The sequence below is a fragment of the Chryseobacterium sp. BGA-UO-ETr-SB22 genome (assembly GCF_059567885.1).
Genome location: NZ_JCAQOV010000005.1, coordinates 2,305,101 through 2,362,771, shown reverse-complemented (window position 1 = coordinate 2,362,771; position 57,671 = coordinate 2,305,101). Strand labels below are relative to the sequence as shown.

The 57,671-nt window shown below is 35.9% G+C and carries 44 protein-coding genes (2 of these 44 cut by a window edge); 33 read left to right on the top strand and 11 right to left on the bottom strand.

Annotated features, from left to right (window positions below; translation table 11 throughout):
- The 5 genes from egtB to AC57AW_RS18040 all read left to right on the top strand — a co-directional run.
- On the top strand, positions 1-61 hold the final stretch of the coding sequence (gene egtB, locus AC57AW_RS18060; RefSeq protein WP_496352989.1) for an ergothioneine biosynthesis protein EgtB. It extends 1,130 nt beyond the left edge of the window; the window shows 61 of its 1,191 coding nt (coding positions 1,131-1,191); its start codon lies off the left edge, out of view; its stop codon occupies positions 59-61.
- Between the two features lie 8 nt (positions 62-69).
- A complete protein-coding gene (locus AC57AW_RS18055; RefSeq protein ID WP_496352988.1) occupies positions 70-990 on the top strand; it encodes an ABC transporter ATP-binding protein in 921 nt (306 codons plus the stop codon).
- Complete coding sequence (locus AC57AW_RS18050; RefSeq protein WP_496352987.1) at positions 987-2,552, top strand: ABC transporter permease/substrate-binding protein; 1,566 nt, start codon at positions 987-989, stop codon at positions 2,550-2,552. Before AC57AW_RS18055 ends, AC57AW_RS18050 begins: the two co-directional genes overlap by 4 nt.
- Positions 2,553-2,563: 11 nt before the next feature.
- Complete coding sequence (locus AC57AW_RS18045; protein ID WP_496352986.1) at positions 2,564-3,721, top strand: MalY/PatB family protein; 1,158 nt, start codon at positions 2,564-2,566, stop codon at positions 3,719-3,721.
- A gap of 507 nt (positions 3,722-4,228) precedes the next feature.
- Entirely contained in the window at positions 4,229-6,139 is a 1,911-nt protein-coding gene (locus AC57AW_RS18040) for an amidohydrolase (protein WP_496352985.1), read from the top strand.
- Between the two features lie 51 nt (positions 6,140-6,190).
- Here the strand turns inward: AC57AW_RS18040 and AC57AW_RS18035 are convergent, their stop codons facing one another.
- The 9 genes from AC57AW_RS18035 to AC57AW_RS17995 form a co-directional block, all read right to left on the bottom strand.
- Positions 6,191-7,267 (bottom strand): alpha/beta fold hydrolase, encoded by a 1,077-nt coding sequence (locus AC57AW_RS18035; protein ID WP_496352984.1) that lies wholly within the window; start codon positions 7,265-7,267, stop codon positions 6,191-6,193.
- Positions 7,268-7,437: 170 nt separating this feature from the next.
- The gene (locus AC57AW_RS18030; RefSeq protein WP_496352983.1) at positions 7,438-7,785 is read right to left on the bottom strand and encodes a hypothetical protein; all 348 of its coding nucleotides are present in this window, start codon (positions 7,783-7,785) and stop codon (positions 7,438-7,440) included.
- 56 nt (positions 7,786-7,841) lie between these two features.
- Positions 7,842-8,237 (bottom strand): hypothetical protein, encoded by a 396-nt coding sequence (locus AC57AW_RS18025; RefSeq protein WP_496352982.1) that lies wholly within the window; start codon positions 8,235-8,237, stop codon positions 7,842-7,844.
- A 134-nt stretch (positions 8,238-8,371) separates the two neighbouring features.
- The gene (locus AC57AW_RS18020) at positions 8,372-8,608 is read right to left on the bottom strand and encodes a hypothetical protein (RefSeq protein WP_496352981.1); all 237 of its coding nucleotides are present in this window, start codon (positions 8,606-8,608) and stop codon (positions 8,372-8,374) included.
- 74 nt (positions 8,609-8,682) lie between these two features.
- Positions 8,683-9,309: a hypothetical protein gene (locus tag AC57AW_RS18015; protein ID WP_496352980.1), complete on the bottom strand. Its 627-nt coding sequence runs from the start codon at positions 9,307-9,309 to the stop codon at positions 8,683-8,685.
- Between the two features lie 7 nt (positions 9,310-9,316).
- A complete protein-coding gene (locus AC57AW_RS18010) occupies positions 9,317-12,862 on the bottom strand; it encodes a peptidoglycan-binding domain-containing protein (RefSeq protein WP_496352979.1) in 3,546 nt (1,181 codons plus the stop codon).
- Between the two features lie 36 nt (positions 12,863-12,898).
- Positions 12,899-14,350, bottom strand: a complete 1,452-nt coding sequence (locus AC57AW_RS18005) for an ATP-binding protein (RefSeq protein WP_496352978.1) — start codon at positions 14,348-14,350, stop codon at positions 12,899-12,901.
- Positions 14,351-14,456: 106 nt separating this feature from the next.
- Positions 14,457-15,899, bottom strand: a complete 1,443-nt coding sequence (locus AC57AW_RS18000) for a contractile injection system tape measure protein (protein ID WP_496352977.1) — start codon at positions 15,897-15,899, stop codon at positions 14,457-14,459.
- 45 nt (positions 15,900-15,944) lie between these two features.
- Positions 15,945-16,265, bottom strand: coding sequence for a hypothetical protein (locus AC57AW_RS17995; RefSeq protein WP_318849160.1), 321 nt, complete (start codon positions 16,263-16,265; stop codon positions 15,945-15,947).
- A 574-nt stretch (positions 16,266-16,839) separates the two neighbouring features.
- Here AC57AW_RS17995 and AC57AW_RS17990 point away from each other — a divergent pair.
- The 17 genes from AC57AW_RS17990 (at position 16,840) to AC57AW_RS17910 (ending at position 41,391) form a co-directional block, all read left to right on the top strand.
- The gene (locus tag AC57AW_RS17990; RefSeq protein ID WP_496352976.1) at positions 16,840-17,424 is read left to right on the top strand and encodes a Pvc16 family protein; all 585 of its coding nucleotides are present in this window, start codon (positions 16,840-16,842) and stop codon (positions 17,422-17,424) included.
- Positions 17,425-17,471: 47 nt separating this feature from the next.
- Positions 17,472-19,190 carry a phage tail sheath family protein gene (locus AC57AW_RS17985; protein WP_496352975.1) on the top strand — a complete coding sequence of 573 codons (1,719 nt, stop codon included), beginning with the start codon at positions 17,472-17,474 and terminating at the stop codon, positions 19,188-19,190.
- Positions 19,191-19,276: 86 nt separating this feature from the next.
- A complete protein-coding gene (locus AC57AW_RS17980; RefSeq protein WP_496352974.1) occupies positions 19,277-21,001 on the top strand; it encodes a phage tail sheath family protein in 1,725 nt (574 codons plus the stop codon).
- A 35-nt stretch (positions 21,002-21,036) separates the two neighbouring features.
- Entirely contained in the window at positions 21,037-21,468 is a 432-nt protein-coding gene (locus AC57AW_RS17975) for a phage tail protein (protein ID WP_047378138.1), read from the top strand.
- A gap of 23 nt (positions 21,469-21,491) precedes the next feature.
- The gene (locus AC57AW_RS17970) at positions 21,492-22,865 is read left to right on the top strand and encodes a phage tail sheath family protein (protein ID WP_496352973.1); all 1,374 of its coding nucleotides are present in this window, start codon (positions 21,492-21,494) and stop codon (positions 22,863-22,865) included.
- 34 nt (positions 22,866-22,899) lie between these two features.
- A complete protein-coding gene (locus AC57AW_RS17965; protein WP_047378138.1) occupies positions 22,900-23,331 on the top strand; it encodes a phage tail protein in 432 nt (143 codons plus the stop codon).
- Between the two features lie 2 nt (positions 23,332-23,333).
- Positions 23,334-23,801 carry a phage tail protein gene (locus tag AC57AW_RS17960; RefSeq protein WP_318849155.1) on the top strand — a complete coding sequence of 156 codons (468 nt, stop codon included), beginning with the start codon at positions 23,334-23,336 and terminating at the stop codon, positions 23,799-23,801.
- Positions 23,802-24,003: 202 nt separating this feature from the next.
- A complete protein-coding gene (locus AC57AW_RS17955) occupies positions 24,004-24,165 on the top strand; it encodes a DUF5908 family protein (protein WP_318849154.1) in 162 nt (53 codons plus the stop codon).
- Complete coding sequence (locus AC57AW_RS17950) at positions 24,165-24,884, top strand: CIS tube protein (protein WP_496352972.1); 720 nt, start codon at positions 24,165-24,167, stop codon at positions 24,882-24,884. The genes AC57AW_RS17955 and AC57AW_RS17950 overlap by 1 nt, the downstream gene beginning before the upstream one ends.
- A 1-nt stretch (position 24,885) precedes the next feature.
- Positions 24,886-26,631 (top strand): type VI secretion system tip protein VgrG, encoded by a 1,746-nt coding sequence (gene vgrG, locus AC57AW_RS17945; RefSeq protein WP_496352971.1) that lies wholly within the window; start codon positions 24,886-24,888, stop codon positions 26,629-26,631.
- A 5-nt stretch (positions 26,632-26,636) separates the two neighbouring features.
- Complete coding sequence (locus AC57AW_RS17940; protein ID WP_318849151.1) at positions 26,637-26,927, top strand: PAAR domain-containing protein; 291 nt, start codon at positions 26,637-26,639, stop codon at positions 26,925-26,927.
- Positions 26,928-27,082: 155 nt separating this feature from the next.
- Positions 27,083-27,493 (top strand): GPW/gp25 family protein, encoded by a 411-nt coding sequence (locus AC57AW_RS17935; protein WP_318849150.1) that lies wholly within the window; start codon positions 27,083-27,085, stop codon positions 27,491-27,493.
- Between the two features lie 89 nt (positions 27,494-27,582).
- Entirely contained in the window at positions 27,583-30,633 is a 3,051-nt protein-coding gene (locus AC57AW_RS17930) for a baseplate J/gp47 family protein (RefSeq protein ID WP_496352970.1), read from the top strand.
- Positions 30,634-30,657: 24 nt separating this feature from the next.
- A complete protein-coding gene (locus AC57AW_RS17925; protein WP_496352969.1) occupies positions 30,658-33,462 on the top strand; it encodes a baseplate wedge protein in 2,805 nt (934 codons plus the stop codon).
- Positions 33,462-36,584: a PKD domain-containing protein gene (locus tag AC57AW_RS17920; RefSeq protein ID WP_496352968.1), complete on the top strand. Its 3,123-nt coding sequence runs from the start codon at positions 33,462-33,464 to the stop codon at positions 36,582-36,584. Before AC57AW_RS17925 ends, AC57AW_RS17920 begins: the two co-directional genes overlap by 1 nt.
- Before the next feature lie 81 nt (positions 36,585-36,665).
- Positions 36,666-40,322 carry a PKD domain-containing protein gene (locus AC57AW_RS17915; protein ID WP_496352967.1) on the top strand — a complete coding sequence of 1,219 codons (3,657 nt, stop codon included), beginning with the start codon at positions 36,666-36,668 and terminating at the stop codon, positions 40,320-40,322.
- A 154-nt stretch (positions 40,323-40,476) separates the two neighbouring features.
- The gene (locus tag AC57AW_RS17910; RefSeq protein ID WP_496352966.1) at positions 40,477-41,391 is read left to right on the top strand and encodes a hypothetical protein; all 915 of its coding nucleotides are present in this window, start codon (positions 40,477-40,479) and stop codon (positions 41,389-41,391) included.
- A 70-nt stretch (positions 41,392-41,461) separates the two neighbouring features.
- On the opposite strand, the gene AC57AW_RS17905 is transcribed toward AC57AW_RS17910, so the two are convergent.
- Positions 41,462-42,124, bottom strand: coding sequence for a S24 family peptidase (locus AC57AW_RS17905; protein ID WP_318849144.1), 663 nt, complete (start codon positions 42,122-42,124; stop codon positions 41,462-41,464).
- A gap of 769 nt (positions 42,125-42,893) precedes the next feature.
- Here AC57AW_RS17905 and AC57AW_RS17900 point away from each other — a divergent pair.
- The 10 genes from AC57AW_RS17900 to AC57AW_RS17855 all read left to right on the top strand — a co-directional run bounded on the left by AC57AW_RS17900 (position 42,894) and on the right by AC57AW_RS17855 (position 55,948).
- Positions 42,894-43,052: a hypothetical protein gene (locus AC57AW_RS17900; protein ID WP_156106583.1), complete on the top strand. Its 159-nt coding sequence runs from the start codon at positions 42,894-42,896 to the stop codon at positions 43,050-43,052.
- Positions 43,053-43,430: 378 nt separating this feature from the next.
- A complete protein-coding gene (locus tag AC57AW_RS17895) occupies positions 43,431-43,598 on the top strand; it encodes a hypothetical protein (protein WP_156118455.1) in 168 nt (55 codons plus the stop codon).
- Between the two features lie 65 nt (positions 43,599-43,663).
- Entirely contained in the window at positions 43,664-44,035 is a 372-nt protein-coding gene (locus AC57AW_RS17890; protein ID WP_496352965.1) for a hypothetical protein, read from the top strand.
- A 343-nt stretch (positions 44,036-44,378) separates the two neighbouring features.
- Positions 44,379-48,386 carry a phage tail protein gene (locus AC57AW_RS17885; protein WP_496352964.1) on the top strand — a complete coding sequence of 1,336 codons (4,008 nt, stop codon included), beginning with the start codon at positions 44,379-44,381 and terminating at the stop codon, positions 48,384-48,386.
- Positions 48,387-48,392: 6 nt separating this feature from the next.
- Positions 48,393-48,947, top strand: coding sequence for a hypothetical protein (locus AC57AW_RS17880; RefSeq protein ID WP_496352963.1), 555 nt, complete (start codon positions 48,393-48,395; stop codon positions 48,945-48,947).
- A 383-nt stretch (positions 48,948-49,330) separates the two neighbouring features.
- Positions 49,331-49,741, top strand: coding sequence for a 5-fold beta-flower protein (locus tag AC57AW_RS17875; protein WP_496352962.1), 411 nt, complete (start codon positions 49,331-49,333; stop codon positions 49,739-49,741).
- A gap of 402 nt (positions 49,742-50,143) precedes the next feature.
- Entirely contained in the window at positions 50,144-52,426 is a 2,283-nt protein-coding gene (locus tag AC57AW_RS17870) for an SGNH/GDSL hydrolase family protein (RefSeq protein ID WP_496352961.1), read from the top strand.
- A gap of 113 nt (positions 52,427-52,539) precedes the next feature.
- Positions 52,540-53,397, top strand: a complete 858-nt coding sequence (locus tag AC57AW_RS17865) for a hypothetical protein (protein ID WP_496352960.1) — start codon at positions 52,540-52,542, stop codon at positions 53,395-53,397.
- Positions 53,398-53,701: 304 nt separating this feature from the next.
- Entirely contained in the window at positions 53,702-54,565 is an 864-nt protein-coding gene (locus AC57AW_RS17860) for a hypothetical protein (RefSeq protein WP_496352959.1), read from the top strand.
- Positions 54,566-55,210: 645 nt separating this feature from the next.
- Positions 55,211-55,948 carry a hypothetical protein gene (locus AC57AW_RS17855; protein ID WP_496352958.1) on the top strand — a complete coding sequence of 246 codons (738 nt, stop codon included), beginning with the start codon at positions 55,211-55,213 and terminating at the stop codon, positions 55,946-55,948.
- 13 nt (positions 55,949-55,961) lie between these two features.
- Here AC57AW_RS17855 and AC57AW_RS17850 read toward each other — a convergent pair whose 3' ends face one another.
- The gene (locus AC57AW_RS17850; RefSeq protein WP_496352957.1) at positions 55,962-56,123 is read right to left on the bottom strand and encodes a hypothetical protein; all 162 of its coding nucleotides are present in this window, start codon (positions 56,121-56,123) and stop codon (positions 55,962-55,964) included.
- Positions 56,124-56,939: 816 nt separating this feature from the next.
- On the opposite strand from AC57AW_RS17850, the gene AC57AW_RS17845 reads away from it, so the two are divergent.
- Positions 56,940-57,671, top strand: the 5' portion of a protein-coding gene (locus tag AC57AW_RS17845; RefSeq protein ID WP_496352956.1) for an ATP-binding protein. It continues 585 nt past the right edge of the window; the window shows 732 of its 1,317 coding nt (coding positions 1-732); the start codon lies at positions 56,940-56,942; its stop codon lies off the right edge, out of view.

The window sequence follows — 57,671 nt, the reverse complement described above, 5'->3', positions numbered from 1 at the left end:
CCGTAATTTTTTCCAGACCCATTTACAGTGGCAGTTTACCGGAATCAGACTTGCACAATAATTTTGCCTATGATTACAGTAGAATCGGTTTCAAAAAGTTTTAACGAAAAAAAAGCGGTTGATGCTATTTCTTTTCAGGCCAATGATAAAGAAATTTTAGTGCTTTTGGGAACAAGCGGCTGCGGAAAAACAACCATGTTGAAAATGATCAACCGCCTCATCGAGGTAGATTCCGGAGTTATTTTTATTGACGGTAAAAATATTCAGTCACAAAAAGTGGAAGAAGTACGCATGGGAATTGGATTTGTCATGCAGCATTCTGGATTATTTCCCCATTATACCATACAACAGAACATAGCCGTCATTCCCGATTTGCTGAAATGGGATAAAAAAAAGACCCTTGAAAGAACTCTTGAGTTATTGCATAAGCTTCATCTTTCAAAAGAGGTGCTGACACGGTTTCCAAACGAATTAAGCGGCGGACAGCAGCAAAGAGTGGGAATTGCCCGGGCTTTGATTGCAGATTCACCTGTTTTGTTGATGGACGAACCGTTCGGAGCGCTGGATAATATTACCAAAACTGATATTCATTCAGAATTTAAATCACTGGAAGAGCTTAAAAATAAAACGATTATTCTGGTTACCCACGATGTTCAGGAAGCATTCGATTTGGGTCATAAAATCTGCCTGATGGATCAGGGGAAAATTATTCAGACCGGAAGTCCAAAAGAAATGCTGTATCAACCCAACAATGATTTTGTTAAAAATTTCTTTGCTAAAAACCGATTATTACTGGAATATAAAGTGGCCAGATTGAAAGATATGACAACTCTGATTGATGGCAGTCGTTTCTATGAAAAACTTCAGTTTTCAGAGAATACAAGTGTATGGGATGCATTGCAAAAGTTGAGTGCAGATACTTCGCTTTCCGAAGATTATGAAAATCTGGTTAAGGCTTTTAATGAATACCGAAAATTCCAGACTGTATGAGTGAACAAAGTTTTTGGCAGTTTATAACAGAGCAGCATGAGAAACTGCTTACTCAGATTGTGCAGCATCTGGGACTTACTTTTTTGTCTCTGTTTCTGGCAATTATTATTGGAGTGCCTTTAGGGATTCTTATTGCCCGAAAAAGAAAATTATCAGGTTCTGTTTTGGGAATTGCAGGAATTTTACAAACGATTCCCAGTATTGCTTTGCTCGGTTTTATGATTCCTGCTTTCGGGATTGGGGCAACTCCAGCCATTGTTGCATTGCTGATCTACGCACTTTTACCCATCATCAGGAATACGTATACCGGAATAACGGAAGTAGATCCGGCGGTAGCTGAAGCTGCAAAAGCAATGGGGATGAATAGAAGACAGTTGCTTTTCAAAGTTCAGCTTCCTTTGGCGATGCCAGTCATTATTGCGGGAATCAGAACAGCGGCAGTCATTAATGTTGGGGTGGCCACTTTAGCTTCATTTGTGGCGGCAGGAGGTTTGGGTGAATTTATTTTTGGCGGAATTTCCCTAAATAATACCAATATGATTCTGGCTGGTGCAATTCCGGCAGCGTTATTGGCTGTTCTTTTAGATCAAACTATCGCAGTTTTACAGAAATTAAGCTACCAGTCTGTAAAGAAATTAAAATATATTGTTCCGGTTGTATTGGCAATTCTTGGGGTCATTTATTTTTTGGCTTCCGCTTCAAACCATAAGCTTAAGGCAGGCTTTACACCTGAATTCATGGGACGGCAGGACGGTGATCTGGGACTTCGTTCGGTATATGGGCTTGATGCACATCCTCTGGTGGTAAGTGATGCCATTATGTACAAAGCAGCCTATGAAAAAGAATTGGACCTCATCAGCGGATATTCGACAGACGGGCGAATCAAGGCTTTTGATTTGTATGTTCTGGAAGATGACAAGAAGATTTTTCCTCCTTATTTTGCAGCTCCGGTGATCAAAACAAAAACACTTGAAAAATTTCCTGAACTGGAAAAAATACTAAATCTTTTAGCAGGGAAATTCAATGATTCAATCATGACAGATTTGAATTATAAGGCCGATTATCTTAAACAGACTCCTGAGAAAATTGCTAAAGATTTTTTAGTAAGAACAAATCTATATAAAAATCCACGCAAAGGAAATTCCCAAACTATAAAAATCGGATCAAAAATTTTTGGTGAACAGTATATTCTTGCCGAAATTTACAAAATGCTCATCGAAGGCTATACCGATTATAAAGTGGAAACAAAAACAGGGCTTGGCGGAACAAAAATTTGTTTCGATGCTTTAATGAATGATGCCATCGACTTTTATCCTGAATATACCGGAACCGGACTTTTAGTTTTGCTAAAACCATCCGCAAAAACAATAGAAGAAGTCTCTAAGAGCCCTGAAAAGACATTGGATTATGTCAATCTGGAATTCCGGAAACAATACGGGATTGAATGGCTGAAACCACTCGGTTTTAATAATGCGTATGCTTTGATGATGCGAAGGAAACAGGCGAATGAACTTAACATTAAAAATATTTCAGACCTGAAAAATTATCTGGATTCAAATTAATGATCTTAAAAATGAAATATAATTTCGACGAAATCATAGAAAGAAGAGGAAGTCATTCCGTAAAATGGGATTGGGCAAAGGCAGATATCTTACCAATGTGGGTTGCTGATATGGATTTTAAAACCGCTCCGGAAGTGATTCAGGCTATCTCTGAAAAGGTTTCTCATGGTGTTTTCGGATATGGTACTGTTCCTAAAAACTTTCATCAGTCCGTCATCGATTGGTGGGAAACAAATCATCATTTTACGATAGAAAAAGACTGGCTTCTGCCGGCAACGGGGATTCTTCCGTCACTTTCGGCGATCGTTCGTACTTTTGTGAAGCCTGATGAAAATATTATTTTGCAGACTCCTGTTTACAATCATTTTTTTACCATTTTAGAAAATTATGGATGCCATATTGTTTGCAATGATCTGAAATATGAAGCCGGAAATTACACCATCGATTTTGATGATCTTGAAAAGAAAGCTTCTGATCCGAAAACTAAACTTTTGTTGTTCTGCAATCCACATAATCCGGTGGGGAAAGTCTGGACGAGAGAAGATTTGGAGAAAGTAGCTGACATTTGTTCGCGGAACAATGTGATGGTAATTTCTGATGAGATTCATTCCGATTTGATTTTTAATAACCGTAAGCACATTCCTTTTGTTTCGGTCGCTCAGCATTATGAGCTTCAGTCGGTGACCTGTGGTTCTCCATGTAAGACTTTTAATTTTTCAGGGTTGCCGATATCGTATCTGATCTCCCAGGATAAAAATATATTGGAACAGACTCGTAAGACTTTAGAGCTTCAGGAAAATAGCTATCCTAATCCAATTGCCATGGAAGCCTTGATTGCTGCCTATACAAAAGGATATGAATGGAGGAATGAACTTAAAGAATACTTATATCAGAATTTTATATTTCTGAGAAACTTTTGCAGTGAACATCTGCCTGAAATTAAAGTGACTCCTTTGGAAGCAACCTATCTGGTTTGGCTGGATTGCCGTTCATTTGGTAAAACTTCTGATGAACTGTCGAAAATTCTTTTGATGGATGGTAAGGTTTGGCTTAATTCGGGGACGATGTATGGTGAAAATGGGGAAGGTTTCTTGAGAATTAACATCGGTTGTCCAAGGCGACTTTTGACAGAAGGTCTGGAACGATTGAAAAAAGCTTTGAAAGAATAAAACGTAAAACCATGAAAATGGTAACCGCAATGAATAATATAAAAAGTAAGCGCCAATTTTTTTACAAGTTGGCGCTTATTGTATTTGGATCATCTGGTATCGGCTTAACTGTATTTCATAGGTTGTTAGAATATGAAGATTTTAAGCATCAGCGCATCATGAAGTATTGAAAAATACATACAGTAAGTGTGAATTAAGTGAGAATGTACTGAAAATTAAAATTTTAGACAGAAAGAAATAATCAATATTGAGTGAAAAAAGTTTGTGGAAAGAATATTTTTATTATTTTTATAAAATAAACTAATACATATAAATAAATGAAAATTATTTATACATAAATATTTATTTGAATATAATATCTTAAAAAATACCCTGTTTTATTTTAATAATATAATAAATCTTGTCCATTGATAAGGTTGTCTTTTTATGGATTAAAAATAATGTATCATTAAAATAGATATGGATATAATTAAACTTTAACCATACACTTAAAACCAAATTATTCTCATGGAAAAACAACACAATCACACGCATGGCTGCACACATTGCTCTTGCCACAATCCTGTTTTGGATGTTCTTAAAGAAGACCTTTTCAGTGCAGAAAATCTAACGAAGATCAATCCGGGTTCCGGAAAAGCGACCCACGAAAAACCTCAAACGCTGATGGTAAGCGGAGGTACTATTCTGCCAATGATTGGTGGATCCACTAGTACCATTGAAGCCATTGGATTTGCAGATGGAAAAGTTGTTGTAACAGGGACAGCAGATCAGGTAGAAAGCTATATGAATGACAAGCATTCAGGATTTCAAAGAAAAGAATTAACGGGTACTCAAACCTTACTTCCTGGTCTGATAGAGCCCCATGTTCATATGATTCCTACGGCAATGATGACTGGCTGGCTGGATTTGAGTCCTTTTGACGGGCAGAATTTAAAAGCGATATACGATTTGACTTCTGTTGGAGCCATTATCAACGGACATATTCCTAAAATTCCGGGAGCAGTTATTTTAGGAAGAGGATTGGATCCGTCATTGATGCCTTTTAAGGAAACTGATGGGAAAAAGGAATTAATAACGATTGATAATGTCATCCTTGATACGATTAATCATGATACTCCTATGATGCTGTTAAGTGCTTCTATGCATACCCTTTATCTGAATACTAAGGCATTAGAGTATGTATTTGATCACAATCCGGATATAAAGAACGAGTATAAAACTGTTGACAAGTATATCAGTGAAACGAAAGGTCAGCTGCAGGAAGGTTTGCAGATGACTCCTGCATTGAAGACCATAAAATTGCAGATCATTGCGATGAGCATAGAGATCAACCGTTATCTCACGGAGCTTTTTCACACGGCCAATTCAAGAGGAGTTACTTTTATGTATGATGCGGGGCTTAATAAAGGTTCGGTAACACTTTTAACCAAATATTTTGAGACTCATCCTGAAGTGGTAAGAACGGGTGGGGCACATCTTTGCTCCAATCAGGAAGATGTAGATAAACTGGATCATTATAAAGAACCAGAACACTATAAACCTGTATATTATGGACATATCAAAGTGGTTTCTGATGGTTCAAACCAGGGATTAACCGGATATCAGAGTGCTCCATACCTGTGCAATCCTGCCAATAATACAGGGGTATTTAATTTTCCGCAGACAGGGATTCCTGCCAATACAATTCCGCCAAGTTATAATACATTAATCAATTCTGTGGTAGCGGTAAAAGGCTGGCCGTTGATGGTTCATGCTAATGGCGATCAGGCAGTAACATTTGCTATCAATGCGTATCAGCGTACTCTGGCTCAATATAAAGGCCCTGAACTTCGTAACCGTATAGAACATTGCTCTCTTCTTACAGCAGATCAGATTACCAATATGCTCCAGATGGGAGTTTCGCCAAGCTTCCTTATCGGGCACGTAGGTTATTGGGGATATGCTTTTAAGGAAGTAATATTCGGTGAAAAGGCACAAATGCTTGATCTTTGCGGTTCGACGCTTGCTGCCGGTATGAGAATTACCCTTCACAGTGATAATGAGGTGAGCCCATTAGGTCCTTTGAGAATGATGGAACAGTCGATTACCAGAATCATGGAGAAGAATCCAAAGGATATTGAAGTTTTAAACGGTGCGGAACGTATCACCCCCGAACAGGCTTTGATTGCAGTTACTTATGATGCTGCATGGCAATGTTACGCAGACAAGTGGGTGGGATCGTTAGACAATGGGTACTTTGCTGATTTTGTTATACTGGAACAAAACCCTCTTTCGTTAAATACTCCTTCATTACAATATATGAAAATGCGGGACATTCCGGTATTGGAAACCTGGGTAGGCGGTGTTTGTGTATATACCTATGATCAGAACAGAAAGACAGAGACCGAAAAAGATATGATTTTTTCAGGCAAAGAATAATAAGTTCTGAAAGAAATTAAATAGTTGCTAATCAATATCAATCAGAGTAGATCATTTCTGCTCTGATTTTATTTTTATTAATTCATATTGAAGTTTGTCTGATTCCGTATTGAAAATTGTGTGTCCTGATTTTTTAAACCAATATAAATTTTTATGTTTTGCTTTTAATTCTTTATAATATTTCTCTGCTAAAGTATAGTAGCTTTGATTATCAGCAGCGCCAATAAAAAAATATATAGGGCAGTCAATTTTCGGATAGGAGGCAGGGAGATTTGTTTTGGCATTTTCTTTCCAGATGGGAAACCAGTCATTCATCCAATTGTAGTAAGCCGTTTTAAATTCATCTTTTTCAACTCCGGGAACACCATTGTGAATGAATAACCATTTTTGAGCATAGAAAAAATCATCTTGATTTTGAAAAGGAAGTTTAATGTTTTCCAATTCTTGAGATGCTGCTTGATTATTAGTTTTTGCTGCCCAGATTTTCAAATCTTTTACAAAAAGAGAAGCACTTTCATTGGCGTCTACAACAGGGCTTACTGCAATATAGCCAAGAAATAATTCAGGGTGTTTTGAAGCGAGTTCAAATCCCATAACAGATCCCCAGGAATGAGAAAGCAGATAGATTTTCTTCTGATTATATCTGGAAGTTAAATATTGAACGATTTCAAGGGCATCAGATTTTAAAAGGTCAACCGATACATGCGCTTTAGATTGATTCAGACTCAGTGTTTCTCCGGTATTTCTCTGATCCCAATTGACTACTGTAAAATCATTTAATAATTTATCCGTAAAACCTGGAGCGAAGGGAATTAAAGATTTACCGGGACCACCATGCAAAATGAGAAGTAAAGGATTTTCCCATTTATTTCCTTTTATACTGATAAATTGCTTTATTCCTCCTATCTGAACAACTTCAGTGGTATCGATTTTAACGGTTTTATTTTCTTTTATCTGTGACCAGCATATTACAGGTATCAAAAACAGGGTCAGAAAAAGGTATGGTTTTATGATCATTTTTAGATTTTCAGTTTTATTCCAATCTTTTACTCTTTGAATTTCCTTAACTGTATTTCTTACAATCTGTATCTTTCCAATATCCGCTGTATCTGCTTCTCTAATACTCATAATGATGGTTATTCAGTTTCTTTGGTCTAATATACATTTTTTGCAAATGAAATAGATTGACTAAGCAGTTATTTTAAATAATCAAAATCAATAGCCTAATGGAAGATACATGCATAGGTGGTATAATAAAAACCACAACTTATTGTGTTGTGGTTTTATTGTTATTTGCGTTAAGGAATGTAATGATAAATGCCTTCAAAAAATAAGATATACCTTCCGGGCTGAAATTCTCCATATGAAAACAGATAGATTATATCATCTTTTTTAAGATAATGAATTTCTAATCCCTCTTCAGATACATATTTTTCAATGAAACTGTTTCTTACATTAAATTCACTTTCTCTGACGATGGTATCAAAACTTTCCCCATCTATTTCTTTTTTTAAATCTCTTAATGGACTGTTGTAAAAATCAATCAATTTTATTTTTTGATTTTCAATTTCAAAAATTTCTTTTAGGCATTCTTGTTCATCGCCATCAAATAATTTTTGTCTGGCTATTTCGTTTTTTTTGATCATGCGAATTTATCGTTGTATAATCATCTTTGTCTAAGGATTCTTCAAAATTGAGTGTTTTAGTCAATATTGAAAGGCGCCATATTTGATTTTTCACCCAGATATTCTATTTGAAAATAGTAGGTTTCATTTTGTTTGACATTAAAATTGGCTCCTTTAAAATCGAGAAAAAGGTCATTCTCTATTTCTTCAAGTTTCGCTTTTAATATAAACTGAGCAGATTCTCCTGTTTCAATTGAAGTTAGATTGGTAAAATCATCTACAGGGATCATATAGCTTACTCCTTTATGTAATTGATCCTTGTTTTTATCATATAAATGAACTGTTTCTCTTACAAGCCCACCTGTATTATTAGACTGGTTTAGCTTTAATGTCTCTTCAGATATATTGGAAATATTTACGTAGAACAAGAAAGATTCTCCATCCTTTTCTATCTCTGCGTTTATTTTAATCATATTCATTTTTAATCTAAGTTAATTAAAGATAACTTTTATATCTTACTTAAGTAAGACAATTAAATATAAAACCACAACTTCATGTGTTGTGGTTTTATACGAGATTATGTTTTGTTAAAGTTGATATGATATTCTTATCTCCATGAATTCATTTTGTAATTTGAAAAGTTAATTTTCATATCTTCTATCCTATCTTCAAGAGCTTTAATCCCTGAATGTAAATACATTTCTTTTTCAGATTCATTCAGAATATAAATAATATCAAATCCTGGGCTGGGATTGGGAATCGGAACAGATAATTCAATATTGCTGTCTTCTTCAAAAACATAATATTCCCAATCTTTCTTTTCTAATAGTTTCTTTTTCTCCATTTTAATTTTTTTTACATATAAAATGAGGCTATCTCATTGTAAAGATAGCCTCGTTAGAACTTACTTATAAAGTATTATTCATTCTTTTCCCTTGGAACAGGATCACCTGTTTTTGGATCGATAGTATATTTTTTTTGAAAACTTTCAATAGTTTCGGGTTCTCGGGTTAAAGGATTTACACCGTATTTTATGATATAGCTTGTAACCGTATCAGGTTCGCCTACATTGCCCATAAAACGAGGTGTTGGATCAGCTTCATACTTATCCCACCATTCTTTTTCTTTTCTTTTTTCCTCGTCAGACATTAAAGCTCGCCTTTTGGCTTCTTCTTCCTCTCGTACTTTGTATTCAAATCGGGCAATTTGCCCTTTATGGTCTTCTGATAACGAGTCATATATGGCTCCTCCTATTTCTCCTTCTTTTTGATACAGAATGACTTTTTGTAATAAGGCATTGTCAAAGATTTCTGGTAAATTGTTAAAATCTACATAAGGTAATTTAGCATTTCTTTCTTTTCTGTACTTTTGGGCCTCTTCAGACTCTTTAAAAGTGATATATTCTTCTTGCTGATGAGGCTTAAGGATATTAAACACTTCATTAAAAATAGAATTGTTTAAATCTTCTATATTTAAAAGTAATTTTAAATTAAACTCAGGCAGTTCATTTGGGATATAATTAAAGTAATCTGTTGCGAAAATCATATTCTTTTTATTTTAATGGTTTTAGTAATTCTAGGTACTCTATTTCATAATAGTCTATGTCCTTGATAGTTTTTATATATTTAGGGTCAGATGTTTGACGAAAATAACCTTCATTCATAAGTACTTCTTCCTGTATTATTGTAGAAGGTGGGTCTGCATCAAAGTGTCTTATAGGTCCAAGATTTTTACCCCAATCAGACAAATCATCAATATAGACACCTCCTCGTGATGTGATTTTTCTAATAATTGCAACTTTTTCTCCTGCTTTTACATTCCTAGCTGAAAGTTGAATAAATCCTTCAGCTACTTTATCATCTAATGTAGCAGAGACCATCCCTTTGAAAGCAACCTCATTTCCTTTTCCATTTTTCAAAGTTGAGTTAAAATAATCTAAACCTTCCATACGCCCACTAAGAACTGTTTTTCCACTCATATTTCGTTCTTTAACTTTTCTTAGTTTTTCTAAAGCCGTATTTAAATCTTTATAAACCTGACTGTTATATTTACCCCACCAGGAAGGTTCAAATCGTGCCGGAGTGTTCACTATTCCTCCATCTACTGTGAAAACCTGAATAGAGGTAAGTTCAGTATGAGTGGCATCACCGGTAGGTAATAATTTATTTTTATTTTTTAACCAATCAATAGTTTTTGATGATTTTTCAAAATCGGGCATCTTTTCCCAAAATTTATACCATCCATAATCTCCAAAGAAACTCTCAAAGTTTTTTACAGTTTGTGTGAAAGCTATAGGGTTATCTTTATAACTTTTAACAAAGTTAATCAATTTGTCTTGATTATTTATTTCATTTAAAACTTTAGGATCTGCTGATTCCAAAGCTTTATTGAAATTTATTAGTTCATTTTCTGCTAGATAATGTCTGAGTTGTGCTATTGCAAGTTGTTGCTTGAATCCAGTCAATTTTGGAGATATACCACCTGTTAAATTCTCAGGCGTATCAATAAATTCACTATGCTGCTCCGGATTGTAAGGTTTTTTTGATGTTTGCTTAGATGTTTGTCTTTTTACTTTTGGCAGCTTCTCTAATTCTCCTCCTTTTAAATTTTTACTGCTTAGCATCAACAATCCTGCAGTTAATGTCAACTGCCCTAAAATTTTAACGATAGCATCTATCTTTTCTCCTGTAGTCAGGTTTTTATTATCATGAATATCTTGTATGCTCTCTAAACCTTCAGAGGTAATCATTACTGCTGCAGTGCCATTAAGAGCAAAATCAGTTAGAATGATATAACGCATCCCTGTTGATGATATTTTGATAACAGAAGATACCTTAGCGATGCTGGATAATGAGCCTGCCATTCCCAAAAAGCTGGAGGCAATCATAATAACATCTAAAGCCAGCGTTTCGTTGGTAAGTGTTCCTTTTTCTACCTTATCAATAATGCCGGCTGCTCCGGAAGTGGCACCCGTAGCACCTGCAGCTATAAATAAGTAAGGAGCAATAGGAGCTGCCGGCGTAAATGTGGCTACCAATCCGGCTACTGCCAATCCTAAGGAAGCCCAGCCTGCTCCGGTAGAAAGTGATTCCATGAACGATGCTCCGTCAGTAGTGAAATTCCCTTTTAGAGTAGGATAGCCCAATGTATTGGCCGGAATTTGATATGCAAGAATACCATCCGGATACGTGTTTTTACTGTCAAATTCTTCAAATAAATCTTTTAAATTATTTCCTTCATAAGTACGCTGATGCTGTACACCCGGAGTAAGGTCTGTCAGTACATAATTAGCTGGATTTTTTTTGCTTTTTCCTATAAATAAATTGAGTGAAAGGGTTTCTGTAGTTTCCTCATTGATGGCTACAGCATTAATCGCTAATGCTGTTTTGGGAGCAATGGTATTAAAGCTGTTGTCAATTTTTTTCTTATATTCTTGTATATTTTTAAGAGCCTGATAATCATCCTTTGGTAAGATAACCTGTCGATAAGATGCTTCCTGTCCTGTCAGGTTATTATTTTTGTCTAATACCAGACAATGAATAGTATAAACTCCTGTAAGTGATCCTAAAAAAGCAGCGGTTGTCTGGGAAGAATTCATATTCCAGCCATCTTTACCGAAATATTCACCTCTTTTATACCCATGTACGTTGGCATTTTTAGCATATTCTACACCTAATAATGCACTTGCTCCATCAAACATTTCTTTAGGCGTATTGATTTCTGCAAACCAAAAATAATGATGATCTTTAGGGATTGGCTTCCCTTTGATTGAATAGTATGACTGCGGAATGTGATTAATATCTGCAGCACTCACTCTTGCAGGATTTTCACTATATGTTGCAGATTCAATATAGAAATTCGGATTGCTTTTCTGTTCTTTGGATGCTCCTTTTGAAAGATTGAACTCAATAAAGGCTACCTGCTGTCTGAAATCTGAATAATTTTGAATTTTATTCTTTTTTAAATCACCGGCTGCTGCCTCTTCAAGGGTTTTAACCTGATATTCTTTGGTGTAAGCTCTGAATTCTTTTGTTATGGTATTTTCTATGATAAATACAAAAGTATAGTTCCCCGGCTTATGCGTATTAATAGAAAATTGGCTGATGACTGTTCCATCTTGTCTGAATGTTTTAGTATCCTTTCTAAAAGGGTATTCAAACAGGTTGTACACTTTGTCATCATTCTGGATCAATACTTTTCGGACAACTTCCGGAACTTTAGGTTTGCTTCCCTCAGCATACATAACAGGGGTTTCATATTGATAGGTACAATCAAATTCTATAGGCTGTCCTTCTATTGCGTATTTTGTTTTAGGCTTAATCCATGAGCCTTTACCCATTACAATAACTTCCTGCAGCAGCTCACCTTCGGGGTGTGCCGGCTCTAGCTCCAGTGCTGGTTGTGGTTCTTCATAGTTTGCATATAATAACCGTATAGCTTTAAATAAGTCTTTATTGCCCAATTCTTCATATAAATCCTGTACTAAGCCTACTTTCCTTTTCGGTTTGTATGTTGTGTCATAATATTGAATAAGCTCGTATCTATCTTCATAAGAAAGTTTTTCTAAAGCTGTAAAAACTTTGTCTTCATCAGTTCCGGCAAAAATTCCTAGTGTTCTATGTTCAAAGGCATCATATAGCATTCTCGCACGCTCAGAAACAGGAAGCCCAACTTCTTTCTGACTGTTTAAGAATTGCAATGCTTCATTCATTTTCAGCAAGGTTTCCCTGTTAACAGCGCCGGAAGCATTAATATTATTCTTGCGTTGAAAATTGATGATCCCTGTCTTTGTTTCATTCCAGAAAAGATTCTTATTTTCAGGTGTTTTATATCCTAATTTATTAAGCGCGTTATGAAGTGTTGAAACATGCTGCCCTTTATCAAATAATTGAATGACAGATGCATTTTTTTCTACTTTTTTAAACGCTCTGTTTTTAAAAGGATCGTATGTTATTTGGGTAACTTCTGTTTTTGCGAGGGATATTTTGCTGTCCTGATCGGTGATCTGCTCAGACTTTTCTTTATCCTCTTTATTATTGGTTTTTTGCTTATCGGACCTACCGGCCCTGGGCGCAAATGTTTTTTTGTGTCTGCTCATGGTATTGGTTATTAGATGAGTTTTTATTGTGCTGTGCTAAGGATTTTGTACAAACGGGCTGAGGCGGGATTGATTTTTTCCAAAAGCCTTTTCGTTTTCTATCATTAAATAAGTGCTTATTAATGAGTAAGTAATATGAGTTTCATTACGGTCATGTAATGCCATCGCTGTATTTTTCATAATGTTTCGGATATTAGCACCAGTATAAGCGTACTCTTTGGTTAAATGTTTTAAAAGCTCGTCGCTTTCAAAAGTTATATTTTGAGGTAGATAATGCTCCCAAAGGGCTTTTCTTGTTGTTTCTGTCGGTCGTATTACATTGACAGAAACATCGATACGGCGCTTGAAAGCATCATCCATATTGTTTTCAAAATTGGAAGCGAGAATTGTTAATCCGTCAAATTTTTCTATTCGTTGCAATAAATACGAAACTTCCTGGTTGGCGTAGCGGTCATGAGCATCTTTTACATCAGAACGTTTTCCAAACAAAGCGTCAGCTTCGTCAAAAAACAACATACAATTTTTCCCTTGCAGCCTGTTGAATAACACTTCAAGATTTTTTTCAGTTTCGCCAATGTACTTGCTCACTACCTGTGAGAGATCTACGTGATACATATCAATACCATATGCATTGGCAAGAATACCGGCTAGCATCGTTTTTCCCGTTCCCGGTGTCCCGTAGAATAAAGCTATGAAGCCGGGTTTAAAGCTATGTTCATTGGTTTTGAAAAAGCCGTTTTCCAATGCTTTGATATAATGTCCGATGGGTTTGATCTGTTCCCTCACATTATCTTCTAAAATAATATCGTCCATGGTGAGATCAGACTTGTAAAGCCTGCCCGGAAAGTAAGAACCATGATCCAGTTGTGGCTTTTGACCGGATAAAAAATAATTGAGATAAGCGGTATCCAATTCAATTTTTCCATGAATAAATTCCGTTGAAGAACGGTTGTAAATAATATCATTTTTCAACAGGACACTGCCATTGATGAGCTGTGCACCATACTGTGACCACAGTGATAAATCCTTACCTGCCAGCAAAAAAAGTGCGGTTTGGAAAGTTGGTTTAAAGCTGCGGCTGATTTTATCATACTCACCACCCGCTTCAATAGCAAATGCATTGCTGCTTTCTTCTATCTGCACAAAGGTTTTCAGGACAGACGGATAATGAGCCGAAGCAATCCCAAGCGCTAAGATTATTCTGTCCACAACAGTAAGCTGATGGATGTTTACCGTAACCGAATAAGGAGATGGATCGTTTGGTTTTGGAGGTTCAGGTATTTCATAACCAATATTCAATTCTGTCTCATCTTCCAGAAACAATTCTTTGCATCGCTTTTCAATAAGGGATTGTAACCATTTCATTTCTTCATTTAATGAATGATGATTTACAGTATTGATTTGGGATAAAGGATTGACTATTTCTGTTTTTTCATTAACTTTTGTTTTTATTAATGAAGGGTCTTCATGAGTAATAGGAGATTTCATAATCTTATTTTGAATTAATAGGGTTGCAATGGGAGGATTGCTGATATAAAATCAGCAACTTTAGAGATTGGGAAAGTTTCAGAATATTAGAAAATATAACCTGTTATTACCAGTTTACAAATATGAATTTTTTCTGCCACGGGAGCTTGACAAGACCAATTCCCCATGAAAGCTTTTCAAGAAGAATATCTTGCGTTTTTCGTTCTACGGTAAGTGTGTAATCAGCGTCAGTAATAACTAATTTCCCCGGCCGTTGGAAAAACTCGTTCTGCAATAATGCAGCAGATGATTTTTTCATGGGAGCCCAGTTGTGCTGTACACTTTCTATTACATTTTTAGCTTGTGTTTTATGCTTACGTGAAAGTTTAATATGCCTGTTAATCGTTTGATGCATCGGAATATTACACAGGAATTTTTCAAAAATCATGTCGTACTCAGGAGCATTCGTTTTTCCGGTAGCGATAAAATGCAATAGATGGGCACACAATTCCGGATCCGTGAGTTGTTGAGTTTTGGGATCAATAAGTTCACAATGTTCAAACAGAGTCTTGAGAAATGGATGGATTAAAATAAGCCCTGCATTCTGAATATATTGCCCGCTGTCCTGGAGTACACTTTCCTGAATTATTTCATTTTTTTCCTGAATGGTTTCTATTACAGTTTTCGCATTTTCAGGTTGATCTGCTGTATTCGTTTTTAGGCTTTCTGAAATTTCGTTTTCTGTAATAAAAGGGAATATCTTGACTAGTGTTTTCCTGTTTTGATGATTGCTTTTTGTTGTTGATAAGCCAATCTGTTTTTTTGTTGAAATTTCTTGTAAAAGATACTCCCTGAGATGATTATTAGATGTATTTAAATGCTCCGATATCACATTAAAGACCAAACGCCATATCGCAATTCTATCTGTATGGTTCAGTTTCGATAGATGATGTATGGTATCGGTTTCCAGGTTGATGTTCAACTCCTTATTTTTCAAAATTGCCAGGCATAATTGTGCAATTTGTTCATTGGAAAGCTGATTGATAATCCGGTTTCGGACATTTTCTTTTGACAAAGCAGGTATAATACTTTTTTGAAAGTTTCCAACCGAAATTAGGCGGTCAAAAACCGTTGATTCCAAAATTGCCATACTATTGCTTTCCGAATTCCACCAAGGCATGGTTCCTTTTTCTAAAAAATAGATAAAAGCCCTGATCATTTTTTCCTGATCATCTACCAGATAGGTTTTAGTATCATTTTCTGTTTCCTGGCGGGAAGTTTCTATAAGCTTAGTCATTTCTGACAGTTCTTCTTTAAAAAGTTCAGCTATTTTATCTTTTAACTCAGTATTTAATGCACTGCTTTTGACATCCACATTTAATTCTAAACGAGGAATCTGTAGGGTATGACCGGCTAACTTATGTTCTAAAGTCTTGATTTGCTTTTCTATTTCCGGAAAAACATCAATAGACAAAAAGCTGTTAATATCATCTTTTATACTCAATGCTTTTTCTTTGTTGTTGACGGTGATTTCAACAAAAACTTTTTGAATGATATGATCTTGCTTCACATTAAATAGGTTTACATTATAGAATATCGGGAGTTGTCAGATGGTTTACTTTCGGTCGAACTCTCCACCCCAAAAACCGGCAGGGCAAAGACTTAATTTTGATCTCTGTTTGGCGCTCAATCTGCAGCCGCAGCCTCTGATAAATCCATCTTTTGGACCATCAACCACTTCCAGTGTATCCGGATTGAGCCATTTCATTGCGTTGCAGTTGTTGCCGTTTTTTAAAGGACACGCATTACAAATTTCTTCCCTTAAAGAGAAAATAGCTTCTTCGTTTTGATTGGCTGCACCCAGTTTTGAGCGTAATTCGTTAAAATGACCACCAATGATTTCATTGCGTTTGCTGAAAAGATTTTTAATATTCATATGATTAAAGTTTTTAAAATTATTGGGTCAAAATTAGAAAGAAGAAAAGCCATTTTGCGAATTATGAGGCTGCTCTATTCTGTCTTTGCAGTAAAAGACAAAATCATTTCCTGGTGATGCAGGGTTACAATTTTCAGAAATTGTTGGGTACAAAAAAATCTGATACTCTTAATCAGGAAAGCATATTGTTTTTTTGGAGAATTAATACTTCGGACAATCAATTTTAGTATTTGATTATTTACAATTCAGAAAATACAGGAGCAATAAAAATGACCATTTAATGAATGGACAATCTTATGTTGAAATACGATGCTTTTTAAAAGCAGAATAGCACTCAATTACCAGACTGAAATTTGGCCATAATTAGACAAGGGAAATCTATAGGCTAAAATTTAATTTTTCAATATTGTTTTTAATGTGCTTGTTTTCAGTGTTTTATTGGTGTTGTTTTCAGTTTTTTTTTATAAGAATGAAAATCCTATTTACTGCAAAGACTGTATTGAGACCCCAAAATATTTGTCTTTTGAGGGGGCGTGATTGTATGTTTGCACCATAATAATTAAGAACAGAAATTATGATTAATAAAGTATTAACAGTTTTAAAAAATCAGCTAAATGCTCCGGATGGTTTATGGGATCCTAATGTTCCTGGCGAAATTGAAATTGCTGTTGTTGATGACATCGCAAAACAGGATGAGAACGCTGAAGGAATTATTAACAAAGTAGTAATCAGTCTGCTCAATATTGAGGAAGAATCGACATTGAAAAACAGATCAAGGTATCAGCAAGTTGTGGTAGACAATAATCCAGTCCGATACGATAAAGAAAGTACTCCAGCTTATTTAAACTTATATGTAATGATTGCTGCCAACAGAAGTACATACAGCAAATCTTTATTAAGTATTTCAAAAGTTATTGAGGTATTTCAGGCAAAGAATGTTTTGGAGTACGTGGATCTGAAACCGGAAAATAACTTCAGTTTCAGAATTGAACTGCATTCCATTCCCTTTGAACAGCTAAGCTACGTCTGGGGATTATTAGGCGGAAAAGTAATGCCTTCTGCTTTATATAAAATCAGTGTGATAAAAATCGCCGCTAAGGATGTGCTCCCTGTTAAATTAATTAATGATGTTAATATACAAAGTATTAAAATTGATTAATCATAAAAGCAAAAACTAAAAACTAATAACCCTTTAAATTTTTAAACATGTTAAATCCAGCAACACCAGGTGTTTCTGTTGAAGAAATTACAAAACTTCCATACTCAGTTGCCTACATAGAAACAGCTATGCCAGCGTTTATTGGGTATACCGAATTACTCCCTGCAGGGTATAATGAGCCCTTCAGAATCAGTTCTCTTTTAGAATATGAACAGTATTTTGGAGCGGCAAAAGAGGAAAATATCCAGCTAAAAGATGTAGAAGGCCAGGGAGCAACTATTGTAGTACCTCAGGTACAGTTTTTAATGTACTACTCGCTGCAAATGTATTTTGCCAATGGCGGCGGACCGTGTTATATCATCTCCGTAGGGGATTATACCTCACCAGAAGTACAATTATCCTCATTGGAAGCAGGACTCAATAAAATTGATCATAAGAATATTAAAGAACCGATTCTTATTATTTTCCCTGATGCTGTTTCGTTAACCAATGAATCTGAGTTTTATAATATTTATAATCAGGCTATTGATAAAGCAAAAGATGAGACGAAGAACAGATTTGTTATACTGGATACTTATTATGGTAATTCTGTGACGAAATCAAACAATCTTACCACTATTGAAGCTTTTAGAAATAATATAAGCACAACCAATCATGGAGCAGCTTACTTCCCGCACTTAAAAACCATTTTGAACTATACTTTTGATGAAACTAAAACCCCTATAATACATACCGGTTTACAAAAGGCAGGACAAGACAGTACTCTTTTTTATGCAGGTGAGACCGCTGCGTTAGATGAATTAAAAAGTTTGGCAAGTGCTGAAATCTCAACCGGGTCTGCTGATGCTTACGTACTTGCTGATTTATTGGATCAGGCTATTGCGATAGCAGAAGAAGTGAATGACAATGCTGATGCAGGTGACAAAAAGAATGCTTTAACAGTTGCAGTTTCTGAAGCAAAGGTTGTTTTGGAAGCCATTTATGACGGAACAATAGATGATTTTATGATCCCTGATGATTCGGATGAAAACGCCCCTGATTTCACTGGAGAATTTACAGCATTAAAAACTGCAATTCTCGAGGTAGAAGATGAAAAAGGAGACGCAGACGGAATTACGCTTAAAAATTTAGAATCATCTAATTCTGCACTATATAATCAGGTAAAAAAAGAAATACAGTCATTAAAAGTTGTTTTACCACCATCATCAGCAATAGCAGGAGCATATGGTAGAATAGACAGTACAAGAGGGGTGTGGAAAGCTCCGGCAAATATCAATATCAGCCATGTTATTACTCCGACAGAGAAAATTTCCGATCAGGAACAGAATGCTTTAAACATAGATACTTTCGGAAAATCAATCAATGCAATCAGAATTTTTACAGGAAAAGGAACCTTAATCTGGGGAGCCAGAACCCTTGAAGGAAAAGATAAAAATAGTGAAGGGAAAGATAACGAATGGAAGTATGTACATGTACGTCGCTATCATAATATGATCAGACAAGCGATAACAGAAGCACTCGACAGGTTTATGAATGAGCCTAATATTCCCCACACATGGCTACGGGCAAAAACAATGTTGGAAAACTTTCTTAACCAGCAATGGATGGAAGGTGCATTGGCAGGTAGCACTCCGAAAGAAGCTTACGAAGTAACAGTTAAGGGAGTAGAAGGCACTACTATTATGAATGTAGATCTTAAAATAGCATTAGTGCGTCCTGCAGAGTTTATTGTGCTCAAGTTCTCACACAAATTGCAACAATTCTAAACCATAAAATCAATAAATCAATCACGAATAAATACCCGAAGTTCTTCTTCGGGGAATAATTAATATTAACGTAAAATTTTTTAAAAATGAATTACAAAACCCCTGGAGTTTACGTGGAGGAACAAGGAAAATTTCCGCCTTCCGTAGCGCAAGTTGAAACGGCTATCCCTGCTTTTATTGGATATACAGCGGATGGACCGAAAAATAAACCAACGAGAATTGCTTCGATGTTGGAGTATGAACAACTTTTTGGAAAAGCAAATCCGGAAATCTTCGCTGTAGCTTTCAAGGACGGTGTTGCCACAGCAATACAACCTAAAATAAGCGATTTTAAAATGTATTATGCTATGCAAATGTATTTTGCGAATGGCGGTGGGGCTTGTTATATTGTTTCGGTAGGAGGTTACAATGATGAGGTAACTGCTGGAACTTCTACAACAGAAGCCGGAACTTTATTATATGGTCTTGAATTACTAAAAAAAGAAGACGAACCGACTCTTATCGTTTTCCCGGATCTTCAAGGTTTGGTTGCCACTGCTGCTGAAGTTATTGCGGCAGATGATGCTTTTCAAGTTTCCATGGATAATAGGAATGTAGCTGTTGCTGCTGAAGCTGCTGCTAAAGCCGTTTCAAACGCTGTTGACGGTGCTAATGTAACTGCTGCTGTAGCTGCTGCCGTTGCTAAAGCTGCAGATTATGAAGTTACCAATCCTGGAAATCTTAGCGAAGTTGCTGCTGTTAAGGCTGCTCAGGATGTTGTAGCCGCTGTTAAGGTAGCCGCTGCTATTGCCAATGCTACTGTTGCTACTGTTAAAGCTGCTGCTAAAGTTGTTGCAGATGCTTATACTGAAGATCTTGCTACTATTAACATTATTTCTGGCTTTGCTTCTGAAAATGCCGATAATGTTTCTGATGCTAATATAGATTCTTTTATTACTGAGGCCTATTCTGTTTACAATAGTGCTTTGAATCAAGCAGAATCTATGAAAGACAGATTCGTTATCATGGATGTTCTTGGAAATGATACTATTTTCAGGAAAGAAGTAAAAGCTAAAGGTTTAAATTATGGAGCGGCTTACCATCCAAAATTAAAAACGGTTTTGAGCTATAATTTTAATGAAGCTAATGTTTTAGTTACAGGAGCAGCTGGTATTAAAAATTTAGTAGAATTGAAATTAAAAAATTCAGAATTATATAACCAGGCTAAAAAAGCAATCGAGTCTAAACAAGTGGTACTGGCTCCATCATCAGCAATTGCCGGAGTGTACGCCAAAGTAGACAGTACTGCCGGAGTATGGAAATCTCCAGCTAATTTAGGGCTTAGTCTGGTAGATGTACCTGCAGTAAAAATTTCCAATAAAGAACAGGATCTGCTTAATGTAGATGCTACATCAGGAAAATCAATCAATGCGATCAGAACTTTTGCCGGAAAAGGGACATTGGTTTGGGGCGCAAGAACATTGGACGGAAACAGTAACGAATGGAGATATGTATCTGTACGTAGATTCTTTAACATGGTAGAAGAATCTGTGAAGAAAGCTACAGAACGTTTTGTTTTTGAACCGAATACTGCCAATACTTGGACTCGTGTACAGGCAATGATCGAAAATTATCTTGACCAGCAGTGGAGAGACGGTGCATTGGCAGGAAGCAAGCCTGAAGAAGCTTATTACGTAAGCGTTGGTTTGCACAAAACAATGTCAGCTCAGGATATTTTAGAAGGAAGAATGAACATCGAGATCGGTATGGCAGCAGTACGTCCTGCTGAATTTATCGTACTCAATTTTTCACACAAATTACAGGAAGCATAAAATCAATTAAATAACAATAAAATTAAAAATAAATTATGAGTACATATCCATTAGTAAAGTTTGCCTTTGAAGTAGATTGGGGTGGAACAAAAGTAGGTTTTCAGGAAGTCAGCGGTTTAAATGTTGAAGCAGCTTTAATTGAATACAGACACGGTGCAAGTCCTGATTTCAGTAAGATTAAAATGCCTGGGATGAAAAGTTTCAGTAACATCACTTTAAAAAGAGGAACTTTCAAAACAGATAACGAATATTTCGACTGGTTCCAGAGTATTCAGCTAAGTACAGTAGAGCGCAGATCTATTACGATCTCTCTTTTAGATGAAACAGGAGCACCTGCAGTAACCTGGAAAGTGAAAAATGCATTCCCGCTTAAATTACAGTCAACAGATCTGAAAGCTGAAGGTAATGAGGTGGCTATCGAAACCTTAGAAATTGCACACGAAGGATTAACTATTGAAAATAACTAACATTAACTTTAAAATTTAAAAAAATGAATTACAAAACACCTGGAGTTTACGTAGAGGAAATTGCGAAATTCCCACCATCTGTAGCGCAAGTAGAAACAGCTATTCCTGCTTTCATCGGGCATACGGATAAAGGACCAAGAAATGAACCGACAAGAATCTCTTCTATGTTGGAGTACGAAACAATTTTCGGAGGAGCAAAAGATGAAAAAACAGCGTTTTCTGTTACGATTGAAGATACTGTTGTAACTGCAAAAGTAGACAACGCCAAATTAAGTCCTTACAAAATGTCTTATGCTATGCAAATGTATTTTGCTAATGGCGGCGGACCATGTTATATTGTTTCAGTAGCTGACTATGATAAATCTCCTGTATTAGGAACAGAAACAGTTGCTGGCGGTCTATGGTTCGGATTAAAATCATTGGAAAAAGAAGATGAGCCAACACTTATTGTTTTCCCGGATGCAGAAGTTTTAGGAGCAGATGCTTACAAATTATACAATAAAGCTTTGGATCAGGCAGAAGATTTGAAAGATAGATTCGTTATCATGGATGTTTTTGCTGATGCTGCTGCTTTCAGAGCCGGAGTAGATGCTGCAGGATTAAAATATGGAGCTGCCTATTATCCAAAATTAGAAACAGTGTTAAGCTATAGCTTTGATGATAAAGATGTTAAAATCGATAGCTATAAAGAAAAAAATATTTCTGGAGAACTTGTAGTTGTTTCAATGCCTGAAAATGGAAATAATCTAGCATGGCTGAAATCAAAAAGTTCAGCGCTGTATAACCAGGCGAAAAAGGAAATTGAATCTAAAAGAGTAGTATTGACTCCATCATCATCAATTGCCGGAATTTATGCCAAAGTAGACAGTACTTCAGGAGTATGGAAAGCACCAGCCAACTTAGCAATCAGCAACGTACTGGCACCTGTTGTAAAAATTTCCAATGAAGTGCAGGACGGTCTTAACGTAGATGCAGTAGCAGGAAAATCAATCAACGCGATCAGAACTTTTACAGGAAAAGGAACGTTAGTTTGGGGAGCAAGAACATTAGACGGAAACAGTAATGAATGGAGATATGTACCTGTACGTCGTTTCTTCAACATGGTAGAAGAATCTGTGAAGAAAGCGACAGAACGTTTCGTTTTTGAACCAAATACAGCCAATACATGGGTTCGTGTACAGGCAATGATCGAAAATTTCCTTGATCAGCAGTGGAGAGACGGTGCATTAGCCGGAAGCAAGCCTGAAGAAGCTTATTACGTAAGCGTAGGTTTACACAAAACAATGTCAGCTCAGGATATCTTAGAAGGAAGAATGATTATTGAAGTCGGTATGGCTGCAGTACGTCCGGCTGAATTTATCGTACTACGTTTTTCACACAAATTACAGGAAGCATAAGCTAAATTAAATAACAACTAAAAATAAATACATTATGAGTACATATCCATTAGTAAAGTTTGCCTTTGAAGTAGATTGGGGCGGAACAAAAGTAGGTTTTCAGGAAGTTAGCGGATTAAATGTTGAGGCAGCTTTAATTGAATACAGACATGGTGCAAGCCCTGATTTCAGTAAGATTAAAATGCCTGGGATGAAAAGTTTCAGTAACATCACTTTAAAAAGAGGAACTTTCAAAACAGATAACGAATATTTCGACTGGTTCCAGAGTATTCAGCTAAGTACAGTAGAGCGCAGATCTATTACGATCTCTCTTTTAGATGAAACAGGAGCACCTGCAGTAACCTGGAAAGTGAAAAATGCATTCCCGCTTAAATTACAATCAACAGACTTAAAAGCTGAAGGTAATGAGGTGGCTATTGAAACGCTGGAAATTGCACACGAAGGATTAACTATTGAAAATAACTAATCATGGCTCTTTTATATCCTCCAACCAGTTTCTCTTTTATTGTTAATGGGATCTCAACAACAGAGGGTATTGACTCCAGATTTCAATCTATATCCGGTTTATCAACAGAAATTGGGACTGAAGAATATGCTGAAGGTGGCGAAAATAGGTTTACCCATCAGCTTCCTTTGAGACCGAAATATCCTAATTTAGTTCTTAAGCGTGGGTTAATCGTAAGTTCCGGATTGATAAGCTGGTGCAGAAATGCGATGGAAAACTTCCAGTTTGAACCCAGAGACCTGATCATTACTCTTTCAGGAGGAATTCAGTCTACAGCACCTTTAATGGTTTGGAATGTAGTTGGAGCATACCCCGTAAGATGGGAAGTGTCAGAATTCAACGCAGAAGAAAGCAAACTTGCTATTGAAACAATAGAACTGAAATATAGATATTTCACAATACCCTCATCGTTAGCAAGCTTAGGCTTGTAATTTCTAAATCAAATCTAAGCACCTGAACGTGTGTTAGTTTAAAGATAAATTTTACCCAAATCTTTTTTCATAAAAAATAACAGATTGGTCTATAACAGAGACTGAACACACCCTTCATGTGCTTTGATTTTTAAAAATAAACATGTTAAATCATTGGTTATTAGTGTTTTGAATATTAATGATCGATTAAAAAACAAACGAAATGCCAATAGAAATAAAAGAGCTTCACATTAAAATAAATGTGGACGAAAAAGCAGCAGCTACAACAACTGCCGTATCGGTAGATGAAGCATTGCTCATGCGTGCCATCAGTGAAAGTGTAGAGCAGGCAGCAAAGATAGAACAACGTAAAAAAGAAAGATAATGAGAGGAGCAATTCAAAAACTGACTATCGGAACATACGAAAATTCTGATTATGACAAAAGAGTTCAGAGCGGTGCTTTTAAAGCTTTTATCAATCCCACAGGTTTTTCAATGACCTATAAAACGAAATATAATGCAGACCAGGCAGATGGTAATTCTAAACCTAATTTAGGATATACCTCATCAGCATCACCTGATTTACAATTAGAATTTCTATTTGATGGGACAGGAGTTACAGAAGCGAATTCCGGTATTAAACTGATCAATAAAATTAAAGGAAAATCATTTGCGAAAACAGCGGTAACAAAACAGATTAAAGATTTTTATAAGGCGACAGGTGAGCTCGAAGGCTCTATTCATAAACCCTATAATGTTATCCTTAATTGGGGAAGTTTTGAATTTAAAGGAGTGCTTTCTGAACTAACGATAGAATATAAGTTATTTGACAACGAAGGCCAGCCATTAAGAGCTATAGGAAAGGCAATATTCAGTGAATCAACAAGTCCGAAGCTTGCCAGTAAAATCGAAAAACTGGAATCACCGGATCTTACCCATAAAAGAACAGTACAAGCCGGCGATACACTGCCATTAATGACCGAAAGAATTTATGGAGATTCCAAATACTATCTGGAGGTAGCTAAAGTGAATAACCTTGTTAATTTCAGACAGTTAAAACCAGGTCAGGAATTATTCTTTCCGCCATTAGAAAAAGTTTCATAATATGAATAATAGCGGATACATACAAACAGCAAAAAATCCAGATTTAGTCACCCATAAGGTGATGTCTGGAGGAACAGAACTGCCGGGGAAATACGGGGTGAAAAGCATTGTCGTGGAAAAAGAAGTCAACAGAATTCCTTATGCACGCATTGTTATTTTAGACGGAAGTGTGCCGGAGCAGGATTTCAAGCTCAGTAATGAAGATCTGTTAATTCCTGGAAAAGAAATCGAGATTACCGCCGGATACCATTCCGAAGAAGAAACCATCTTTAAAGGAGTTGTGGTAAAGCACAACATAAAAATCAGAAACGGCTCTTCTTACCTCATCATAGAATGCAGAGATAAGGCTGTAAAAATGACCTTAGGAAGAAAAAGTAAGTACTTCTACGAAAGCACAGACAGTGATGTCATGGAAGAACTTATTAGTAATAACGGGCTTACGGCCGATGTGGAAGCTACTTCAAATTCACACAAGGAATTGGTGCAGTATCAGGCTTCTGATTGGGATTTTATGTTAACCAGAGCGCAGGCAAACGGCAAACTTTGTTTCGTTGAAGATGGAACTATTAAAATTACTAAACCTGATTTTAGCGCTGAAACTGTAGAAACAGTGGTTTACGGATCATCCGTCCATGAATTTGATGGAGAAATTGATGCCAGAGACCAATTCAGCAAAATTACCGCCAAAACATGGAGCTATACCGATCAGGAACTGACAGAAGTGGAAGCTCAGGATCCAGCAATAAAACTCAATGGAAACCTTTCATCAGGTGATTTGGCAGATGTCTTCGGAATTGAAGACCTGCAACTGAAGCATGGTGGAAATCTTACTCAAAGTGAGCTGCAGGAATGGAGTGATGCCAAAGCAACTTTCCAGCAACTAGCCAAAACAAGAGGAAGAGTACAATTCCAGGGAATCCCGGCTGTCAAACCAGGAGTTTCGTTAACCCTGCAAGGAGTAGGAAACCGATTCAACGGGAAAATATACGTAACCGGTGTCCGTCATGAAATCGCCGAAGGAAATTGGCTGGTAGATGCTCAATTCGGACTTTCTCCAACATGGTTCTCCGAAACTTATGATGTAAGTGAGAAGCCAGGTTCAGGAATTATGCCCGCCATAAGCGGATTGCATGTGGGAGTAGTATCACAACTGGAATCAGATCCGGACGGAGAAGACAGAATTCTGGTACAGATTCCCATCATTAATAATGAGGAAGAAGGAATCTGGGCACGTATTGCCACCCTTGATGCCGGTGAAAACAGAGGATCGTTCTTCAGACCTGAAATCGGAGATGAGGTTATCATCGGATTTATTAATGATGATCCCAATGATGCCGTTGTACTTGGAATGCTGAACAGCAGTGCCAAACCAGCGCCTATTGTAGCTTCTGACGATAATCACGAAAAAGGATTTGTTACCCGAAGCGAAATGAAAATGATCTTTAATGACGACAAAATTTCGTACACACTGGAAACACCAAAAGGTAAAAAAGTGATTGTAGACGAAGATGCAGATGTCATTACAATAAAAGATGAGCATTCTAATACACTTACCCTTAATAAAGACGGTATCAGTATGGAAAGCGGAAAAGATATCAAGATCAAAGCAAAAGGAGACATTAATATGGAAGGAACCAATATCAATGTAAAAGCAAGTGCTCAATTCAAAGCAGAAGGAAGTTCCGGTTCAGAGCTTAAATCAGGAGCCGTAACAGTAGTAAAAGGATCTCAAGTTAAAATTAATTAATAATCATGAAACCGGCAGCAAGAATTACAGATATGCATACCTGTCCTATGGTAACGGGAACTGTTCCCCATGTAGGAGGCCCTATAATTCCGGCAGGAGAACCCACGGTGCTTATCGGCGGAATGCCTGCAGCAAGACAAGGAGACAAAGCAGTATGTACCGGACCACCGGACACCATTGCATCAGGATCTTCAAGTGTTTTAATAGGTGGGAAACCTGCTGCAAGAATGGGTGATTCTACCGCTCATGGAGGAGTGATAACCGCGGGTGAAGCTACTGTTTTAATTGGCGGATAATATTGAAGGCTGCTTTTAATACAATCATAAGCTACCCTATAAATAAGATCTGGCTAAAAATAAAAAAGTAAAACATCAATAACAAAGCGGTTAGAATAACCAAAACTCTATGCTACAGATGCAGGATGTGAACATTCAATATAACAAATTAACGTATGAAAATAAATACAGATTTTTTAGGAACAGGCTGGAGTTTTCCGCCTGAGTTTAACGAAACTGAAGGAAAACTGGCCATGACCACAGATGTGGAAGACATCAATAACAGCCTTAAGATTTTATTGTCAACACGCCCTGGCGAACGTGTCATGTTCCCAAATTACGGGTGTGACTTGCAGGATATGCTCTTTAAACCTCTGGACTTAACGCTGATTACCCAAATGAAAGGAATCGTTGAACGTGCTATTTTATATCATGAACCCAGAATCAACATTCTAAGTATTGAAATTGATACCCAGGAAGAGCTTGAGGGAGAAGTTTTGATACAAGTTGACTACGAAGTAAGAAATACTAATACAAGAAGCAATATGGTTTTCCCTTTTTACAAAGGAGAAGCTACCGAAATATAATGAATTACGGGATGTCTGTAGCCATTTTGAATACTACCAAACACTACAATAAGTATTGCATCTGACCATAGAAAGATAAATATAAACAAATGAAAAAAACAGATACATTTTCACATTATCGTGAAGGAAAATCACAAATGCAGCGCTTTTTAGCAGAATTAGATCCTGGGAATCTTGAGTTACACGATTTCGATTTGTTTGACTGGCTATTATTCGCAAACAATTTTGCAAGTCATGTAAACTATTTTGACAAAGATGATAATACAGCACCAAAAGGAAAATGGGGGAACTTCTTCCTGGGTGATGATGGCAAGGCTATCCCACGTAGAGAAAGCGTTGAGTATAAAAGTATGAAAAAACAGGTTACAGATCTTATATCCCAGTTTGAACAGGATAGCAGCCTGACTCCCCACCTGACATTATTTGTCTGCTTTTTAAAATTATTAGATTTCTCAAAAAAAGCCTTCAATAATCTGACGAAAAGACATTTGGATTTCTACTACAACGAAATTCTTCAAATTGAGAAAAGTGAAGCCAAATCAGACAAAGTCTATGTCATTTTTGAACTTGCCAAAAAAGCGATTCAGGAAAAAATTCCAGCCGGTACATTACTGGATGGGAATAAAGATGCTGACGGAAAAAAACGAATCTACAAAACAGGTGATGAAATTATTGCCAATCAGGCAAAAGTAGTTGAGATCAAAAGCTTCTTAAATGACGTTGAAAAGAGAGAACTGAAAATGGCTCCCGTGGCCAACTCTGCCGACGGTTTGGGAGATAAATTACCGGACGAAAGCAACTATTGGTGGCCGTTTGGATATAATTCTGATGAAACCGATTCAAATAAATCTATCTATAAGGAACTTCCAAAAGCCAAACTGGGCTTTTCAATTGCCTCTTCATTATTAGATTTAAAAGAAGGAGAACGTACAATCACCCTTAAGATTGATTTTAATAAAAATTCAACCCAGAAATTACAAAATCTTTCAAAAACAGATATTAAAAATAATATCAAAGTGCTTTGCAGCGGGGAGAAAGAATGGTTGTCAGGTGCTGTTTTAACATGTATTAAAAACGAAGAAGAAAGATTAGAGCTTTCTATTACATTACCTAAAGAGTTCCCGGCAGTTGTAAAATACAATAAAGAAGTGCTGGCAGAAACATTTCAAACCAGTTTCCCTGTTGTAAGGTTGATGATTGAAGGAGGAAAGTACTACGATATGTACGAAGCTCTTTCAGAAAAACTGATAAAAAATATAGAAATAGCAGTTGATGTAAAAGGAGTAAAATCAATTCAGATAGAAAATGATAATGGGACATTAAATTCAGAAAAGCCTTACTATCCTTTCACCGCGCAACCTGTTAAAGGATCTAATTTTTATATCAAATGTCCTGAAATGTTTTCCAAAAAATGGCAAAATGCAGACATTACGATCAACTGGAAGAATGCCCCGGACTCTATAAAAGATTTATACGGCGGATATGTTATTCAACCTAATCAAAACATAAGTTTAACCGATTTTGAAGGCTTAAAAAACTCATCAATCGTAGGTTCTGATGGTTACTTTAAAGCTGATGTTGCATTGCTGGATAATGAAATCTGGTACGAAAAGGCCAATGATATTGATGTTTTCAGTAAAGAAAAAGATGCTTATAAAATCCGGTTTTCTGTAAATAATGCAAGTAATAAGGCCGGAACAAGTGAAACGATCAAGGTAACACTTAATCAGTCATCATTACAGGATGTGTATCCTAAACTGTATACATTGGCATTATCAAGTAATCCGACTTTTAAAAAGCTTATTCCCAACGAGCCATATATTCCTTTTGCTGAAGACATAGAGCTGAATTACAGTGCAAAAGAAAATGTGTATTCGTACTTAGAAAGAAAATCTGCCGGAGAGGCTTCAAAAAATAAAGAAGTACAACTGTATCATGAAGATGTATTCGGGCAGTATGAAAAAGAAATTGAAACCAACAGCATTGTACCCGTGCACCAAAATGGAGGTGAACTGTACATCGGTTTGGAAGCAATGCCTCAGACCACAGTTTCACTATTAATTCAAATGCTGGAAGGAAGTGAAAATCCTTTAGTGGATACTTTCCTGGAAAAAGAATTTATAGAATGGCATATCCTTTCAAACAATACATGGATGAGTTTATCGGATTATATGCTGCAGAATGAGACCAGAAAGTTCCTGGAATCAGGGATTGTCAAGTTCAAAGTACCTAAGGATGCTGACAAAAGCCATACAAGATTTACCGACGGATTAGTCTGGATCAGAGCAAAATCACAAAGAAGCTATGATGCAGTATGTAAAATTCAGGGAATCTATACTCAGGCTGTTTTAGCAACATTCCAGAATCAGAACAATGATCTGTCTCATCTTAATAACGGATTGGAAGCAAAAACCATTGCTAAGCTGATCTCCAGAGTTCCTCAGGTAAAATCAGTCAGCCAGCCTTATAACTCGTTTGACGGTAAATACAAAGAAACAGATACGGAGTTTTACAGACGTGTGAGTGAGCGACTAAGACACAAGCACAGAGCCATTACACAATGGGATTACGAACATTTGGTATTACAGGAATTCCCGGAAGTTTTTAAGGTGAAATGTTTAAATCATACTTCTGAAAAATCCTATATGGCTCCGGGCCATGTAACCCTGATGGTGGTTCCGAATATTAAAAATAAAAATGCTTTTGACGTGTATCAGCCCAGAGTAAGCAGAGCTTCGTTGAATAAAATTCAAAATTATGTAAATGAATTAAATACAATGCATGTGACCGCTCAGGTGATTAATCCCAATTATAAAGAAGCAAAAGTAGAAACAAAGGTCAAGTTCTTTGAGCAGTATGACGAAACATTTTACACCAAACAGCTGGACGAAGATATTAAAAAATACATATCGCCCTGGGCATTTACAGACTCTGAAAATATTGATTTTAATGTAGAGCTGAATGTTAATCAGTTGGTTAACTATCTGGAGCAGCTGCATTATGTAGACTACATTGATGATATTAAAATATTGGTGAACAATGTACCGCAAAGGAAATCTTTAATCGAAGTAGATCCCAAATCAATTCTGGTATCTGCCAAGCAGCACAATGTCACTATTACAGAGCAGGTATGTATTTAATAATAAATAAGAAGAAACATAATCATGTCAGAAAATAAACATATTAGTATATCAAAAAATATAGAAACCGGGGATCAGACAGATTTTCATTTTCTACGCAAAACAGGAATTGAATACATAGAACAGTTAGGAGGAAAACTCTGGACCGATTATAACTCTCATGATCCTGGGATCACCACTTTGGAAGTTTTAAGTTATGCCATAACGGATCTTGGCATGAGGATGAACCTGAATATGGAAGATATCTTAACATCTGATGATGTAAAAACAGACATTCATACCCAGTTTTTAAAGGCTGCAGAAATTTTACCTTCAAGACCTTTAAACGAACTGGACTACAGAAAGCTGTTTATAGATATTAACATGGCAGGAAGTCTTACAAGACCGATCCGTAACTGTTGGTTAGTTCCTAAAAATGAAAAATTATACGTTGACTGCAAAACCGGGGATTTAGACTTTAAACCTATTGGAGACAAGACAGAAAGCTTTACCGTAAAAGGATTGTATGACCTGTATGTAGACTATGCTGAAGATATTGATACAGATGGTATCGGATGCGAAAAATCTAACGTTAATATCAAAATATTAGACAGTTACCACGCCAATAGAAGCCTGTGCGAAGATCTGGCAGAAATTAAAGAAGTTGAAATCCAGAAAGTGGCAGTATGCGCCCGTCTTGGACTTGTCAGCAAAGCAGATGAAGAACTGGTACATGCTAAAGTACTCAGGGCCATCAATAATTATCTGTCTCCGGATGTTCATTTTTATTCACTGAAACAAATGCTCGATAAAGGTCTTACTACAGATCAGATCTTTGAGGGACCTCTTTTGGATAATGGCTTTATTGATACTGAAGAACTTAAAAACAGTCAGTTAAGAACAGAAGTTCGTCTTTCCGATATCATTAGTGAGATCATGAAGATTGAAGGGGTTAAAGAAATTCATGACGTTTCTATTGCAGGTTGTGATAACATCATCAAACAGAATAACGATTGGCTGATCTGTATTGAAAAAGGCAGAAAACCGGAACTGTGCGAGCTGAGTTCATTCAGTTATAGTAAAGGATCTCTTCCGTTAAATATCAATGACAAAAAAGTTCAGGATTACTTAGAAACTCTTAAAAGAGAAGAAGAAGTACTGAGAGAGGATGCAAGACAGAATAAAGAATTGGCTTTACCACAGGGAACGTCATATGATATAGCGAACTATGCTACTATTCTGAATGAATTTCCGGATACCTATGGAGTAGGAGAGTCAGGTATTATTGGGAATCAATCCCCGGAAAGAGAAGCCCTGGCCAAACAAATGAAAGGGTATTTACTGTTTTTTGATCAGATCCTTGCCGGATATTTCAAACACCTTGAAAAAGTAAAAGAAGTATTAAGCATCAATGGTAAGTTAAAAAGAACCTTTTTCACACAGGCTATTAAGAATATTAAAGGTTTTGATGAACTGGTTTCTGAATATGATACTGAGAGTGATGATCAGCTTACAGATTCGTTGTATGAAGAGTTGGATAATAGTGTGGAACGCCGAAATGAAGTGTTGGACCATCTGATCTCCCGTTTTGCCGAAACATTCAGCGATTATACTTTCCTAATGAAATCATTGTATGGGAAATCTACCGATGAAATTGTTTTGAGCAACAAAGAAAACTTCCTGAAAGAGTATTCATCATTAAGTAAAGACAGAGGATTAGGGTGTAATTACACGTTAATTGGTGATTTAGATATTTGGAATACCAGTAATATTTCCGGTGTTCAGAAAAGAATAGCCCGTTTGCTGGGAATTAAAAATTACAACCAGAGAAACTTATCCCAATCGCCGGTCTCCATCATTGAAACAATAGACAATGCAGGTAAAAAAACATATACCTGGAAAATAAAAGATGCCGGTAACAATATTGTCTTATCCTCTGTAAATAGTTATACAACTGAGCATATTGCTATCAAAAACCTGAATGATGCGATTTATCAGACCATTCAGATTGATGAAGAAGACCTTGAAAATGCATTGAAAGAACCCATTGAGCATAACCGTTTAATTGGAAATATAATCATTCGTTTTTCACAGGGAGGTAATTATTATTTCGAGATTGTAGATGATCCTGTTAAGCAAAATGTAATTGCTACACACAAAAAAACAAATCCTTATTCAAAGCCGGAAGATTTGATAGAAGGAATTAGAACTACGGTGAAGTATTTCAAATATGAATTTACAGAAGAAGGTATTTTCCTTGTAGAGCATTTATTATTAAAGCCAACCACTAAAGATTATAAACTCATGGGAGGTATTGGCTGTATGTCTATCGGGAGTACTTTTAAAGTGATGTATGATCTTGATGAAAAAGATCTTCCAACAGGTCCGATAAAATATTCAGAAGCGTTAATGTCTTCTTGTGAAGAAGGTTGTGAAACAGATGTGTTTGACCCTTATTCTTACAGAGTAAGTGTTGTCCTTCCGGGGTTTGCTTATCGTTTTCAGGATCCTGATTTCAGACGCTACGCAGAAACCGTTATCAGACAGGAAATTCCGGCTCATGTTTTAGCGAAAATTTGCTGGGTGGGAGATCGTTTGAGTGAAAAACAAACCGCTCAAAACGATTTGGCAGAGTTTGAAGTGGCTTTTAAAAAATACCTTTCAGATAAGTCAAGAAACAATATTGTGAATCTCGGAAACAGCATTACAGATTTACTGACTGCTCTTAGCCATTTGAACAATATTTATCGACCTGGAAGACTCCTGGATTGTGACGCCAATGATAGTGACATTCTGGACGGAAAAATCATATTAGGACAATCCAACTTATCAAAAAAAATTGAAAAATAATGAATACTAAATTAGACAATGTAACAACCCAATATAGAAAGTTCAACGACAATCAGGCGTTAACAGAAGGGCAATTAAACGAATTTATAGATTATTTCGAAGATCAGGACAGACTATCAAGAACCCGTTTAAGTGGAGTGGGGGTAGTGTGTGGTTTTCAATCGAATTATGTGGAACTTGAAATCTCACCTACTTTAACAGAAAAGGCTTCCAGACCCGGAGATAGAGATCTTGAGATTCCCTTTGATACGATTGCAATTACACAAGGAGCCGGGGTGACTACGGATGGAGACTTAATAACACTGCGTCAGGCAGAAAGTAAAAGATCAGAGGCCATTATTGACTTTCAGGTAAAAAATTACAGATATTATAGAAATTATATTGATGTCGTTGGATATGAGCATTTTCGTATCGGAGGACAGCAAATCCCTCTTTTAGAATTGTTTACAGTACAAGAGTATAGACAGTTGGTGAACGAAGGGGCTAATGCCGGTGATTTTAAACAGGTAATAGATATTCGTAACTCATTGAATGATAAAATTGTAATTCTGTATTTAGAAAGTTATTCCAATGATGAGAATCCTTGCCAGGATGCTGATTGTGACAATAACGGAGCTGAGCAGGTTTCTAATCTTAAAGTGCTTCTTGCAGATTCAGCATCTGTTTCAGAGCTTATTACCAAAGGAGATGCAAAAGACACAATTTATAAACTTCATAATACGTTTGAAAAACTTTTTGACAGTTTACCTAACATTGAAGCCAAAAGAGTTATTCTGGATACGCTTGTTAAAACAGCTCCACAACTAAAAACAAAATTCAACGGTGCCATCAGTACTGTTGCAGAATTAAGTGATGGATTTACTTCTATTGCGGGAGTTTTTAATGTAAATATGAATCTGGGCGGGCAGACGCTCTTTGATAAATTAAATCCTTTACTGTCAAACACTTCTCCAGGCTTGGAAGACTATCAATACCGATATGATTTACTAAAAGACTTGATTGATACCTACAATGAAATAAAAGGTTTGATTCTGCATCTGAATGCTGAATGCTGTCCGGAAATTACTTCATTTCCTAAACATCTTATGTTAGGACATGTTGGAGCAAAACAGGAACTAGGAGGATATACCCCTTTACGTCACGGTTTTTATAATTCACCAGTCACTACCAATGATGACGAGAATTATGAAAGAGTTGTCATGTTGGCCAATCGTTTTGTGCAGAAAGTCAATGGGTTTCAATCCTATATCGGACGTATCAAAATTACACCTTCAAATCTGAATGTAAGATTGGGGAATAAAGCAATCCCATATTACTATAATGTAGATAAATCCTTATTGGCTCAATGGAACTTTGAAAAAGCAAAAACCGATAGGGCCGCTTACAATCTAAGCTATCATACAGCCAATTTAGCAGGAGAAGACTTTATTCAGAATCCGCTGAATTATAACATTGACAATAATGACTTCTATAGAATTGAAGGTCATCTGGGAATGCCTTATAAAACAGCATTGCAAAATATCAATGATCTTAAAACACAATACGGATTAGCTTTTGATGTCATTGCATTGGTCCTGAATAAAGGTGAAAAACCTGGTGGTGAGCCGCCAATCAGAGAAAAAACAGTATCCATAGAAGAGTTGAGAAAACAATTGATATCCATTTCCAGTGATGTCAGCAACAGGACACTCAATTCACAGAATACTTTGCTGAACATTTCTAAGCTGGACGAACAGTTAAGGTTGCTGAACCAGGCTGAATTCTCAAAAGAAGGATCATCCGAAGGAATTACCGTTGTAAAACAAGATCCTAAAAAAGATGTTGTCAGTGAACTTTTAAGCGAATTTTTAGAGCGAAAACCAGGTCTTGAACATGTAGCTGGTGTAGAGCCGGGTGGAACTTTTGCTTTGATTTATAATTCGGAAACTGATAACCAGGTTCTTGCAGACTTTTCATTACCGTACTTATGTTGTTCTAAAAAGGATCCTGTATTTTTGGTATTACCGGCAAACAAGTTATGTCAAAGAGATCCTGCGGTAGAGATGACACTCGTTCCGTTAGACGCTCAGGTGAAAGCATTTGTAAATGGGACTCAGATTCCTGCAGTGACACAATCCGGAGGACAGAAACTCTTTGATCCAGGGTTGGTTAACTCAACTTATTTTGGACAGACGATCACCTTTACCGTTAATGATGAGCCTGTGGAATCTACCATGGTAGTTTATGCAGAACCTGTAATTAACGTTACTGTTGGAGAAGTGGTCTATGGTGAAGATGTCAATGATCCAAAAGCAACAGTTACATTTAATGTTAGCGGTCATCAAGCTGGATACACTTATAACTGGAATTTTGGTGATAATTCATCAGGCAGCCAGGTGCCGAATAATGGTACAGTGACTCATGTGTACTCATTAGGAGTAGCGGGTCAGGAAGATGTTTTCAGACCTACTTTAACGGTTAAAAATCAGAATGGATGCAGTACAACATTTACGATTACTCCTATTACATTAAAATTGGTTATTAACAAAAATACCAGAATATTCATTTATTTCGATTCTTCCGGTTCTATGAACTCAACTTTAAGACCATTGGAAACGATGAAAGCCACCTTACTTAAAAACAGATTATTGCCTTTATATGGAAATGATTCTGTAGCCTATGATGAGAAAGTACAGGTAGTCTCCAGAGGTTCAGAAAGAACATTTGATTTTTTAAATATGGAAAATCAAACAGCGGCAGAAGGTAATGTAATTGTGATGGTTTTCCAGGATGAGGCAGACTCAATCTACCATAGTTATCAGTCAATTACTCCTAGAACAAATGGTTTCTCAAATGATATTCAGGCTTTAAAAACCAGAATTGCGAACAATTTTGGGACAAATAATCCTAATTATTACCGAGGAATAGTGTTCCAGGTAGATGGGGATGCCAGATTCCAGGAGCTTATGAAGGCCGTAGAAAACGGTTCTAATGCTTCTTATCCTTCGCAGTTCAACCTTCAATCCGAAGTGGCAGCAGGAAAAGTAAAATTCAAATATAATGTTCCTGATGGAGATACTCCTGAAAACTACTTGAGTAAAGTTGTTGGTGCGCTTCAAGAGCTGGGTTATAACATTCCTTAATAATAACAATAACTTCTTAGGCAGGTTTCTGTCTGAGAAGTTATTACACCAGCTTAATACAATCATAAAAAATGAATTACAATGAAGAATCAATTAAGTAATATATCAGTTCAATATCGAAAATTCAGTAAAGGACAGTATATAGAAGATCCGGATCAGTTCAATGAGTTTCTGGACTTTTTCGAAGATCAGGACCGTTTGTCCAGAGTACTGCTGCAGGGAGTAGGTATTGTATGCGGTCTCAAACCAACACTTATTTATAAAAACAGGCTGCTGAGCAGCATACAGCTTTCACAGGGAGCGGCAATTACCACCGACGGAGATTTACTCACCCTGAATACTACCAGCAAGACGAGTGAAGACTTGTACATGAGTGATCTGAAAACCGTGGATCTGGAAAATAAAAGCTTTACCCACTTTAAAGGATACGATAATTTTAAAGTAAAATATCCGGCATTTTACGAAGGAAGTGAGCAGATTGAACTATGGGAACTGGCCACAGCTCAGGAAGCCAAGACTGATTTTCAAACGATTAATAATCTTACCAATTTAGAAGGCAAGTACTTGCTGCTGTATTTGGAGGATTATGAAAAAGAAGTTAAACCTTGTAGAGGTGTTGACTGTGATAATCATGGAATACAGCAGATAAGAAACCTTAAAGTATTAGTTACTACAGCAAGTGGTATCACTCATATTCTTGGAGAAGAAGGTTTTTCTCTGCCTGACCCCGTAACAGGTGTAGTTAAACCTAAAAGACAAGATCGTCTTCAGCCTCATCCTTTGTTTATAGAAGATATCATGGAGCCTGTAAAACAAAACCGTATTATTTTAGAACGGTTTGTTACAAAAAACAAGGTGGAAGTCTCTGATTTAAAAAAGATGTATATCAAGGCGATAGATAAAGCTGATTATGGGAAGAGTATTTTTGAAAAAATCGCAGCAATCGCTAAAATTTTAAGAATTCCAGGTGCCAGCTATGAATCTTTCAAAGTATCACTAGACAGAGTTATTAATCAGGAAACAGGTTTTCAGTATACTTATGATGTGATAAAGGATTTGATGGATACCTATTCTGAAATTATAGAATTACTTCCTAAAGCATTTACTAACTGTTTTCCGGATTTTGCATCTTTTCCTAAACACATCATGCTTGGGAAAATAATATCAGATGTTCAGTTGGATTTCTCAAGACATCAGTTTTATAATTCACCTGCTTTAGACGATGAAAAAGCGACCCAAAAAGTTAAAACCTTAATCAATCGTTTTAATCAGCAAGTGGGACGTTTTGATCCTGATACTATTATTAAAAATAAAGAACGGGTTAAAATTACTCCATCACAAAAATTAAATCCCCTGGGCAATAAGGCAATTCCTTTTTACTACCAGGCTACAGAAGAATTTTTAAAAAAATGGAATTTTGATAAAACAAGCAATCGGTCATCTGGAAATAATTTAACATTTGATACGGAGTGGGTATCGATAGGTCTGTTTGAAAAAGAAAAACCTTTAAATCTCAATATAGATAACAATTCGTTTTATAATATAGAAGGTCATCAGGGGATGGACCACCGAATAGCTTTTGAGCAGATAAAGGAAATCAGGGATAAGCAGCAACTGGGATTTGATATCATGCTTTTATCTTTAGAAGAATTGGTAGGCAATAAAGATCTGTCAAAAGCTTATTTCAATGAATATGTAGAAAAGAACTCAGGATTAGAGCATAAACGAGGCGTTGAAAGGCGAGGTACTTTTATCATGGTGTATGATTCTATAAGAAATCCAAAAGTGATTGCGGATTTTTCACTTCCATACATATGCTGTACCCCAAAAGCTATTGTTAAATTAAGTTTGCCGGAGTCTGTTATTTGTGCTGAATCCAAGCCTATACCTTTTACGGTGTCTCCTATAAATGGGATTGTAAAAGCAAGTGTTGGTAGCGGCGTGAAATTGATTAATGGACAATATTTCTTTGATCCGAAGGCTGTGGAAGAGCAGTACCGTGGTCAGGAAATTACTTTTACCGTAAACGGAAAACCTACTGATTGCAGTATCAAAGTTGTTTCACAACCGGAAATAAAGATAGAGGTTGTTGACGTATTTTATCCGGAAGGTGAGTCGATAATAACGGAACTGCATCTTAAAGTTTCCGGAGAAGGTTTTGAAAACTATACTTACAGTTGGGATTTCCTGAATAATGGACATGTCATTAACAAGCAACCGGATGAAAAAGGAAACGTCAGCTATGAGTTCTATAATCTGGATCCAAAAAACATTCCACTGATAAAGGTGAGTGTGAGTGGTCACGGATGTACTCAGGACATTATTATAAGAGGTTGGTACGATGCTCCGGTTCGATTGAGCTTGCCAACAAGTGTTATTTGTTCTGCAGCAGATCCTTTACCTTTTGACGTATTCCCTGAGAATGGAGTTGTGGCCGCCAGTATTGGCGCTGAAGCTAGTGTTATATCCAGCGGTGGGAGCTATTCCTTTGCTCCGAATTTAGTGAATCCTACTTTGTATGGGCAGGAAATTACCTTTACTGTAAACGGACAATCTACTAATTGTAAGATCAAGGTTATTCCGCCGCCTAAAGTTAATTTTGCGTATACTGTTAATTACCCAAGTGGTGGTTCAACAGAAACAACAATAAACATTGAAGTTTCCGGACCATACTTTGCAGAATATAATTACAGCTGGGATTTCCTGGGTCAGGGACAGTTTATCGCACAAAATCCAGTAAATGGTAAGATCAGTTACAAATACACCAATCTGGATTTGAAAAATATTCCTGTTATAGGGGTGAAAGTAACAGGTGGAGGATGTAATCAAAGTACAGCAATAAGAGATTGGTATGACGTTCCGGTTCGGGTAAGTTTAGCAACTGATATTATTTGTTCTGCAGCCGACTCTATACCTTTTATTGACCTATTCCCTGCGAATGGGGTTGTAAAAGCCAGTCTTGGTGCTGAGTCTAGTGTTGTTGGATCCGGAAATGGAAACTATTCCTTTGCTCCGAATTTAGTAAACCCTAGCTTATATGGTCAATATATTACATTTACTGTAAATGATAAAGCAACTAACTGCCGTATTAAGGTTATTCCACCACCTAAAGTGAACGTTAATTATACAGTTGATTATCCGGCTAACGGTTCAACAGAAACAACAATAAACATTGAAGTTTCCGGACCTTACTTTACAGAATATACTTACGGTTGGGATTTTCTGGGGACTGGAAATTTTACTCCCCAGCCTCTTGTAAATGGTAAGATCAGTTACAAATACTCTAATATTAATCCAAATAATATTCCGGTGATAGGAGTGGAAGTGACCGGTGGCGGATGCTATCAAAGGTTGTCCATAAGAGATTGGTACAGACCTACATCTGTTGTAATAAACAATATCGACTTCTCAGAAGGAGTGCAGTGCTGTGAGGGTGTTAAGCCTGTTGTTACGGCTGTAGCAGAAACTGGATTTAAATTCCATCAGCGTGACCTGTCTTTTATATTAAAAGGAACAGGTGCATTAAATGGAGAGCCTGATGATAGTGATCCTGCAAAACTTATTTATTCATGGCTTCAAACAAGCGGACCAGCTGGAGCGGTACTTATAGATGCTGATACACGAGCTGTGACAGTTACCAATTTGAATTATGGGACCTATGTATTCCGATTTATGGTTTTTGATCCTGATAGTGATGCGTTTGATTTTAAGGATGTGAGTGCTGTTGTACAAGAATAATCACAATCCTGTATCTGCACATAAATGAAGATGAACTTAGGGACAGATTCTGTGTATGATACTGTAAAAGGGGTGATCAGGTAATTCTATGAGTTCAAATCATCCCCTTACATATTAATGAAAAACATAATAATAACAATAAAAACATAATATAATGGCAGAAGCACAATGCAAGATTTCATTTAAGATAGATTATATATCTTCTTCCCCAATAGAAAAGGCAACTGCATACTACGGGATCACAGGACATTCACCTGAGGAATATCAGATACCAGACCCTGAGAGTAATAAATTAGTAGAACTTCCTATCATTCAAGCTCCGGGCAATTACGATTTGACGGTAAAATTAGATTTAGGAAATGTGAGTGCCCAGGATACAAGTTCCTTTAAAATTGGTAAGTGTATTCCTTCATCTTGTAAAGTTCCGTCTATTGAAAGAGTCTTGGTAGATAAATTTGGTCAGGTAGAAGTATATTTTTCAGGAGACGATACAGACCTTGCTACACTGGAATATCAAATAGCGTTAGATCCCGAATTTAAAAATATTATTTATTCAAAGGTGGGCCTTACTTATGCCTGGCCTGAATATGTTGATATGAATACTGGAAAGATTGATAATAACACTCTTTTATACATAAGGGCAAGGAAATATTGCCTATCTAACGGAGTTTCAGACTGGTCAGGTCCAATTGAGTTTCAATCCGGGGAATGGAAAATTCAGAAAGCACCTTATTCCGTTAAAAATGCCTGTTGTGTATCAGCGGGTTTTAAGGACCCAACAAATCCTAGTGATGTAGGAGAAAGTATTTGCCAGTCCGTAAGCCGATGGACTAAGAGCTTGAATCTGACAACACCTTTTCCGCAGGTAGGAAGTTTTATTTATCTTGAGGATGGTAGAACCCCTGCAATACCAGGAAATCTGTCAGAGTTTGATAAAAATGGTGCAAGTGGATTTAATGAAAAGGGAATCCTATGGGTAAGGTTTCCAAGTTACAGTAACAGTAAAGTTTATGATGTAAACCAAGATACAGGTGAAATAATCAGAGAAACACCTAGATATATTTGTTAGACTCTCTTACGTTATCTGAAAGGCCCCGATAAAATCCTCAAGAAATTGAGGATTTTATTCACTCAGGCAATTATCTTCTGTTGTTTTTACGTCTTGTACTTATAATATTGAAAAGCTTTGCAACATCCTTCAGATGGATCTCGAAATCCTCATAATATTCATTTAGAGAATGAAGGGTGATAAGGCCTTTCTCAACATCATGGTTAACAATTCGTTTTACTAAAATTCCTTTCTCTTTGTGAACGATTACAAAATCCCACTTATCATAATGCAGCTTACTCATCCAGTAATCCTGTCTGATGTTTCTGCATAAGATAATGTCACCTTCCAGATAACTTTCATACGATCCGTTATCCATGCTGTCTCCTTTCACTTCAAAACACATGTATTCACCTCTGTGTTCTACATCGTCCGTAAAAGGAATAGTCGGTAAGCTTTCTATATATTCTTCATCAGCAAAATTACTCAGATAACCGGCTTGTGCATATTGATTCGCCAATGGAACATGCATGATCTTTAAATCTGAAAAAACAACCGGAGATGCACTGTCATCATTGAGTTCCTGTTGTTTTACCAGTAAATTGGTTACAAAGTAAGCCGTTGTTTCCGGTATTTTTCGTTCGCCTTTTTCCCAATACTGCACGGCTCTGGTGCCTACTCCTATAGATTTTGCTATATCAGCCTGCTTCATGTTTAGTTTCTTCCTGATTTCTTTGAATTCTAAATAGTTCATTTTGATATGTTTATAAGTTATTTATAAAAAAAAACGAATAAATTGTTCGTTTTTATTTTGAAAAACGAACAATGTTCGTATATTTGTTTCGTCGTTAAGATGGAACAGTACAAATGTACAAAATTATATTTAAAATTTAATATTTTTTTAATATTTTAAAATGTTACTTTTTGTTTGTAATTATATGTAATTAAGTGAGTTGAAGATTTATTTTGCTTGTGTTATACTTGAAACATAGATATTTTCCTTTTTTGCTTTATCCGGCGCTAATTGAAATAAGGGAAGTTTGTAATAATATATAATATGTAAAAAATGCGTTTTTAATATTGCTTAATTTGGTTTTTGTTCGTTTTTGTATTGTTTGATTAATGATAAAAATGCGTTTATTTTTTTGATGATATCTGAATAAAGCAATCATTTTGCTCTTTGTTTTTTCCTGAAAATAAAAGACAAGCCCAAAATGTAAAATAACACTACTGTTCAACATATAAAATATCGATTAATTATAGTTGTCAGTAAAGTTGCTAATACATACTGAAAGGGCAAATGAAATTTAAAATAAAGAAGTCAGGGTAAGATTTTTATTGGGAAATACCTGGTACCGGCTTCTAAAAAAACAAAATTAATTGAATTAGACATCTTTTTAAAAGGCGGAATATTCGTCTTTAGGGATTCTTATGACTTTATGAGACGGTCAACAGGTAAGAGAATGAAGCCTGTCTGATTCGGAAAAAAAACTTTTAAACCAAAAAACTTTTAACCATAGAATATGAAACGTAGTAAAGAATTAGTCGAAAAAAGAAAAGATTTTGTCATTGATTATGTAAAACGTAATCAGGATAAACAGATGAAAGTGATTGTCAATGAGCTGATGGAAATGTTGTTTTTGTCTGAAAGAACAATATATAATATCATTCTTCAGCCATAGTGTGTAGGTTGTGAAAGAATGTTCAGTCTTTACCACTCAATATAATGTTATAAAGTGAATGTCAGTAAGATAATGTTTGTAGATAATGTGTACCCATCATTCATATCTTGAAATTATTCATTCTAAAAAGATAGAAAAGGATTCAAAGTTATTGCTCCTTCCTCAATAGCCCCTGACATAAGATAAAAAGGGCTGTTCTGATATCTTTCTCAAATTTAAATTATAGGTAAAATATTAAGGTGAAAAACGGTTTTTGCTTTTTAGTTCTATTGTTTTAAATGAAACATGAATTGTAAAAGGAACCGTTTGGCCTTAGTGGATTGGAAGAGAAATCAAATTAAAAAAACTAAAAAATCAAATTAATAAATTCTAGAAGCCATGAAAAAAAAAGAAAAGAAAAAAAAGAAAAAAGATAAGGAAAAACTAAAGAAACCTGGTAGAGATATCAGTGATATTATTGATGAGCTGGCTTATGCAGATGAGAGTGAAAATATCCGGAAAATCAGAAAATTTTTAGATGATATGTACATCCTTTCTCAGGAATAAGTAAGCATCTGAAAGTTGTTGAAAAATTAAAATTTTAATAAATAATATAATAGAAAAGAATGACTTTGGATAGTATAAAAGCCCTTTTGATCGGAACTGCAATAGCATTTTCAGGAGGATTATTAAGGGTACTGGTCTCCATACAAAATAAAGAGAAAAAACAGCCGTGGGAGCACTTTATCACATTGGTGATAGTGGTGATTGTAGGTTTTACAATGAGCTATTTAATGAACAGAGCTGAGTTGCATGACAAATGGTATTCAACAGGGATATTATTCGTGCTTGGCTACGGTTATGATAAATTCTTGAAGATGATCACTACAAATCTCCCTAACTGGATTGATAAAGCAGTGAATCTTTTTATTGAGAACCGATATGGAGTGAAGACAGACAGACAGTCTGGTGAAGAAGAAGAAAAGAAAAGTGATATGAATTAAACTTATATCTATAAATGGACTTGCAGGTATGCATAAATAATTGCAATAGAAAAGATGGTAAAAAAACTCTACCTGCCATTACAGAACTGATCACCCAAGAGAGTGATTTTTAAGAACTTGAAAACCTGAAAATTCAAAAAACAAGAGAACAAACAAGGAAATGGTTCAGTGTTGCCTGTTTCTCATCCATAAAGTCGAATGCCATTTCCATTTACTGACATTCTTAAAGAATCTACCCACACGGTACGATTTTTCAAACCCGGCAGGCATCCTATAAAGCATAACAGTGTAGTTGTGCTTTATAGGTCTTTTAAAACAATATGAAATTAAAAAAACTAAGTCAATGAAAGCAGCAAAACCTGTAGAAATAGACAATAAAGCCCATAAAGCCCAGAGTAAAAAGCAGAAGCCGAAAGATCGGGTGGTTGTACCTCTGTCTGAGGTGCAAGTGGCAAATATACAGACACAAAAGGCCGGAGATTCATCCGCTAAAACTGGATTAGCAAATCCTGATAGTAACAGATTCGGTTTAAATGGTACTATTGCAGCCGTTCATGGCTCACAAACCGTTTACGACCAAGGCGCGGAAATAATGCATGAAAGATTTCAGGAGAGTTTAGCCAAAACCGGTGATATCAACCATCCTGATACTCAAAAGATGGAGAAAGGATATATGGCAACCTTGAATACCGGCCAATCACAGAATTATAATGATGTTAAATCCGGAACTCCTTCAAAAACTTTGGAAGAGCAGGCTATGGTTCATCAGCAAAGTAAAAAAATTGATGAAATAAATCCGGCAGTAAAACCTTTAGAGAAAAAAGGGATACCAAATAAGGCAAATGTTGCCAGTGCAGATCAGTCTCAAGAAGTAAATCCTGACAAAGCAGAAGTGATTGATACCGAGGCTGTCATGCCAGTAAATGCTAACAGTAATCCTGCATTTACAGCATTGAGCGGAAAAATAAATAATACAGCTAAGCAGCAGAAACAACACGAACAATCAAGCAAATCGACAAATGATGCGCAAGCTGCTGCACCATCACCTGCCAACGAACGTCAGAGTATGGCGCAAGCAAGTCAAGTGAACACCATGGATGAGCAGAAACCAGGGCTGTTCAAGAAAGAAGATTTCAAAGCTTTGCTAAGTGAAAAAATACACAGCATCAAGCTTCCGAAAAATGAAGAACAGGCAGATGAGTTTGAGAAACACAACAATATACAGGAAGTCAATCAAAAGGCAGTAGGCGATGTTAAAAAAGAGAAGAATGTAGCATCTAATGATATTGCTTCTGCAACCGCTGCACAACCTAATACCTCTGCACAGCCTGTTCGTGCCGTTGCCAAAATGCCGGCACAAAATGTAGGTAATGCTCCGGGAACACCAAATGTAGCGAATGCGATGCCTGTGAAAAGAAATACAGCAAGCGTAGAGCAACCTATTAAGGAACAAACAGCAAGCATCGACAGTGAAATGAAAGCTAATGGAGTCACCGATGCAATGTTGGCAAAATCTAACGAGCCCAAGTTTAAGGATGCTTTGGCACAAAAGAATGAAGCCAAAACCCAAAGCGTTGCAGCAACTCAACAGTTCAGAACCAACGAAAATAAGGAACTGTCCAAAACCCGTAATGAAGCACAAACACAAGCGGCACATCACATTAGCGGTATGCATGGTGCAAGAAAAGGCGGACTAGGCAATGTACATAGTGAACAAAAGCAAACCTCAGGCAAAGACAGCCAAAAACGAAAAGAAATAGCCGATCACATTAATGGTATTTATTTTACCTCCAAAACCGATGTCGACGGTATTTTAAATAATCTGGATAAGTCGGTGGCAGAAAAATTTGATAATGGCAGCAGAGAAGCTAAAAAAGCATTTGAAGCCCATGTCGATAAAGAAATGAAGGCTTATAAAAAGAAGCGTTATGGGGATGCGTATGCAAAATACGGAGCTTTAGTGGCAGCTGGGAAATGGTTCTGGGACAAAGCTACAGGCTTACCTGAAGAGGTCAACAAATTTTTTGACAGTGGTAAGGACTTGTACATTAAAGTCATGGATAAATTTATTGACCAGATCGCAACCCATGTTACCACTCAGCTTAATGCAGCCAAAACCAGAATTGCCAAAGGCAAAAAAGAGGTACAGACTTATGTCAACAGTTTATCACCAAGTTTAAGAAAAATAGGAAAAGAGGCCATTGCTGAGATCCAAAGCAAATTCAATGCATTGGAAGAAAGTGTAAACAGTAAAAAGGATGCATTAATTGACGTATTGGCTAAAAAATATGCAGATAATATAACAAGCATTGATGCCAGAATTGCAGACTTAAAAACACAAAATAGCGGATGGGTTAATCAGGCTCTTGATGCGCTTAAAACCAGTGTGTTTGCTATTATTATTGAAATTAAAAATACACTTACCAATTTATTATCCGGGGTTATCAGTGCTATTCAGGCTATCATCATGGATCCGATAGGATTCTTTAAAAATCTTATTGCCGGAGTTTCACAAGGATTTACTAACTTCGGAACCAACATCTGGAATCACCTTAAAACTGGTTTCTTCGGATGGCTGACCGGAGCAATGAAAGGGATTTCTCTAACGATGCCGGAAGATGTATTCTCTCTGAAAGGAGTTTTCTCCATTACCACGCAGGTGCTTGGTTTAACGTGGAGCGGAATCAGAGCGATTGGATCCAGAGTAATAGGTGAACCTGTAATGAAAGTCCTTGAGACAGCTTCTGAAAAAGGTCTTGAAATAATACAGGTTGTCCGTAAAGAAGGTGCTGCTGGACTTTGGGGATATCTTAAAGATCAGTTTGCTGACCTTAAAGCTACGGTGATGGATGCCATAATGGATATTATCCAGTCACAGGTAATCCAGGCAGGTATTAAATGGGTGATGGGATTGCTTACTCCGGTAGGAGCATTTATAAAAGCCGCAATGGCCATTATAGATGTAGTGAAATTTTTCGTTCAGCGGGCAGCGCAAATTATGGAACTGGTAAAAGCCTTTACCGATAGTATAAAAGCAATTGCCAGCGGAAATGTAGGTGCCGTAGCCAAATCGATAGAAAATGCATTAGGCAGAGCTGTTCCTGTACTGATTGGCTTTTTAGCTTCATTATTGGGAATTGGTGGATTGGCAGATAAAGTATTGGGTGTTATCCGAAAAATACGCCAGCGTATTGAGAATGCGATTGTCAAGTTCTGGAACTTTGTAAAAGGGAAGGCTTTAAAATTGTTGAGTAAATTGGGTGTTGATAAGAAAGGGGCGCAGAAAAATACAGAGAAGAAAGATGGAAAGACTGGTGAGAAGCTTGAAGATAGTGAAGTAGGAAAAGTAGTGCGTTTTTCTGCCGAAGGAGAATTACATACACTTTGGATTGCTAAAAAAGGGAATAATATTGAGGTAATGGTGGCCAGTACTCCTATGAGTATAGGCAAGAGGCTAAAAGAATGGCGAGATAAAATAGATGCTTTACCAGCAGAGAACCAAAAGAGGGCAAAAGCTTTATTAGATCAAGCTGAGGCTTTATATATTGAAACTCATCAGGGTGCAAAAGAAACAGATAAGGCCTTAGATAAAGCTAATAAGCAAAATGCAACTAATGATGAAGTTAAAAAAGCGAAGACTTTAGACAATGAGGTAGAAAATAAAGAAGAAAGGCTTTCAGTATTATTGGAGCTATTATTTAGTTTATATAATCCAATAGACTGGAAAGTAGATGAAACTACTCAATTATCAAAAGATGAAATAGATAAATTAAAGTCTATAAAAGGAGGAGATAATGTAATCAATTCATTAGCTGAACTATTTACACATCCGAATAAAACCAACTATATAAGTCTTATAAAAGAAGTACGGGTAATGATGAAGCTACAGAGTAATGCTTTGTTTTTGGGAGTTAGTATTTCTAAAGATCGAACGAAAGCAATATCATTTAACAAGAATAATGAAGGTAAAAACGAATTGACTGAAATAGATATAATAACAGATAAAGAATTAATTGAAGTGAAATCTAATACTTGGGGGCTAGCAGATAGGTCAAGCAAGGATTATGATAAGCTTGTAATACAAAAAGATTTAATAAATGGAAAACCACCTATTATAGATGAGTATAACCAAAAGATCGATTTATCGGGCAGAATATTTGTCTTACAGATAGAATCGAATAAAATAAATGCAAAGGTATTGGCCGCTCTTAGAAAAGATAATGCAGTTGATAAGCTTAGGTTTGGAAATGGTAATTTTATAATTATAAATGATTTAAAAGAGATAAAGCCAACAAAGCTTAAAAATGCACCATTTGTTTCATCCACTGAAGATTTTAATAAATTAATTTAAATAATTATGGGAAATTATACAACTGATACAGTTTTTGTAATAGAAAAGACACCTACAAAAGATATTGTGAATATAGTAGATAAAATTATGTTAGAAAATAATTTTACTATTGCTTATGGTTATAGCCGTTTTTATTTTGAAGATACTAACCCCGATAGTGATTTTGATGATTCAAAAAGAATAGAGGCAGAAACTATAGAAGATGCCTTAAAAACCTTAGAAGAATTTAAGAAAAACCCTACAGGAGGCAGCTATCAATATAGTATGTTTTGGGGATATGATGAAAATGGCGACGAACTTGGTTACAATTTATCGGTAGATTTTCGATCGATTGATAATAAAAATATAGAAGCTGTCATTTTTTATGTAAAGGAAAATATTTTTGAAATAGCACACGAAAAAGAATTAAAAAAGGTGTTTGCAGAAATAAACAAACAAGCTAAAGTAATAGCCGCTACACAAAAAACAGACTATTATACAGATGATTACCATGAACTTGATGTAATAGAAGAAATTCTGTCTGGAAATGTTCATACAAAATATGAATATAAGTTTCTTTAAAATGCTCATACTTACGCATAAGTAGATATTGAAACAATTAATGTAGTACCTGACAAAGCTCTAAGTAAGGCTCCGTAAAGTTGAAAGATGCATGCGGAGTCTTTTTAATTTAGAAAAATTTCTATAATTCTTTGCTACTATATCATTCCCTTAGTATGATTTGTGTGTCAGTAAGGAAGAAATGAATTAATGAGGCTTTAGGAGATTAATTAGAATTTTATAATCATTAATAAAACAAATTTTAGCAATTTCGTTTTTCCTTTAAGACTCTATATTTAAAAAAAGAGTTCAGATTTAATTGTATAACATCCAACATAAAAGAATAATCAATACTTTTGAATATATCAAATAACCAAAGTTAACAACTCATTAAAATATTGAATATGAAAAAAACACTATTCATTTGTTCCCTTCTGTTCGGTCTTTCCGCTCTAAGCGCTCAAACCATAGAATCCGGAAGCCATAGTACCACTGGTTATATCAAAAGTGATGGAACCATAGAAAATAGCAGCCGCTCCACCGTGGGATACATCAAAGATGATGGGACTATCGAAAATAAAAGCCGAAGCACTATTGGTTACATCAAAAGCGATGGAACTATAGAAAACAAAAGCCATTCTACAGTAGGTTACGTAAAAAGTAATGGAACAGTAGAAAATAGCAGTCATTCCACCATTGGCTACATCAAAGATGATGGGACGGTTGAAAACAGCAGCCACAGCACTATCGGATATGCAAAAGGAGTCAAAAAAGAATGGGCTGCAGTAATGTATTTCTTCTTTAAGCTGGATTGAGCATCATTTCTGCGGAAATAAACAAACTTTAGGCATATAAATTAAAAAAGGCTTGGATTTTATAATCTGAGTCTTTTTTATTATAGATACAGACCCGGTTTTATTCAGATAGCCTTATTAATTATCCGGAAAAAAGGAGGTACTGCAACTACAGAATAGAGAGGCAAAAAAACTTTCATAGGAAGAAAAAAAATATCAATTTTGAGCATTGAAACTTAAGAAATCATCCATACTATTTCTTAAAACTAAATGGTACTGCAACTACACAGTAACAAGGTCAATATCTTTTTCCAGGGATAAAAAAGGATGAGCTCCGAACTTTAAAATATAACATAAAAAATCATTTAGACTAAAAAAGTAATTGTGCTGACAAGCATGCATTTTAAATAATAGTAAAGTATTATGGAAGAAAATAAATTAACTACAAGAGACCAATTAAAAACCTATTTTGAAACTGCTAAATATCCCACTCAAAATCAATTTTCTAACTTAATAGATTCATTTTGGCATAAAGAAGAGGTGATGGATTTGGAAGCTATAAACGGCTTAAAAGCTTCTTTAGATAATAAATTGGATAAAGAAGTTGAAAAAACTCTTTTAAAAGCCGTAAATGATGCAGTAGCCAGTACAAAATCAATTATCAAAGGAGAAGCATTTCCAAATAGTTCACCAACGATATGGAATCTAGGTGATCCGAATCTTTATGAAAAGTGGGAAGTCAGGACAGTTGGAGTTTATACTAATTTTAAAAATTCTTCCGGTGTACCTATTGAAATTATAGCTGCCGATTTGGATGAACAATTAGTATTTCTAAATGTAAGTAATGGAGTGACGAAAAAAGACTTTGTGGTTGTTCCAGGAGTAAATATAGCATTAGAGTTTGATTCTGATAATAATACAGATGCTCAAGGTGGCAAGCAAATTAATAGCTGGCTGGTAAATAAAGTAAAAGGAGGAGAATCCGACGAGATAAGAAAATCAATAATAGAGGTAGGTGATTTCTATAAAAAAATTGGAGTTGAATTGGCGGGAACTTCCTCTGATGGGATACAGGCTGGTTTATATAATGTTATATCAAATACAACAGCTGTTTCAGATTCAAATAAATTTTTAACAAAAGCAAATATAAGACTTTCGGTAGCAGGTAATTTTAAATTTTGTATAGGATACTATGATGGTACAAAATTTATTATCCGTTGGGACAGTGAAGAAAAAGTGGGTGTTGTTGGTTGGAACAATTTTGATTTTACAAATCAAAAAATAAAAATCAATACTGGAGAAATGGCTGCTGTTTTTTGTTTACCAACGTCAACAGCTAAAATATTTTATGGAAGCTCGGGAGCTCCTGAAAACAGATTTGTTCAGTATAGTACCATTTCAGGAGGAGTACAGGCAAATTTAGGAAGTTATTACACCCTTTGGTTTGAACTTTCAGATATTAATGAGTTTAATATACAAAGTGAATCGGTTTTCAATCTTTCTAAATCAGTTAGTAAAATTGTAGAAGATTATTCTCAGAATGGATATACAGGTATTGAGATTGAAAAAGGAAGCTCTAGCGTTTCAGCAGATTCTGATGGTATAGAAGGATATGCGATTAATAAATTGGAGCTTGAAAATTCCCATAAATTAGAAAAAATTGAAATTAGAACAGTTACTGCTGGAACTTATCAAATAGTAACTGGATTTTTGGAACAATCAGGGAAATTTATTGAAACAAATGTAATAACAAAGGCTTTAACAGCCGGATTAAATGTTGTCACAATTGAGCCAATAATACTTGCAAAAGGAGATTATGTAGGGCTAAAATTTCCTTCAAAATTTCCTGTAAATAGCACACCTGCAATAGCGAATCTATGGGCAAGTAACAATTATACTGGAGCGCTAGAACAAATATCGGGGAAATCCCTTCCGATTAAGTTATATCTTAAAGAATATATTGAAAGTCCTGTATCTACAAAATCAGATTTATCTTTGATTAATTCATCAATTGCAGGACTACAACAGAATTTTATCTATAATGGGAAAAAAGTAACCTTATCATTTAATACAGATGGCTCCGTAACATGGGATTATTTAGTGGGATATTCTAACATACTTCATTTAGGAAATTCGATTGCCAAGCATCAGGTGCTTTCTTATTGGTGGGGAAATTGGGGAATGGCGGCATCCGAGAAGAGTAAGGATTATGTAAATCGTTTTTTAGAAAAAATGAAAGTTTTTAAACCTGCCGCAACTACTGATGTATTAAATATTGCCGGATGGGAAACTTCTCCTTCTACCTGGGATAAATCTCAATTAGATACCTATTTATCAGGAAAAGATCTGATTTGTGTAAGACTTGGTGAAAATACAATTTTTTCTGGAACATTTAAATCAGAGTATTCAGCATTGATTAATTATATAAAAATAAAAAATCCATCAGCTAAAATAATTATTGGAGGTGTATTCTGGGCAGACGTTAATAAAGATATAGCTATGTCCCAAGTCGCTACAGAGAATAACTTAACCTTTGTTAAAATATCTCACCTTGATATTCCTGCAAATAGATCATATATGGGAGCACAAGTCAAAGGTGATGATGGCCAGTGGCATACCGTTAATAATTCGGGTGTAGCTGTTCATCCAGGTGATTTAGGAATGAATGCTATTGCATCCGAAATGTTTAACGCTCTAGGTCTATAAATAGAAACAGAAAAAAGATAAATTTCAGCTTTGAAATCAAGTAATCCATTATCTGATGCCTCAAAAAATAATCATAGTAATAATATATAAATAGTAAAGAATAGTGAAATATTATGGAAAAAAATGAATTAACTCCAAGGAAAGAATTAAAAACCTATTTTGAAACAGGTAACCACCCAACGCAAGGCCAATTTTCGGAACTGATAGATTCTTTAAGACATAAGGAGGATGTCCTGACCAATAAAGAAAAAGCAATCCTTGCCAATAGTCTGGCACTTATAGATAATGGATTCATTTACTATTCTACAAATGACGTTGGAAATTTAAAATTTCGGATTGGTGTTAGCTCACAGGATGAAGCAGATCAGGTGGTCACCGTAAGACAAACTGACAACGCTGTGGAAAAGCAATTCTTATTAGGTAATGCTCCTTACACCTTTAAAGTAAAAGAAATAGCAGAAGAAACATTAAAAGGAACTGAATATTATCTTTTGAGATATGAAATAAGCCCAAATTATACGATTTTTAGAATGTTTGGAAATGGACTGAACACAATTCCTGAAGGTTTCGATTTAGGATCAGTGGAGGGGAAAAGGTTGCCCATACAAATTTATAAACAAGATTTGGGAAGAAAGATAAGCATTGTAAATACAAATATTAAGTTTGTTAATAAAACTGAAGTGCCTATACAATACAGAGTAAGTGGAAGTAACTGGAGTGAGAGGTTCAGAGCTGAAGACACTGTTACTGATCATTATGATTTAGCTGATCATTTAAGCTTTAATTATAAGGCGGACCTTACGAAATCCAATCAATCCATACAATGCGATATTTTTGATGAAGATACGAATAATCTTTTAGCTACAGGTCACTTATATGCCGGACAAAGCCAGGATGCTTGGTATGGTGGTGATATAAATGAAATCAGAAATATAAGAATCGAATGTAATTATTCCATCAATGAAAAATAGCCAGACCAGAATATCTGAGCAGCAATCAATATTACAAAATACTTATACTCCTGAAATAATGATATTGGTATAATCACATTTGCCAAAATAGATTTAAGTATAAAGAAATGTGAATTTTAAAATCAAGTAATCCATCCTCCGACTCTAAAAACTAAAGTTTACTGCAATTGCAGAAGAGAGTAATCAAAAACTTTTACAGGAATTATAAAAGGATGCATCCCAAACTTTAAAAACATAACAAAAATAACCACTGAAACCCAAAGGTAATTATGCTAAGCATAAGCCGTAAAAGAATAGTAGTACTATGGAAGAAAATAAACTAATCCCAAGAAACCAATTAAAAACCTATTTTGAAACAGGTAAACATCCAACGCAAAACCAATTCTCGGATCTGATTGATTCTTTAAGACATAAGGAAGATGTCCAGACAAAGAGAGAAATGGTCATTTTTCTTAACCAAATGGCATATATTGATAATACATTTATATATTATTATTTAAATAACGTTGGAGATTTGGAAATCCAGATTGTTGTCACTTCATCAGATGAAGAAGATCAGATAATCACAATGAGAGATTCCACCAAAGTAGGTACAATAAGACAGTTCTTATTGGGCAGTGCACCTTATACTATTACAATAGAAAAAACAAAAGGAGGTGGTGATTTAAAAGGAACCGAATATTATAGTCTTGGTTATCAGTTAAGTCCGAGCTATTATATTCGTAGATTATTTGGAAACAATCTGCCTGCAATTCCTGATGGTTATGAATTTGGAGATCTGCAGAATTATAATGTACCCATAGATATTCATAAAGAAGATATTCAACAAAAAATAAGTGTTGTCAATACAAATATTAAGTTTATTAATAAAACTGAAATACCTATCCAATATAGGGCGTACTCACAATATTGGGGGGATAAATATAAAACTGAAGATTCTGTTACCGACCATTATGATGTATGGGACTTCCTGTATCTCTATTATAATGCAGATCTTCAGGAAATCAATCAATCCATACAATGTAATGTGTATGATGCAGATCTTGACACGCTTTTAACGACCGGGGTTTTAAATGCCGGGCAAAGCCAGGAGACCTGGTGGGGCGGTCAGGTAGAAAAAGTAAGAAATATAAGAATCGAATGTAATTATGTCATCAATGAAAACTAATCAGACCAGAATATCTGAGCAGCAATCAATATTACAAAATATATATACTCCTCAAATAATGATATTGGTGTAAACCATCATTGGATTCCAAAAAATTATGAGTTACTGCAACTACAGTACAGATAGGGCAAAAAACTTTTATAAGAACAATAAAGTGATTAATTTTGAACTGTCATCATAACATCAATAGTAATTACTATTAGGTAACAAAAACAAGCCATATCCTGTCAATATAAAAGATCTTGAGATCACCAGACGGCAGAAAAGTAATCCATTACATTCTCATTACTAAAAATACAACCTTAATTGGATAAGATACTCTGCGATGGAATCTTTTCCATTAGAATTTATCCGCAAAGCGAAATGAGGTTGCCACATCTATTTTTTTGAAAGCAAATCATAAATTCTGTGGAAACAGAAGGAGGAAATGTATTGAAGAAGATAAAGAAATATGAGTCGTTAACTATAGGTGTAATAATTTGTTTATTAGTGATGTATAAGTTACTGCAACTACAGGATGGAGAGCCCCAAAAACTTTTATAAGAACAAAAAAAGAATCAATTTTGAACTGTAATATCACAACTGATAATCAGCTCCGGAAAGCAGTTAGACTAAGAAAAGGAGCAAATAAAGAAGACTAATATCATGGAAGAAAACAATACATTAACCCCAAGAGAGGATCTGAAAACCTATTTTGAAACGGGTAAATATCCTACAGAAAACCAGTTTGGCCGGTTCATAGATAATTATGTCCATCTAAATGAGCTTAATTTCGGACTGGATGTGAGGGCCTCAGCAGATTGGACTGCGAAATACTATCATTTCTATCGGGCTGGCAACATTGAAAAATCAGGGCTTGGACATATCAATCTGGAAGCTGAATATGAAAGCCAACCGCCACAGATAGAGAATTATGTACATGCTTTCAGCAGAAGTGTAAGCTATAAATATATAAAGGTAAAATTATCAAACGAATTGGATATTGATAAATACAAACCTAAAATTATCATAAAGCGTTACAAACAGAAAAAAAAGATCAAGCATGGATTCAAAGATGCAGGCTTTTACAAAGAACAGCTGCTCGATGCACAATCCTTAGGCAGAATGTCCGAATATCCTGTAACGTCTAAAGAAATGATTCTGGATATCAATCCTATTCATTATTTTAAACCTGGATCAGCGTTCAATGAATTCTATCCATCGGGGACACTTACCAGACCTGGCTCATTCAGACATACGGTTCATCATAGAAAACCATTTGCTCTTATTCAGATGCTTTTGGAAATCGAGATCAACGGAAGAAAATATACATCGCATCCCGTTAATATAAAAATTATTATGGGGCGGGACATGACTGATTTGGTTAATTACATTATTGATTAATCACAAACATACCTCAATCGGAGAGATTCTCATTGGCAGGACACCTCTTAGCGCCTGGAATCCCGGAATTTTCTGATGTATAACCATTAGAATCTCCTCCTGGAAGCAGGGTAATAGATCTTCGGATCTGCTGTTCTCTTTCAGACGTAGATTCTTTAAAAAAGTAGGACTTCAATGATGGAGCAACTTTCCAAGGGCAGCTGCTTTGGCAGTTGTGGAGAGATACTCGAATGTGAGCAACTTTCCGGTTGAGGTTTCTTTAAACAAACTACCAAATACAATGTAACCATCCTTAAGATGTGTTGCACACCATTTAAAAACATAAAACATATACCTCAATCGGAGAGATTCTCATTAGCAGGACACCTCTTAGCGTCTGGAATCCCGGAATTTTCTGATGTATAACCATTAGAATCTCCTCCTGGAAGCAGAGTGATGGGTCTTCAGACCTGATGTTCTCATTCAGACGTAGATTCTTTAAAAAAGCAGGACTCCCATGATGGAGCGACTTTCCAAAAGCAGCTGCTTGGCAGTTGTGGAGAGACACTCGAATGTGAGCTACTTTCCGGTTGAGTTTTCTTTAAGCAAACACCAAATAATGTAACCATCCTTGAGATGTGTTGCACACTATTAAAAAAAATACAAAACATAAAATATACCTCAATCGGAGAGATTCTCATTGGCAGGACACCTCTTAGCGTCTGGAATCCCGGAATTTTTTGATGTGTAAACATTAGAATCTCCTCCTGGAAGCAGAGTGATAGGTCTTCGGATCTGTTATTCTCTTTCAAGCGTAGATTAATTCTTTAAAAAAGCAGGACTCCAATGATGGAGCGACTTTCCAAGGGCAGCTGCTTTTGCAGTTGTGGAGAGACACTCGAATGTGAGCTACTTTCCGGTTGAGGTTTCTTGAAATCAACACAAGATAGGTGGAAGCATCTTAAAAGTAAAAGACAAGCAGTACACCAGATCTTAAAAAGCATAAAAACCAATGGAGTCAGAACAATTACAAAAATTATTTACTCATTTAGAAAAGGTTATTACATGGCGTATAAACAATCCATCAGAGGATTTTAATGTAGGAGCCCCTGAATTTAATACCAGTAACCATGAAAACTTTCAATTAGGAGATTATATTTCAGGGAAAGAGCTTGCCCATCAGGAAGTTGTAATTCTTTTACTGGCGTTATTACCACGATTGGATCCATCATTGCTGAAACGCATTTATTTGGATTTCCCGGGTAGTGCGCTGTTTGACTTTTGCTCAACCAATGATAACGGCAGGCTCTTTTATCCTACAATTCACGCGGCTCAATATATTTTAGGAGGAGATAATATCTCAGAACGACTAAAATCACTGGATTATTTCGGCCCGAAGTCGGTTTTGAATAAAGAAGAACTTATCGCTTTTTCAGGTTCAGATCAGGAATATGCATCAATGAACAGCCAGATAAGTGTACATGAAGAAGCCTTTAATAAGATCATTTTTGGCCTGGAATTATTACCGAAAATGAGCAATGATTTTCCGGCAGAACGAATACACACCCATCGATCATGGGCAGATTTAATACTTCCTCAAACCACACTGCAAGAACTTAAGTGTATTGAGGACTGGTACAACAGCAGCCGGATTCTTATGGAAGATTGGGATATGCAGACAAAACTTAAACCAGGGTTCAGGGTGTTGTTTTTTGGAGAGCCGGGAACAGGAAAAACTCTTGCC

What these genes read in the sequence shown, in the direction of transcription:
- AC57AW_RS18055 (WP_496352988.1), top strand. Translation starts at nt 70, where the DNA reads ATGATTACAGTAGAATCGGTTTCAAAAAGTTTTAACGAAAAAAAAGCG.
- AC57AW_RS18050 (WP_496352987.1), top strand. Translation starts at nt 987, where the DNA reads ATGAGTGAACAAAGTTTTTGGCAGTTTATAACAGAGCAGCATGAGAAA.
- AC57AW_RS18045 (WP_496352986.1), top strand. Translation starts at nt 2,564, where the DNA reads ATGAAATATAATTTCGACGAAATCATAGAAAGAAGAGGAAGTCATTCC.
- AC57AW_RS18040 (WP_496352985.1), top strand. Translation starts at nt 4,229, where the DNA reads ATGGAAAAACAACACAATCACACGCATGGCTGCACACATTGCTCTTGC.
- AC57AW_RS18035 (WP_496352984.1), bottom strand. Translation starts at nt 7,267, where the DNA reads ATGAGTATTAGAGAAGCAGATACAGCGGATATTGGAAAGATACAGATT.
- AC57AW_RS18030 (WP_496352983.1), bottom strand. Translation starts at nt 7,785, where the DNA reads ATGATCAAAAAAAACGAAATAGCCAGACAAAAATTATTTGATGGCGAT.
- AC57AW_RS18025 (WP_496352982.1), bottom strand. Translation starts at nt 8,237, where the DNA reads ATGATTAAAATAAACGCAGAGATAGAAAAGGATGGAGAATCTTTCTTG.
- AC57AW_RS18020 (WP_496352981.1), bottom strand. Translation starts at nt 8,608, where the DNA reads ATGGAGAAAAAGAAACTATTAGAAAAGAAAGATTGGGAATATTATGTT.
- AC57AW_RS18015 (WP_496352980.1), bottom strand. Translation starts at nt 9,309, where the DNA reads ATGATTTTCGCAACAGATTACTTTAATTATATCCCAAATGAACTGCCT.
- AC57AW_RS18010 (WP_496352979.1), bottom strand. Translation starts at nt 12,862, where the DNA reads ATGAGCAGACACAAAAAAACATTTGCGCCCAGGGCCGGTAGGTCCGAT.
- AC57AW_RS18005 (WP_496352978.1), bottom strand. Translation starts at nt 14,350, where the DNA reads ATGAAATCTCCTATTACTCATGAAGACCCTTCATTAATAAAAACAAAA.
- AC57AW_RS17995 (WP_318849160.1), bottom strand. Translation starts at nt 16,265, where the DNA reads ATGAATATTAAAAATCTTTTCAGCAAACGCAATGAAATCATTGGTGGT.
- AC57AW_RS17990 (WP_496352976.1), top strand. Translation starts at nt 16,840, where the DNA reads ATGATTAATAAAGTATTAACAGTTTTAAAAAATCAGCTAAATGCTCCG.
- AC57AW_RS17985 (WP_496352975.1), top strand. Translation starts at nt 17,472, where the DNA reads ATGTTAAATCCAGCAACACCAGGTGTTTCTGTTGAAGAAATTACAAAA.
- AC57AW_RS17980 (WP_496352974.1), top strand. Translation starts at nt 19,277, where the DNA reads ATGAATTACAAAACCCCTGGAGTTTACGTGGAGGAACAAGGAAAATTT.
- AC57AW_RS17975 (WP_047378138.1), top strand. Translation starts at nt 21,037, where the DNA reads ATGAGTACATATCCATTAGTAAAGTTTGCCTTTGAAGTAGATTGGGGT.
- AC57AW_RS17970 (WP_496352973.1), top strand. Translation starts at nt 21,492, where the DNA reads ATGAATTACAAAACACCTGGAGTTTACGTAGAGGAAATTGCGAAATTC.
- AC57AW_RS17965 (WP_047378138.1), top strand. Translation starts at nt 22,900, where the DNA reads ATGAGTACATATCCATTAGTAAAGTTTGCCTTTGAAGTAGATTGGGGC.
- AC57AW_RS17960 (WP_318849155.1), top strand. Translation starts at nt 23,334, where the DNA reads ATGGCTCTTTTATATCCTCCAACCAGTTTCTCTTTTATTGTTAATGGG.
- AC57AW_RS17955 (WP_318849154.1), top strand. Translation starts at nt 24,004, where the DNA reads ATGCCAATAGAAATAAAAGAGCTTCACATTAAAATAAATGTGGACGAA.
- AC57AW_RS17950 (WP_496352972.1), top strand. Translation starts at nt 24,165, where the DNA reads ATGAGAGGAGCAATTCAAAAACTGACTATCGGAACATACGAAAATTCT.
- vgrG (WP_496352971.1), top strand. Translation starts at nt 24,886, where the DNA reads ATGAATAATAGCGGATACATACAAACAGCAAAAAATCCAGATTTAGTC.
- AC57AW_RS17940 (WP_318849151.1), top strand. Translation starts at nt 26,637, where the DNA reads ATGAAACCGGCAGCAAGAATTACAGATATGCATACCTGTCCTATGGTA.
- AC57AW_RS17935 (WP_318849150.1), top strand. Translation starts at nt 27,083, where the DNA reads ATGAAAATAAATACAGATTTTTTAGGAACAGGCTGGAGTTTTCCGCCT.
- AC57AW_RS17930 (WP_496352970.1), top strand. Translation starts at nt 27,583, where the DNA reads ATGAAAAAAACAGATACATTTTCACATTATCGTGAAGGAAAATCACAA.
- AC57AW_RS17925 (WP_496352969.1), top strand. Translation starts at nt 30,658, where the DNA reads ATGTCAGAAAATAAACATATTAGTATATCAAAAAATATAGAAACCGGG.
- AC57AW_RS17920 (WP_496352968.1), top strand. Translation starts at nt 33,462, where the DNA reads ATGAATACTAAATTAGACAATGTAACAACCCAATATAGAAAGTTCAAC.
- AC57AW_RS17915 (WP_496352967.1), top strand. Translation starts at nt 36,666, where the DNA reads ATGAAGAATCAATTAAGTAATATATCAGTTCAATATCGAAAATTCAGT.
- AC57AW_RS17910 (WP_496352966.1), top strand. Translation starts at nt 40,477, where the DNA reads ATGGCAGAAGCACAATGCAAGATTTCATTTAAGATAGATTATATATCT.
- AC57AW_RS17905 (WP_318849144.1), bottom strand. Translation starts at nt 42,124, where the DNA reads ATGAACTATTTAGAATTCAAAGAAATCAGGAAGAAACTAAACATGAAG.
- AC57AW_RS17900 (WP_156106583.1), top strand. Translation starts at nt 42,894, where the DNA reads ATGAAACGTAGTAAAGAATTAGTCGAAAAAAGAAAAGATTTTGTCATT.
- AC57AW_RS17895 (WP_156118455.1), top strand. Translation starts at nt 43,431, where the DNA reads ATGAAAAAAAAAGAAAAGAAAAAAAAGAAAAAAGATAAGGAAAAACTA.
- AC57AW_RS17885 (WP_496352964.1), top strand. Translation starts at nt 44,379, where the DNA reads ATGAAAGCAGCAAAACCTGTAGAAATAGACAATAAAGCCCATAAAGCC.
- AC57AW_RS17880 (WP_496352963.1), top strand. Translation starts at nt 48,393, where the DNA reads ATGGGAAATTATACAACTGATACAGTTTTTGTAATAGAAAAGACACCT.
- AC57AW_RS17875 (WP_496352962.1), top strand. Translation starts at nt 49,331, where the DNA reads ATGAAAAAAACACTATTCATTTGTTCCCTTCTGTTCGGTCTTTCCGCT.
- AC57AW_RS17870 (WP_496352961.1), top strand. Translation starts at nt 50,144, where the DNA reads ATGGAAGAAAATAAATTAACTACAAGAGACCAATTAAAAACCTATTTT.
- AC57AW_RS17865 (WP_496352960.1), top strand. Translation starts at nt 52,540, where the DNA reads ATGGAAAAAAATGAATTAACTCCAAGGAAAGAATTAAAAACCTATTTT.
- AC57AW_RS17860 (WP_496352959.1), top strand. Translation starts at nt 53,702, where the DNA reads ATGGAAGAAAATAAACTAATCCCAAGAAACCAATTAAAAACCTATTTT.
- AC57AW_RS17855 (WP_496352958.1), top strand. Translation starts at nt 55,211, where the DNA reads ATGGAAGAAAACAATACATTAACCCCAAGAGAGGATCTGAAAACCTAT.